At 71.9% G+C, this 55,265-nt stretch carries 55 protein-coding genes (2 of these 55 running past the window's edge); 31 read left to right on the top strand and 24 right to left on the bottom strand.

Annotated features, from left to right (window positions below; all coding sequences use genetic code 11):
- From KME79_RS12285 to KME79_RS12250, 8 genes are all read left to right on the top strand, one after another.
- On the top strand, positions 1-191 hold the 3' end of the coding sequence (locus KME79_RS12285) for a cytochrome ubiquinol oxidase subunit I (RefSeq protein WP_219544536.1). The gene continues 976 nt to the left of window position 1, outside the view; the window shows 191 of its 1,167 coding nt (coding positions 977-1,167); its start codon lies off the left edge, out of view; its stop codon occupies positions 189-191.
- A gap of 10 nt (positions 192-201) precedes the next feature.
- Positions 202-966: a cytochrome d ubiquinol oxidase subunit II gene (locus KME79_RS12280; protein WP_148032466.1), complete on the top strand. Its 765-nt coding sequence runs from the start codon at positions 202-204 to the stop codon at positions 964-966.
- Between the two features lie 7 nt (positions 967-973).
- A complete protein-coding gene (gene cydD, locus KME79_RS12275) occupies positions 974-2,722 on the top strand; it encodes a thiol reductant ABC exporter subunit CydD (RefSeq protein ID WP_219544535.1) in 1,749 nt (582 codons plus the stop codon).
- Positions 2,719-4,398, top strand: coding sequence for a thiol reductant ABC exporter subunit CydC (gene cydC / locus KME79_RS12270; RefSeq protein WP_246639713.1), 1,680 nt, complete (start codon positions 2,719-2,721; stop codon positions 4,396-4,398). Before cydD ends, cydC begins: the two co-directional genes overlap by 4 nt.
- An 86-nt stretch (positions 4,399-4,484) precedes the next feature.
- On the top strand, positions 4,485-5,108 hold the full coding sequence (locus KME79_RS12265; RefSeq protein WP_219544534.1) for a hypothetical protein: 624 nt from the start codon (positions 4,485-4,487) through the stop codon (positions 5,106-5,108).
- Entirely contained in the window at positions 5,105-5,428 is a 324-nt protein-coding gene (locus KME79_RS12260; RefSeq protein WP_148032469.1) for a winged helix-turn-helix domain-containing protein, read from the top strand. The genes KME79_RS12265 and KME79_RS12260 overlap by 4 nt, the downstream gene beginning before the upstream one ends.
- A complete protein-coding gene (locus tag KME79_RS12255) occupies positions 5,425-6,309 on the top strand; it encodes an ABC transporter ATP-binding protein (protein WP_219544533.1) in 885 nt (294 codons plus the stop codon). The genes KME79_RS12260 and KME79_RS12255 overlap by 4 nt, the downstream gene beginning before the upstream one ends.
- The gene (locus tag KME79_RS12250; RefSeq protein WP_219544532.1) at positions 6,302-7,042 is read left to right on the top strand and encodes an ABC transporter permease; all 741 of its coding nucleotides are present in this window, start codon (positions 6,302-6,304) and stop codon (positions 7,040-7,042) included. The genes KME79_RS12255 and KME79_RS12250 overlap by 8 nt, the downstream gene beginning before the upstream one ends.
- Positions 7,043-7,129: 87 nt before the next feature.
- Here the strand turns inward: KME79_RS12250 and KME79_RS12245 are convergent, their stop codons facing one another.
- The 8 genes from KME79_RS12245 to KME79_RS12210 all read right to left on the bottom strand — a co-directional run bounded on the left by KME79_RS12245 (position 7,130) and on the right by KME79_RS12210 (position 15,269).
- Positions 7,130-8,368, bottom strand: a complete 1,239-nt coding sequence (locus KME79_RS12245; RefSeq protein ID WP_219544531.1) for a S1C family serine protease — start codon at positions 8,366-8,368, stop codon at positions 7,130-7,132.
- Positions 8,369-8,509: 141 nt separating this feature from the next.
- Positions 8,510-10,036: an AMP-binding protein gene (locus tag KME79_RS12240; RefSeq protein ID WP_219544530.1), complete on the bottom strand. Its 1,527-nt coding sequence runs from the start codon at positions 10,034-10,036 to the stop codon at positions 8,510-8,512.
- A gap of 95 nt (positions 10,037-10,131) precedes the next feature.
- Positions 10,132-10,698, bottom strand: a complete 567-nt coding sequence (locus tag KME79_RS12235; RefSeq protein WP_219544529.1) for a hypothetical protein — start codon at positions 10,696-10,698, stop codon at positions 10,132-10,134.
- A gap of 93 nt (positions 10,699-10,791) precedes the next feature.
- Positions 10,792-11,604 carry a MetQ/NlpA family ABC transporter substrate-binding protein gene (locus tag KME79_RS12230; protein ID WP_219544528.1) on the bottom strand — a complete coding sequence of 271 codons (813 nt, stop codon included), beginning with the start codon at positions 11,602-11,604 and terminating at the stop codon, positions 10,792-10,794.
- 10 nt (positions 11,605-11,614) lie between these two features.
- Positions 11,615-12,271 (bottom strand): methionine ABC transporter permease, encoded by a 657-nt coding sequence (locus tag KME79_RS12225; RefSeq protein ID WP_219544527.1) that lies wholly within the window; start codon positions 12,269-12,271, stop codon positions 11,615-11,617.
- Positions 12,268-13,218, bottom strand: coding sequence for a methionine ABC transporter ATP-binding protein (locus KME79_RS12220; RefSeq protein WP_219544526.1), 951 nt, complete (start codon positions 13,216-13,218; stop codon positions 12,268-12,270). Before KME79_RS12220 ends, KME79_RS12225 begins: the two co-directional genes overlap by 4 nt.
- A gap of 291 nt (positions 13,219-13,509) precedes the next feature.
- Positions 13,510-14,655 (bottom strand): Fic family protein, encoded by a 1,146-nt coding sequence (locus tag KME79_RS12215; RefSeq protein WP_219544525.1) that lies wholly within the window; start codon positions 14,653-14,655, stop codon positions 13,510-13,512.
- A gap of 23 nt (positions 14,656-14,678) precedes the next feature.
- Positions 14,679-15,269, bottom strand: coding sequence for a TetR/AcrR family transcriptional regulator (locus tag KME79_RS12210; RefSeq protein ID WP_219544524.1), 591 nt, complete (start codon positions 15,267-15,269; stop codon positions 14,679-14,681).
- A gap of 77 nt (positions 15,270-15,346) precedes the next feature.
- On the opposite strand from KME79_RS12210, the gene KME79_RS12205 reads away from it, so the two are divergent.
- Positions 15,347-16,228 carry an alpha/beta hydrolase gene (locus KME79_RS12205; RefSeq protein WP_219544523.1) on the top strand — a complete coding sequence of 294 codons (882 nt, stop codon included), beginning with the start codon at positions 15,347-15,349 and terminating at the stop codon, positions 16,226-16,228.
- Positions 16,229-16,280: 52 nt separating this feature from the next.
- Here KME79_RS12205 and lon read toward each other — a convergent pair whose 3' ends face one another.
- Positions 16,281-18,641 carry an endopeptidase La gene (gene lon / locus KME79_RS12200; protein ID WP_219544522.1) on the bottom strand — a complete coding sequence of 787 codons (2,361 nt, stop codon included), beginning with the start codon at positions 18,639-18,641 and terminating at the stop codon, positions 16,281-16,283.
- Between the two features lie 174 nt (positions 18,642-18,815).
- Between lon and KME79_RS46905 the strand changes: the two genes are divergently transcribed.
- The 4 genes from KME79_RS46905 to KME79_RS12180 all read left to right on the top strand — a co-directional run bounded on the left by KME79_RS46905 (position 18,816) and on the right by KME79_RS12180 (position 23,049).
- Positions 18,816-20,066, top strand: coding sequence for a sensor histidine kinase (locus KME79_RS46905; RefSeq protein ID WP_148032482.1), 1,251 nt, complete (start codon positions 18,816-18,818; stop codon positions 20,064-20,066).
- A complete protein-coding gene (locus tag KME79_RS12190; RefSeq protein ID WP_148032483.1) occupies positions 20,063-20,719 on the top strand; it encodes a response regulator in 657 nt (218 codons plus the stop codon). The genes KME79_RS46905 and KME79_RS12190 overlap by 4 nt, the downstream gene beginning before the upstream one ends.
- A gap of 31 nt (positions 20,720-20,750) precedes the next feature.
- The gene (locus KME79_RS12185) at positions 20,751-22,109 is read left to right on the top strand and encodes a phenylacetate--CoA ligase family protein (RefSeq protein WP_219544521.1); all 1,359 of its coding nucleotides are present in this window, start codon (positions 20,751-20,753) and stop codon (positions 22,107-22,109) included.
- Positions 22,110-22,287: 178 nt separating this feature from the next.
- Positions 22,288-23,049, top strand: a complete 762-nt coding sequence (locus KME79_RS12180; RefSeq protein ID WP_219544520.1) for an alpha/beta hydrolase — start codon at positions 22,288-22,290, stop codon at positions 23,047-23,049.
- Positions 23,050-23,293: 244 nt separating this feature from the next.
- On the opposite strand, the gene KME79_RS12175 is transcribed toward KME79_RS12180, so the two are convergent.
- Together KME79_RS12175 and KME79_RS12170 are read right to left on the bottom strand one after the other, a co-directional pair.
- Entirely contained in the window at positions 23,294-23,683 is a 390-nt protein-coding gene (locus KME79_RS12175; RefSeq protein WP_246639712.1) for a DUF4180 domain-containing protein, read from the bottom strand.
- Between the two features lie 184 nt (positions 23,684-23,867).
- Complete coding sequence (locus tag KME79_RS12170) at positions 23,868-24,269, bottom strand: helix-turn-helix domain-containing protein (protein WP_246639711.1); 402 nt, start codon at positions 24,267-24,269, stop codon at positions 23,868-23,870.
- 218 nt (positions 24,270-24,487) lie between these two features.
- Here KME79_RS12170 and KME79_RS12165 point away from each other — a divergent pair, with 218 nt between their 5' ends.
- The gene (locus tag KME79_RS12165) at positions 24,488-25,885 is read left to right on the top strand and encodes an MFS transporter (protein ID WP_219544519.1); all 1,398 of its coding nucleotides are present in this window, start codon (positions 24,488-24,490) and stop codon (positions 25,883-25,885) included.
- Here KME79_RS12165 and KME79_RS12160 read toward each other — a convergent pair.
- Positions 25,867-27,096: a cytochrome P450 gene (locus tag KME79_RS12160; RefSeq protein WP_261808643.1), complete on the bottom strand. Its 1,230-nt coding sequence runs from the start codon at positions 27,094-27,096 to the stop codon at positions 25,867-25,869. The two genes, KME79_RS12165 and KME79_RS12160, sit on opposite strands and share 19 nt — an antisense overlap.
- Positions 27,097-27,163: 67 nt before the next feature.
- Here KME79_RS12160 and KME79_RS12155 point away from each other — a divergent pair, with 67 nt between their 5' ends.
- The gene (locus KME79_RS12155; protein ID WP_219544517.1) at positions 27,164-28,513 is read left to right on the top strand and encodes an FG-GAP-like repeat-containing protein; all 1,350 of its coding nucleotides are present in this window, start codon (positions 27,164-27,166) and stop codon (positions 28,511-28,513) included.
- 16 nt (positions 28,514-28,529) lie between these two features.
- On the opposite strand, the gene KME79_RS12150 is transcribed toward KME79_RS12155, so the two are convergent.
- From KME79_RS12150 to KME79_RS12140, 3 genes are all read right to left on the bottom strand, one after another.
- Positions 28,530-30,038: an alkaline phosphatase D family protein gene (locus KME79_RS12150; RefSeq protein WP_219544516.1), complete on the bottom strand. Its 1,509-nt coding sequence runs from the start codon at positions 30,036-30,038 to the stop codon at positions 28,530-28,532.
- 84 nt (positions 30,039-30,122) lie between these two features.
- A complete protein-coding gene (locus KME79_RS12145; RefSeq protein WP_219544515.1) occupies positions 30,123-30,701 on the bottom strand; it encodes an HAD family hydrolase in 579 nt (192 codons plus the stop codon).
- Positions 30,698-31,504 carry a hypothetical protein gene (locus tag KME79_RS12140; protein WP_219544514.1) on the bottom strand — a complete coding sequence of 269 codons (807 nt, stop codon included), beginning with the start codon at positions 31,502-31,504 and terminating at the stop codon, positions 30,698-30,700. Before KME79_RS12140 ends, KME79_RS12145 begins: the two co-directional genes overlap by 4 nt.
- Positions 31,505-31,672: 168 nt before the next feature.
- On the opposite strand from KME79_RS12140, the gene arfB reads away from it, so the two are divergent.
- Positions 31,673-32,080, top strand: a complete 408-nt coding sequence (gene arfB / locus KME79_RS12135; RefSeq protein ID WP_148032495.1) for an alternative ribosome rescue aminoacyl-tRNA hydrolase ArfB — start codon at positions 31,673-31,675, stop codon at positions 32,078-32,080.
- On the opposite strand, the gene KME79_RS12130 is transcribed toward arfB, so the two are convergent.
- The 3 genes from KME79_RS12130 to KME79_RS12120 form a co-directional block, all read right to left on the bottom strand.
- The gene (locus KME79_RS12130; RefSeq protein WP_219544513.1) at positions 32,081-32,614 is read right to left on the bottom strand and encodes an NADPH-dependent FMN reductase; all 534 of its coding nucleotides are present in this window, start codon (positions 32,612-32,614) and stop codon (positions 32,081-32,083) included.
- Between the two features lie 83 nt (positions 32,615-32,697).
- On the bottom strand, positions 32,698-34,677 hold the full coding sequence (locus KME79_RS12125; protein ID WP_219544512.1) for an ABC1 kinase family protein: 1,980 nt from the start codon (positions 34,675-34,677) through the stop codon (positions 32,698-32,700).
- Positions 34,678-34,701: 24 nt separating this feature from the next.
- Positions 34,702-35,625 carry an acyl-ACP desaturase gene (locus KME79_RS12120; RefSeq protein ID WP_219544511.1) on the bottom strand — a complete coding sequence of 308 codons (924 nt, stop codon included), beginning with the start codon at positions 35,623-35,625 and terminating at the stop codon, positions 34,702-34,704.
- A gap of 81 nt (positions 35,626-35,706) precedes the next feature.
- Here KME79_RS12120 and KME79_RS12115 point away from each other — a divergent pair, with 81 nt between their 5' ends.
- Complete coding sequence (locus KME79_RS12115; protein ID WP_219544510.1) at positions 35,707-36,207, top strand: NUDIX domain-containing protein; 501 nt, start codon at positions 35,707-35,709, stop codon at positions 36,205-36,207.
- Here the strand turns inward: KME79_RS12115 and KME79_RS12110 are convergent.
- Together KME79_RS12110 and KME79_RS12105 are read right to left on the bottom strand one after the other, a co-directional pair.
- Positions 36,170-36,814, bottom strand: a complete 645-nt coding sequence (locus tag KME79_RS12110; RefSeq protein ID WP_219544509.1) for a hypothetical protein — start codon at positions 36,812-36,814, stop codon at positions 36,170-36,172. The genes KME79_RS12115 and KME79_RS12110 overlap by 38 nt on opposite strands.
- A 5-nt stretch (positions 36,815-36,819) precedes the next feature.
- Complete coding sequence (locus KME79_RS12105) at positions 36,820-37,575, bottom strand: HAD-IIA family hydrolase (protein WP_219544626.1); 756 nt, start codon at positions 37,573-37,575, stop codon at positions 36,820-36,822.
- Positions 37,576-37,675: 100 nt separating this feature from the next.
- On the opposite strand from KME79_RS12105, the gene KME79_RS12100 reads away from it, so the two are divergent.
- The 8 genes from KME79_RS12100 (at position 37,676) to KME79_RS12065 (ending at position 46,650) form a co-directional block, all read left to right on the top strand.
- Entirely contained in the window at positions 37,676-38,887 is a 1,212-nt protein-coding gene (locus tag KME79_RS12100; protein ID WP_148032501.1) for a M20 metallopeptidase family protein, read from the top strand.
- On the top strand, positions 38,868-39,845 hold the full coding sequence (locus KME79_RS12095) for a zinc-dependent alcohol dehydrogenase family protein (RefSeq protein ID WP_219544508.1): 978 nt from the start codon (positions 38,868-38,870) through the stop codon (positions 39,843-39,845). The genes KME79_RS12100 and KME79_RS12095 overlap by 20 nt, the downstream gene beginning before the upstream one ends.
- Positions 39,846-40,008: 163 nt before the next feature.
- Entirely contained in the window at positions 40,009-41,832 is a 1,824-nt protein-coding gene (locus KME79_RS12090; protein ID WP_219544507.1) for an ABC transporter substrate-binding protein, read from the top strand.
- Positions 41,833-41,834: 2 nt separating this feature from the next.
- Positions 41,835-42,845: an ABC transporter permease gene (locus KME79_RS12085; RefSeq protein WP_148032504.1), complete on the top strand. Its 1,011-nt coding sequence runs from the start codon at positions 41,835-41,837 to the stop codon at positions 42,843-42,845.
- A complete protein-coding gene (locus tag KME79_RS12080) occupies positions 42,842-43,744 on the top strand; it encodes an ABC transporter permease (RefSeq protein ID WP_261808644.1) in 903 nt (300 codons plus the stop codon). The genes KME79_RS12085 and KME79_RS12080 overlap by 4 nt, the downstream gene beginning before the upstream one ends.
- A 2-nt stretch (positions 43,745-43,746) precedes the next feature.
- Positions 43,747-44,733: an ABC transporter ATP-binding protein gene (locus KME79_RS12075; protein ID WP_261808645.1), complete on the top strand. Its 987-nt coding sequence runs from the start codon at positions 43,747-43,749 to the stop codon at positions 44,731-44,733.
- Positions 44,730-45,740 (top strand): ABC transporter ATP-binding protein, encoded by a 1,011-nt coding sequence (locus KME79_RS12070; protein WP_219544506.1) that lies wholly within the window; start codon positions 44,730-44,732, stop codon positions 45,738-45,740. The genes KME79_RS12075 and KME79_RS12070 overlap by 4 nt, the downstream gene beginning before the upstream one ends.
- A 1-nt stretch (position 45,741) precedes the next feature.
- Positions 45,742-46,650 (top strand): GNAT family N-acetyltransferase, encoded by a 909-nt coding sequence (locus KME79_RS12065; protein ID WP_308248882.1) that lies wholly within the window; start codon positions 45,742-45,744, stop codon positions 46,648-46,650.
- 2 nt (positions 46,651-46,652) lie between these two features.
- Here the strand turns inward: KME79_RS12065 and KME79_RS12060 are convergent, their stop codons facing one another.
- Positions 46,653-47,765 carry an exo-beta-N-acetylmuramidase NamZ family protein gene (locus KME79_RS12060; RefSeq protein ID WP_219544505.1) on the bottom strand — a complete coding sequence of 371 codons (1,113 nt, stop codon included), beginning with the start codon at positions 47,763-47,765 and terminating at the stop codon, positions 46,653-46,655.
- Between the two features lie 57 nt (positions 47,766-47,822).
- Here KME79_RS12060 and murQ point away from each other — a divergent pair, with 57 nt between their 5' ends.
- Together murQ and KME79_RS12050 are read left to right on the top strand one after the other, a co-directional pair.
- Positions 47,823-48,722, top strand: a complete 900-nt coding sequence (gene murQ, locus KME79_RS12055; protein ID WP_219544504.1) for an N-acetylmuramic acid 6-phosphate etherase — start codon at positions 47,823-47,825, stop codon at positions 48,720-48,722.
- A gap of 63 nt (positions 48,723-48,785) precedes the next feature.
- Positions 48,786-49,970 (top strand): serine hydrolase domain-containing protein, encoded by a 1,185-nt coding sequence (locus tag KME79_RS12050; RefSeq protein WP_219544503.1) that lies wholly within the window; start codon positions 48,786-48,788, stop codon positions 49,968-49,970.
- Between the two features lie 488 nt (positions 49,971-50,458).
- Here the strand turns inward: KME79_RS12050 and KME79_RS12045 are convergent, their stop codons facing one another.
- Positions 50,459-51,352 (bottom strand): TIGR03619 family F420-dependent LLM class oxidoreductase, encoded by an 894-nt coding sequence (locus tag KME79_RS12045; protein ID WP_219544502.1) that lies wholly within the window; start codon positions 51,350-51,352, stop codon positions 50,459-50,461.
- Between the two features lie 17 nt (positions 51,353-51,369).
- Between KME79_RS12045 and KME79_RS12040 the strand changes: the two genes are divergently transcribed.
- Both KME79_RS12040 and KME79_RS12035 read left to right on the top strand, forming a co-directional pair.
- Positions 51,370-52,221 carry a phosphotransferase family protein gene (locus KME79_RS12040; protein ID WP_148032514.1) on the top strand — a complete coding sequence of 284 codons (852 nt, stop codon included), beginning with the start codon at positions 51,370-51,372 and terminating at the stop codon, positions 52,219-52,221.
- A gap of 56 nt (positions 52,222-52,277) precedes the next feature.
- Complete coding sequence (locus tag KME79_RS12035) at positions 52,278-52,541, top strand: TFIIB-type zinc ribbon-containing protein (protein ID WP_148032515.1); 264 nt, start codon at positions 52,278-52,280, stop codon at positions 52,539-52,541.
- Between the two features lie 45 nt (positions 52,542-52,586).
- Here KME79_RS12035 and KME79_RS12030 read toward each other — a convergent pair whose 3' ends face one another.
- Positions 52,587-53,564 carry a hypothetical protein gene (locus tag KME79_RS12030; RefSeq protein ID WP_219544501.1) on the bottom strand — a complete coding sequence of 326 codons (978 nt, stop codon included), beginning with the start codon at positions 53,562-53,564 and terminating at the stop codon, positions 52,587-52,589.
- A gap of 38 nt (positions 53,565-53,602) precedes the next feature.
- Positions 53,603-54,133: a CGNR zinc finger domain-containing protein gene (locus tag KME79_RS12025; protein WP_219544500.1), complete on the bottom strand. Its 531-nt coding sequence runs from the start codon at positions 54,131-54,133 to the stop codon at positions 53,603-53,605.
- Between the two features lie 25 nt (positions 54,134-54,158).
- Here KME79_RS12025 and KME79_RS12020 point away from each other — a divergent pair, with 25 nt between their 5' ends.
- Together KME79_RS12020 and KME79_RS12015 are read left to right on the top strand one after the other, a co-directional pair.
- A complete protein-coding gene (locus KME79_RS12020; RefSeq protein WP_148032518.1) occupies positions 54,159-54,347 on the top strand; it encodes a hypothetical protein in 189 nt (62 codons plus the stop codon).
- Positions 54,348-54,380: 33 nt separating this feature from the next.
- On the top strand, positions 54,381-55,265 hold the beginning of the coding sequence (locus KME79_RS12015; protein WP_148032519.1) for an AMP-dependent synthetase/ligase. It continues 888 nt past the right edge of the window; only the first 885 of its 1,773 coding nucleotides appear in the window; its start codon is at positions 54,381-54,383; the stop codon falls past the right edge of the window.

Raw genomic sequence — 55,265 nt, 5'->3', positions numbered from 1 at the left:
TGGCCGACGCCATGACGCCGGGGCTCACGACCGGCATGGTCACCGCCTCGCTCACCGGGTTCGTGGCGGTGCTGGGGTTGCTGGCCGTCGTCGACTACGTGCTCATCGCCCGGGTGGTCAGGCGCGGACCGCGCGACCTCACCCTCGGCGCCACCGCCACCGAACAGCGCTCGCCCGCGCTGAGCCACTAGGAGTGCCCCGATGGAGCTGATCTGGTTCGCCGTCTTCGCCCTGCTGCTGGCCGGCTACTTCGCGCTGGAGGGCTTCGACCTCGGGGTCGGGCTGCTGCTGCCGGTCCTCGGCAGGAACCGCGACGACCGGGACCGCATGGTCGCCGCGATCGGGCCGTACGTGCTCGCGAACGAGGTGTGGCTGGTCGCCGTCGCCGGGACGCTGTTCGGCGTCTACCCGCTGCTGGAGGGCGAGCTGCTGCCCGCGATCTACCCGCTGGTGGTGGCCATGCTGCTGGCGTGGATCGTGCGGGACGCCGGGCTGTGGTTCCGGCGCAGGATCGGCGGCGCCCGGTGGCGGGCGTTCTGGGACCTGATGATCGTGCTGGGCTCGCTCTGGCTGTCGTTCGGCTGGGGGCTGGTGATCTACGCGGCGGCCACCGGGTTCGACGGGCCGCTCATGCACCCGCTGGGGCTGCTGCTCGGCGCTGCGGTGACCCTGCTGTTCGCCTGGCACGGCCGCGTGTTCCTGGGCTGGCGGCTGCCCGGGTTCGCCGGACCGGCGCGTACCGGCCGGGCCCTGCTGGCGTCGGGGGCGCTGGCCGCGACGCCGGCGCTCGCCCTGCTCGGCGGGGGGATGTCCTACATGCTGGAGCACAGCGCGCCGGCGGCCACGCTGAATGTGCTCAGTCTCATGGTCCTGCCGTTCGCACCCATCATGGTGGGCGCGCAAGTATGGATATGGCGCACTTTCCGTCCCGGCAAGGGCGCCGACCTGAACCCATCCTTCTTCTGAGGCGCCCGTGCACAAGGATCTACTCCGCCTGATCCGGGGAGAGCAGCCGGTCCTGCGTCATCTGGCCGTCACGTTCGCGGCCGCGATGGCGGCCGGGCTGCTCGTCCTCGTGCAGGCGGAGCTGCTGGCCGGGGTGCTGTCCGGCAGGTTCACCGCGGTCGCGCTGGCGGCCGTGGCCGGCGTGGTGGCGCTGCGGGCGCTGCTGGCCTGGACGCAGGGCGTCTTCGCCGGGCGCACCGCCACCGGCGTCAAGTCGGCGCTGCGGCACCGCCTGCTGGCCAGGTTCCGCGAGCTCGGCCCCGTCCGGCTGGCCGGTCACCGCTCCGGGGAGCTGGTCACGCTCACCGGGCGCGGCCTGGACGGGCTGGACGACTACCTGACCGGCTACCTGCCGTCGATCGCGGTGGCCGCGGTGGTGCCGCTGGCGGTGCTGGTCCGGTTGTTCGCCGCCGACCTGGCCAGCGCGGTCATCGTGCTGGTCACGCTGCCGCTGATCCCGATCTTCGGGGCGCTGGTGGGCATGACCACCAAGGCCGTCACCGAGCGGCAGTACCGGGCGCTGACCCGGCTCGGCGGCCACTTCCTGGACGTGGTGCGCGGCCTGCCCACGCTGCGCGCCTTCGGCCGGGCCCGCTACCAGGCGACGGTGATCCGGGAGGTGGCCGGCGCGCACCGCTCGGCCACCATGCGCACGCTCCGGGTCGCCTTCCTGTCGTCGCTGGTGCTGGAGCTGTGCGCGTCGCTGTCGCTGGCGCTGGTGGCGGTGCCGATCGGGCTGCGGCTGCTCGGCGGCACGCTGGACCTGTCCACGGCGCTGCTGGTGCTGCTGCTGGCGCCGGAGGCCTATCTGCCGCTGCGCGCGATGGGCACGCGCTTCCACGCCTCGATGGAGGGGGTGGCCGCCGCCGACGCCGCCTTCTCCGTCCTGGACCGCTCGGACGACCCCGCCGCGCCGGCCCCGGGACGTGCCGCGGCCGTGTCCGGGCGGCCTCGGATCGAGCTGGAGAACGTCACCGTGCGCTATCCCGGCCGTGCCGACCCGGCGCTGGACGGTGTCACGCTCACCATCGAGCCCGGTGAGCGGGTGGCGCTGGTGGGTGAGAGCGGCAGCGGCAAGAGCACGCTGCTCAACCTGCTGCTCGGCTTCGTGCCGCCGTCGGAGGGCCGGGTGCTGGTTGACGGGGCCGACCTGCGGACGCTGGACCTGGAGACGTGGCGGGCCCGGCTGGCGTTCGTGCCGCAGCGCGCGCACCTGTTCACCACCTCGGTGGCGGACAACATCCGGCTCGGCGCGCCCGCCGCCTCCATGGACGAGGTGCGGCGGGCCGCCCGCGCCGCCTACGCCGACGAGTTCGTCGGGGAGCTGCCCGACGGCTACGAGACCCGGGTCGGCGAGCGGGGCGCCAACCTGTCGGCCGGCCAGCGCCAGCGCATCGCCCTGGCCCGCGCCTTCTGCCGCCCGTCGACCTCGGTCCTGCTGCTGGACGAGCCGACGGCCCGGCTGGACGGCCGCAGCGAGGCCGCCGTGGTGGCGGCGACCGCCGAGCTGAGCAAGGACCGCACCGCCGTCATCGTGGCCCACCGCCCGGCCATGATCGAGCTGGCCGACCGGGTCATCCGCGTCCACGAGGGCCGCGTCGTCGCGGACACCACCCGCGCGGAACCCGCCCTCGCTCCCCCGGGTCCCGGCGCGGCCTCGCCTCAGCAGGAGAATGCCGGCGACGAGATTCCGACGAGCGGGCGGGTGGAACGATGAAGGGGCAGATGCGGGCGCGGCTGGTGTACGCGGTGCTGGCCGGGGCCGCGGCCGATCTCGCGGGCCTCGGGCTGATCGCCGCGGCCGCCTGGCTGATCACGCGGGCGGCGGAGCAGCCGCCGCTGGCCGCGCTCAGCGTGGCGATCGTGGCCACCCGGGCGTTCGCCACCGGGCGCGGCGTGTTCCGCTACGCCGAGCGGCTGACCGGCCACGACGTGGCGCTGCGGGCGCAGGCCGGCACGCGGGAGCGGCTGTACGAGTCGCTGATCCCGCCGCAGCGGCCCAGGGTGGGCGGCGCCGACCTGCTCAGCCGCATGGTCGACGACACCGACGCGGTGCAGGACCTGCTCGTGCGCTGCCTGCTGCCCGCCGCGGCGGCCGCCATCGCGGGCCTCACCGCGGTGGTGATCGGCCTGACGATCCTGCCCGTCACGGCGCTCGTCCTGCTGGCCGGGCTGCTGCTGGCCGGGGCGCTGCTGCCGGCGGCCACCGCCGCCGCGGCGCGCCGCTGGTCGGCGCGGATGGCGCCGGCGCGGGCCGAGCTGGCCGGCCGGGTCGCCGACCTGGTGCACGGCGCGGCCGACCTGTCCGCGTACGGGGCCGGTGACCGGGCGTTGCGGGACGCCGGGGAGGCGGGCGACGCGCTGGGCCGGCTGGAGCGCCGCCAGGCCCGGGTGCACGCCACCGCCCTGGCCGGCGGCACGCTGGTGCAGGTGCTGACCGTGGTGGCGATCGTGCTTTTCGCGCAGGCGGGCGGCGTGGGGACGGTCGGCACGGCCGTGCTCGCGCTGACGGCGCTGGTGGCGTTCGAGCCGGTGCTGCCGCTGGCCGCCGCCGGCGAGCGGTACGCGGGCATCGCGGCGGCGCTGCGCCGCCTGCGCGAGGTCCGCTCCGCCTCCCCGGCCGTCACGGAGCCGGCCACGCCCGCCGCTCCCCCGTCGCCGCCGCTGACGGTCGAGGTCGAGGATCTCGTGGTACGGCACGCGCCCGGCGGCAGGCCGGCCGTGGACGGGGTGTCGCTCACGCTGGCCCCGGGCAGGCGGGTGGCGCTGGTGGGGCCGAGCGGCGCGGGGAAGAGCACGATCCTGGCGGCGCTCATGCGGCTCGTCGAGCCCGAGTCCGGAAATATCAGGATCAACGGTGTGGACATCGCCGACCTGGACTCCGACGACGTGCGGGCCATGATGACCGGCCTCACGCAGGACCCGTACCTCTTCCGTACCTCGCTCCGCGACAACCTGCGCCTGGCGGGCCCGGAGGCCGACGACGAGCGGCTCGCGCGGGCCGTGCGGGACGCGCGGCTGGAGCACTGGGTGGAGCGCACCGGCTGGGACGCCGAGCTGGGCGAGGACGGCAGCACCGTGTCCGGCGGCCAGCTCCAGCGGCTGGCGCTGGCCAGGGCGCTGCTGTACGACCCGCCGGTGCTGCTGCTGGACGAGCCGGCCGAGGCGCTGGACGAGGAGACGGCCGACGAGCTGATGGCCGACCTGCTCGACGTCACGCACGACCGGACCACGCTGCTCGTCACCCACCGCCTCAAGGGCCTGGAGCGGGTGGACGAGATCGTGGTGCTGGAGGACGGCCGCGTGATCCAGCGCGGCGCCCACGACGACCTGGTCTCCCGCCCCGGCTACTACCGGGATCTGTGGGAGTCGGAGGTGCTCACCCGGCGTTAGGGAACTCCGCGGGCCCGCCGCTCGTTGTACGGGCATGGCAAGCTGGTTTACAGTACAAACCAGTTTGGTGTTCCGAGGAGTTTGCGATGACAGACGACGGCGAGCGGGCCTCCTCCCCCGAGGAGACGCTCCGGCTGATCGAGCGGCAGCGCGCCGCCACGGTGAAGGCGCTGAACGGCGACCCGCTGCTGCTCTACACGCCGTGGGGCGTCGCCTGGCTGCTCGGTTTCGGAGCGTTCTTCCTGCACTACGGGCTGCACGGCGTGCCCTACGCGCCCATCACCTGGCAGCTCGCGCTGGGCATCCTGCTCGCCGCGCAGCTGGTGGCGGGCGCGTTCATGGCGACCGGGCTCGTCAGGTTGAGCTCCGCCATCCGCGGTGAGAGCTCGGCCAAGGGCATGATGTATGGCTACGCCTGGTTCGTCGGCATGGTGCTGATGACCGTGATCAACATCCGGTTCAGCTCCATGCTGCCCCCTGAGGAGAGGGGCCTGATGTGGTCGGGCGTGTCGCTGCTCGTGGTGGCCGTGCTCTACATGGCCTGCGGCGCTCTCTACACGCAGTGGCCGATGTTCTTCATGGGGGTGTGGGTCGCCGCCGTCAACGGCCTGGGCGTCATCCTGGGGCCGGGCTGGCACGCGCTGCTCACCGCGGTCCTCCTCGGCGGCGGCCAGATCGTCACCGGGATCCTGCTGCGGCGGCGCGCATGACCTCCGGCGACGCCGCGCCCGAGCTCGACCCGGTCATCCACGCCCAGGCCAGGCTGCGCGTGATGGTCACGCTCAGCGCCCTCGGCGAGGGCGACGAGATCGCCTTCCCCTCACTCAAGGACCTGCTCGGCATGACCGCGGGCAACCTGTCCGTCCATCTGACCAAGCTCGAAGAAGCGGGCTACGTGCGCATCACCAAGACCCACAGGGGCCGCACCCCCGTCACCTACGTCTCGATGACCACGCGGGGGCGGCTCGCGCTCGAGGACTACACCAAGGCCATCCGTTCCCTACTGGACTCCGCAGGAGGAAATCCATGACAGTCCTCGCCAGAACGGTCGAGGCCACCCGGCGCTACGGCGACGTGGTCGCGCTCGACCGGGTCTCCGTCGAGATCCGGGCCGGCGAGCTGGTGGGCCTGCTGGGCCCCAACGGCGCGGGCAAGTCCACGCTGATGAACCTGTTCGTGGGGCTGCGCCGGCCCAGTTCCGGCACGGTCGAGCTGCTCGGCGGCTCGCCGTCCGACCCGGCTGTGCGGCGCGGCATCGGCGTCACCCCGCAGGAGACCGGGCTGCCCGAGGTGCTGCGGGTGGGCGAGGTCGTGGACTTCGTCTCCTCCCACTTCCCGAAGCCGGTGGGCAAGGCCGAGCTGCTGGACAGGTTCGGCCTGGGCGAGCTGGTCAAGCGGCAGATCGGCGGCCTGTCCGGCGGCCAGAAGCGGCGGCTGGCCGTGGCGCTGGCGTTCGCCGGCGACCCGAGACTGGTGTTCCTGGACGAGCCGACCACCGGGCTGGACGTCGAGGCCAGGCGTACGCTCTGGGACGGCATCAGGGCCTTCCACGAGGGCGGCGGCACCATCCTGCTGACCAGCCACTACCTGGAGGAGATCGAGGCGCTGGCGGAGCGGGTGGTGGTCGTCGGCCACGGCCGCGTGCTCGCCGACGACACCGTGGCGGCCGTGCGTGACGTGGTCGGCGCGCGGCGGGTCTCGTTCGACGCGGGCGAGCTGCCGGAGTTGCCCGGCGTGGCCGGCGTCCAGCGCGAGGGCGGCCGGGTCCACCTGGTGACCTCCGACCCCGACCGGCTCGTGGTCGAGCTGGTGCGCAGCGGCACGCCGTTCTCGGGCCTGGAGATCAGGCCCACCTCCCTGGAGGAGGCCTTCCTGACCATCACCGCCGCGAAGGAGCACGCCCATGCCTAGCCTCGTCCTGGCCCACACCCGCTATCAGGTCATCGAGCAGATCCGGGTGCCGATCGGCCTGCTGGCCAGCGGGCTGTTCCCGGCCATCGCGATGCTGGCGTTCGCGGTGCCGTTCGTCGGCGACGACCCGGTGGCCTCGACCCTGTCGATGGGCTCGATGATGCTGGTGGGCGCCATGTCGGCGGCGCTGATGGGGCTGTCGATCTCGGTGGCGATGGACCGCGAGCAGCCGTTCAACCCCTACCTGCGCACGCTCCCCGCGGGGCCGTTCCCGCACTTCGCCGGGCGGATCCTCACCACGACGGCGCTCATGGTGGTCTCGACGCTCCCCGTCATCCTGGTGGCGGGGCTGTTCACCGAGGCCGACCTCGCCCCGGCGCGGCTGGCCGCGATCGTGGGCGCGGCGCTGGCCGGGTCGCTGCCGTTCATGCTCATCGGGCTGTTCCTCGGGCTGGTGCTGCCGTCGAAGGCGGCGATCGCGGTGTCGCAGATCCTGTTCTTCCCGTTCGCGATCATGGGCGGGCTGATGTTGCCGCCGCAGGTCATGCCCGCGTTCCTGAACGCGATCTCCCCGTACGTGCCGAGCCGGGGCGGCGGCGAGCTGGTCTGGTGGGCCGGCACCGGAGCCGCCCCGGACACTCTCGCGCTGGTGGTGCTGGCCGGGTGGACCGTGGTGGCCGGGGCCGCCGCCGCGTGGGCCTACCGGCGTGACGAGGGCCGCCGGTTCACCTGATCGGCCGGGATTTCCGGTGAACGGAAGGGGGTGTGCCGCCGAGTCCGCAGCGATCTCGACGGCACACCCGTCCGTGTGGGGGTCCTGTTATTGCATTTCAGCGAGGGTGGCGGTGACGGTCTTCTCCGCGCCGTCCCTCATATATGTGATCTGAACCTGTTGGCCCGGTTTGAAACCTCTGATCTGCCCGACGACGTCATCTCCGCCGTCGACGGCCTTGCCGTCGATCTTGGTGATGAGGTCGGCCGACTGCAGTCCGGCCTTCTCCGCGGGGCTTCCCGCGGTGATCTGCCGGACCAGCGCGCCGGGCACGTCGCCGGTGGCGTCGGTGACGCTCACGCCCAGGAACGCGTGGGTCACCTTGCCGGTGCTGATCAGCTGGTCGGACACGTGCTTGGCGGTGTTGATCGGGATCGCGAAGCCGAGGCCGATGCTGCCGTTGCTGCCCGCGGTGGCGATCGCCGTGTTGATGCCCACGACCTCCCCCGCGGCGTTGACCAGCGCGCCGCCCGAGTTGCCCGGGTTGATCGCGGCGTCGGTCTGGATGGCGCCGCCGATCGTGGAGACCGCGCCGCCGCCTCCGCGCTGCTGTTGCGGCCAGCCGGGCGGGGCCTGCTCCTGCTCGCCGCCGACGGTGAGCGTGCGGTCGAGCGCGCTGACGATGCCGAGGGTGACCGACCCGTCGAGGCCGAGCGGGCTGCCGAGGGCGAGCACGGAGTCGCCCACCTTGAGCTTGCCGCTGTCGCCGAGGGTGGCCGGGGACAGCCCCGACACGTCCTCGGCCCTGATCACGGCCAGGTCGGTGGCCGGGTCGGTGCCGACGACGGTGGCGGCGGCGGTCCTGCCGTCGCTGAACTTCACGCTCATCCGGCCGCCGCCCTGGCCGGCGCCCTCCACCACGTGGTTGTTGGTGAGGATCAGCCCGTCGGCGGTGAGGACCACTCCGGAGCCCTCGCCCGTCGAGCCCTGGATCATCACGACCGAGGGCTGCACCTTCTCCGCGACCTGCGCCACGCTGAGCGAGTTGGACGTCTGGCTGAACGTGGGGCTCGGGGCGCTGACGGTCGTCACGACGGGATCCTGGAACGCGGTGGCGACGGTGGCGCCCACTATGCCGCCGCCGACGGCCACGGCCGCCAGGGCCAGCCCGGCGATCGCCTTCCGCCCGGCCGTGAAGCCGGGCTTCTTCGGCGGAGGCGGAGGCGGTGGCACCGGCTGACCCATGATCATGGTGTCCCGCCGGGGGAAGCCCCCGGCGGAGGGCGGCGTGTCGCCGAACTGGCTCCAGCCGCCGGCGCCCTGCTCGCGAGGCTCGTTCGCGTTCATCGTCATCTCCCTCGAGTTCCTCTTACCCAAGGGTGCCGCAGCAGGCGTAAGTCCTGGTTAAGCCGATGATCGACGGCGGCTGAACTCGTAAACGACGACTTTATCCTCCCTGCTCGAAGCCCGTTGCCCGGCGCGGAAAAATCACTTCCAGTACTCGTCCTTGAGCAGCCGCTTGTAGAGCTTGCCCGTGGGATGCCGGGGCAGCTCCGCCCTGAAGTCGACCGACTTGGGACACTTGTAGTGAGCCAGCTGCGAACGGCAGTACTCGATCAGCTCCTTCTCCAGCTCCGGCCCCGCCTCGTCCATCGACACCGGCTGCACCACGGCCTTGACCTGCTCGCCCATCTCCTCGTCCGGCACGCCCAGCACGGCCACGTCGGCGACCTTGGGGTGCACGCACAGGACGTTCTCGGCCTCCTGCGGGTAGATGTTCACCCCGCCGGAGATGATCATGTACGAGCGGCGGTCGGTGAGATAGAGGAAGCCCTCCTCGTCCAGGTAGCCGATGTCGCCGAGGGTGGTCCAGCCGCGGCCCCGGGGATCCTGCACCGAGCGGGTCTTGTCCGGGTCGCCGTGGTACTCGAAGGCGGCGGCGCTCTCGAAGTAGATCGTGCCGTGCTCGCCCGGCGGCAGCTCCTCGCCCTCCTCGTCGCAGATGTGCACCGGGCCCAGCAGGGAACGGCCGACCGTGCCCTTGTGCTCCAGCCAGTCCTTCGATCCGACGTACAGGAAGCCGTTGCCCTCGGTGCCCGCGTAGTACTCGTGGATGATCGGGCCCCACCACTCGATCATCTTCTCCTTGACCGGGATCGGGCAGGGCGCGGCCGCGTGGATGGCGGCCTCCAGCGACGACAGGTCGTATCTCGCCCGGGTCTCCTCCGGCAGCTTGAGCATCTTGATGAACATGGTCGGCACCAGCTGCGAGTGCGTCACCCGGTACTTCTCGACCAGCCGCAGGTACTCCTCGGGGTCGAAGCGCTCCATGACCACGAGGGTGGCGCCGATGCGCTGGAACGTCATGCAGTAACGCAGCGGGGCCGCGTGGTAGAGCGGGGCGGGCGACAGGTAGACGCTGTCGGCCGACGGCGCGAACAGGAACTGGATGAGGCCGAACAGGGCGCCCGGCTCGGTCAGCGGCTCCAGCGCCAGGGCGGGCTTGACGCCCTTGGGCCTGCCGGTGGTGCCGGAGGAGTAGAGCATGTCGGTGCCCTGCACCTCGTCGTCGATCGGGGTGACCGGATGGGCCGCGACGGCTTCCTCGTACGACTGGAAGCCCTCGGCGGTGCCGTCGAGCATCAGCCGCAGCTCCACGCCCGGCGTGTCGGCGGTGATGGAGGTGGCGACCTCGGCGAGGGCGGCGCTGGAGACGAACACCCGGGCGCCGCAGTTGTCGACGATGTAGGCCAGCTCGTCGCGTTGCAGCCGCGAGCTGATCGCCGTGTAGTAGAGGCCGGACCGGTGCGCGGCCCAGGCGATGGCCAGGAAGAGCGGATGGTTGGGCAACATGAAGGCGATGTGGTCGCCCGGCCGCAGGCCCGCGGCGCGGAACAGGTGGGCCAGCCGGTTCGACTCCTCGTCGAGCTGGCGATAGGTGACGACCTGACCGGAGCCCGCCATGATCACAGCGGGCTTGTCGGGGGTGACGGCTGCGATGGCTCCCGGGTACATGACCGAACAGTATTCTGTTCTCGCCGGGAAAAGCCAGCCTCCGCACAGGGCGAAGCCGCGACCTCGCCTTCGAGGCCGCGGCTCGCTGTCATGGATCAGACGGCGTGGTAGACGTCCTGCCAGCCGGAGTGCCAGCCCTTCGGGCCCCAGTGGTCGCCGCGGCTCACGTTCACGTAGATGTGAGCGACGTCCTTACCGGAGAACGAGAAGTGCTTCGGGTGCTTGTGGCAGTTCTTGAACCGCTCGAAGGAGGTGTCGCCGTCGTTGGTGACGACCTTGAAGGTCTCCCACGCGCACTTGTTCTTGCCCCACCACTTGTCGTTGTGGAGCTTGCTGTGGACGTCGAAGGTGTCGACGTGCTTCCACACCCACACGCGCTTCTTGTCCTTCTTCTTCACCCACCAGCACTTCTTTTCCCCGTTGTGCCACTTGCAGACCTTCTTGGGGGTCCAGACGGTCTTCCAGTACCAGTGCTTGTAGGTCTTCTTCTCCACCTTCACATGACCCGCGGCCTTGGCGTTGTGGTCACTGGAGTGGTACGGGCCCCAGCTGTCGTAGGAGGCGGAGGCACTGGTCGTCGTCGCGCTCGCCGCGGCGGGGGCGGCGACGGCCACCATGGAGGCGGCCGCGACGCCGATCAGGATTCGAGTTGCGAATCGCACTTGAGGGCTCCTCGGGAAGAGGTCGGTTCTGCTGTCGGGTCATTGATAAGCGGAACCGATTGCCCCCGGCTTGCAAGCCGCTTTAACGTCGCCTTATCCGGCGGCGGTCACCGAACCCGCGTACTTCTGCGCGATGAAGTCCTTCACCTTCTGGTCCTGGAGCAGTTTGCCCAGCGTGACGATGTCCGGGTCCTGCTCCTGCCCGGCGGCGACGACCAGGCCGTTCACGTACGGGTTGTCCTCGCCCTTCTCCAGGGTCAGGGCGTCGGACGCGGGCTTGAGTCCGGCCTCCATGGCGTAGTTGCCGTTGATCACGGCCGCGTCCACGTCGTCCAGGGAGCGCGGCAGCTGCGCGGCCTCCAGCGGCTCGAACTTCAGGTTCTTCGGGTTGCCGGTGACGTCGCGCTCGGTGGCGGCGGTGCCCGCGCCCTCCTTGAGCGTCACCACGCCGTTGCCGGCGAGCAGCTTGAGCGCGCGGCCCAGGTTGGTGGCGTCGTTCGGCACGGCCACGGTGGCGCCGTCGGCCAGGCCGCCGAGCTCGGTCACCTTCTTGGAGTACAGGCCGAGCGGCTCCAGGTGGACCGGCGTGACGAAGGCCAGGTCGGTGCCCTGGGAGGCGTTGAAGTCGTCCAGGTACGGCTTGTGCTGGAAGAAGTTGGCGTCCAGCTTGCCCTCGCTGAGCTGGACGTTCGGCTGCACGTAGTCGGTGAACTCGACGATCTCCAGGTCCAGGCCGGCGGCCTCGGCGAGGTTCTCGTCGATGTAGGCGAGGATCTCGCCGTGCGGCACCGGGCTGGCGCCGATCTTGAGCGCGCCGTCCGGCTCGCTGGTCGCGGACTGCGACGCACCGCATGCGGTGAGCGACAGAGCCAGCGCAGCAGCACCCACTATTCGACCAAATTTCATGATCTTTCCTTTACTTGTGCGATAGACGCCGGGCGGCGTAGTCGCCCAGGCTCTGCATGAGTTGCACGATCACGACCAGCAGCACGACGGTCGCCACCATCACGCCGGTCTCGAACCGCTGGTAGCCGTACCGGATGGCCAGGTCGCCCAGCCCGCCTCCACCGATGGTCCCGGCCATGGCCGTGTAGCCGATGAGCGCGACCACCGTCACCGTGATCCCGGCGACGATCCCGGGCAGCGCCTCGGGCAGCAGCACCTTGGCCACGACGGTGGCGCGGCCCGCCCCCATCGCCTGCGCGGCCTGGATCACGTCCCGGTCCACCTCGCGCAGGGAGGTCTCCACCAGCCGGGCGAAGAACGGCACGGCGCCGACGGTGAGCGGCACCACCACGGCGGCGGTCCCGATGGTGGTGCCGACGACCAGCCGGGTGAACGGGATGATGGCGATCATCAGCACGATGAACGGCAGCGACCGGCCCACGTTCACGACCATCCCGAGCACGGACTTAAGAGCGGGCAGCGGCCGCAGCCCGCCGCGGTCGAACACCACCAGCGCCACGCCCAGCGGCAGCCCGAGCAGCACGGTCAGCAGCGCCGACCAGCCGACCATGATCGCGGTCTCGACCGTGGCCTCCACCAGCAGGGGCGCCATCTCTTCCCAGGTCATGACACCTCCACCAGCAGCCCGCTCTCGCGGAGATAGTCGAGCGCGGCCGGAGCCTCGTCACCGATGAGCGCGACCCGCAGCCGGCCGGCCGAGCCGCCGGCGATCTCCTCGATCGCGCCGCCCAGGATGCTCACGTCCACGTCGAACTTGCGCACCACCTCCGACACCAGCGGCCGCTGCGGGTCGCCGGTGAAGGTGAGCGTCACCGAGCCCGCGGGCGCGGGACCGGGCAGCGGGAAGATCTCCCGGGTGAGGCGCGAGCCGGGGGTCCTGATGAGGTCGGCGACGGCGCCCGACTCCTCGACGCGCCCGCCGGACATGATGGCGGCCGAGTCGCAGACGCTCTTGATGACGTCCATCTCGTGCGTGATGAGCAGGATCGTCAGGCCCAGCTCGGTGTTGAGCCGCTTCAGCAGGTCCAGGATCGACTGGGTGGTGGCGGGGTCGAGCGCGGAGGTGGCCTCGTCCGACAGCAGCACGGCCGGCTTGCCGGCGAGCGCCCTGGCGATGCCGACGCGCTGCTTCTGCCCGCCGGAGAGCTGGTGCGGGTGGTCGCGCTCGCGCCCGTTCAGCCCCACCAGCTCCAGCAGCTCGGCGACGCGGCGGCGGCGCTCCGCCCTGGGCACGCCCATGACCTCCAGCGGGAAGGCCACGTTGCCCGCCACGGTCCGCGAGGAGAGCAGCGCGAAATGCTGGTGGATCATGCCGATGCGGCGGCGGGCGCGGTTGAGGTCACGGCCGCCGAGCCCGGTGAGCTCCTGGCCGGCCACCCTGACCGTGCCGGAGTCGGGCCGTTCCAGCAGGTTGACGCAGCGCAGCAGCGTGCTCTTGCCGGCGCCGCTGCGCCCCACCACGCCGTAGACCTCGCCTTCGCGCACGCTCAGGTCCACGCCGTCCAGCGCGACGGTGCGGCCGTACGCCTTGCGCAGGCCGGAAACCTCGATCACGACACTTCCCCATGGCTGAAAGGCGGCCCATGGCCGCGGAGCTGGAAACGATCCCGTACGAGAGCCGGTCGCTCTATCGCGAACCCGGATGGAACGGCAGATGGCTCAGCCGGCGCAGCACGTAAGAGGGCATGATCACGGGAAGACCTTCGAGGGCGGGCGGGCGGTTATCGGGCCTGGCGGGCGGGCATCCGCCCCATGCGCAGGCGACAACACCGGCCGGATCGGCGATGCGCGAGTCCCTCGGTCATGCTCATGCCAACGACGCCCCGCGGCGCGGCTATTCCTGACTCAGGGGGTGACGTCGCTCACTCGGTAGGGGTCGCGGAGCGGCTCGGCCCGCCGGGCGAAGTCGGCCTTGATCGCGCGCATGCGCGGGCCCGGCTCGTAGAAGCGTCCCTTGGTCTCCCCGTACGGCTGGAGCCAGCCCTTCGCGGCCAGCTCCCGCAGGTCGCGGGCGGCCTGCCCCTGGCTGAGCCCTTCGTCGGCCTGGTAGCGGCTCCGGCGCAGCCTGCGGTTGACGAACACCTCGTAGAGCGCGGACACCGAGCGGGTGTTGAGCCCGTCGGCGTCGACCCGCTCTTCGAGCAGCATCCAGATCTCCCCGGCCTGGGTGAGCCGCTGACGGACGCGCTGGGCCTGCATGTGGTGGGCACGCAGGCAGAACCGCACCCAGGAGTGGGTGTCGCCGTGCGGCCCCCACGCCCCGTGCTGCACGTCCCGGAGCGCGCGGTAGTAGTCGGTCGTGTTCTCGCCCGTGCCGAGCCATTCCTCGATCGAGGAGAATTCGGGCGTGAGGGTCTGGTCGCGCCCCAGCACCAGGGTTTGCAGGGCCCGTGACATCCTGCCGTTCCCGTCACGCCAGGGGTGGATCGCCACCAGGTTGAAGTGCGACATGGCAGCCCGGACATAGCTCGGCGCGTCGAGATCTCCGGAATTGAGCCAGGCGACGAGCTCGTCGAGCAGGCCGGGCACCTCCTCGACGTCCGGCCCTTCGTACACCACCTCGCCCGTCGCGGCACTGCGGACGTAGATGCCACCCGGGCGCACCACCCCCGGGGTCTTGTCACGGTGATGGCCGATCATCATGAAATTGAGCGCGTTGAGCAGGCCGATGTCGTAGCGGAACACCGGGGCCCTCGACAGGAGCTGGATATAGGTGAGCGCCTGCTGATAACCCGCGATCTCGCGCGCCACCTGACCTGACGTCTCCAGCGGGTCTTCACCGGACATGATCGACTCGATGTCCTCGACGCTGGCGTGGTAGCCCTCGATCGAGTTGGAGCCCTGGATCGCCCTCGCCCGCAACTGGCGGCGCAACTGGCCGTCCCAGCGGTGGGTCTCGGCCAGCCGGTACTTGAGATCGCGGCGCATCTCCTCGATCTCCACCAGCACGGCCTTGTCGGCCGGCTCCAGCTCGGGCGTCCCGTACAGCATGAACTCATGGAAGCATGAGCGAATCATTCGGTCAAACGAACGGATGATTCGGTCATTTGGTAGATCTGCCGATCGAGGATGCTTATCGCGCGATCCGCCGTGAGGTGTCCGAGCAACAGGTCGGAGGCCAGCCCGTCGGTCAGCGCCAGGAGGGCGTCCGCGGCCGTCGCGGGATCGGCGGTGAGCCCTTCCAGGCGCTCGGCCACCGCCGCGGACAGCAGGGCGCGGCCCTCCCGGTAGCGGGCGGCCATGGTCTCGTCGTTGAGCGCGCGGAAGAAGACCGCCACGCCGACCAGCGTCGCCGTCCGGGCCTCGGCGTCCAGCGGCAGCATCGCCAGGAGCAGGGCGCGCACCAGGTCGCGGGGCCTGGCGGACCCCATCCCCGCCAGGCTGCGCCCGAGGCGTTCCCTCAGCTGATCACGCAGGCGGGCGGTCGCGTACAGGAGCATCTCGTCCTTGCTCGCGAAGTAGTGCTGGACCAGCCCGATGGACATGCCCGCCGCCGCCGCCACCTCGCGCATGCTGACCGCCTCCAGGCCGCGCGAGGCGGCGATGCCCCACAGCGCCTCGGTGATCTGCTCGCGCCGCTGTTCGTGGTCGACCTTCTTCGGCATCCGCCCGCCTTCCCGATTTTCGCCATATGATCGTACGACAAAGGACGCAATATGATCGTATGGCAAAGGAGGGTGAGATGCCGAAGATCGGCCGCTTCGCCACGCCCGCCGCGCGGGCGGCGTACGAGAAGGTCTATGACGAGACGCTGGCCGCGCTGCCGTCCCCGGCCGGGACGCATGACGTGGCGACGCCGTTCGGGCGGGTGCGCGCGTACCGGTTCGGCGAGGGCGGCGGCACGCCGCTGGTGCTGCTGCACGGCAAGTCGGCGACCGGCGTCATGTGGCTGCCGAACCTCCCCGGACTGGCCGCGGCCCGCCCCGTGTACGTGCTCGACCTGCTCGGCGAGGGCGGCCGCAGCGAGCAGACCGCGCCGATCAAGGACGCCGGCGACCAGGCCGCCTGGCTGTCGGCCGCGCTCGACGGGCTCGGGATCGGCGCCGCCCACCTGGTCGGCATGTCGATCGGCGGCTGGCTGGCGTGCAACCAGGCCGTGCGGGATCCGCGCCGCGTGGCCTCGATCAGCCTGATCGACCCGGCCGGCACGCTGGCCCCGATACCGGCCGGGCTGATCCTGCGGACGATCCCGGTCATGCTGCCGTTCGTCTCGCGCTGGGCGCGGCCGCGCTTTCTCAGGTGGATCGACGGCACCGGCGGCGAGATCGCGCCGGACGACCCCGTGGCCCGGCTCATCTCCGCGACGATGGCGCACTACCGGCCCGCGCTCCCGCCTCCCGTGCGCTTCACCGACGAGCAGCTGCGCTCGATCACGGTGCCCGCGCTGGTGCTGGTGGCCGGGCGCAGCGTCATCCACGACCCGGCCCTGGCGATCCGGCGGGCGCGCGACCTCATCCCCGGCGTGCGCGCCGAGCTGTGGCCGGAGGCGACGCACTCGATCTCCGGCCACTTCGCGTCCGAGGTGAACGAGAGCGTGCTGGAGTTCACCGCCTCCCTCCCTTGAGACCTCCCCGTACGGAAGACGCCCCGCCGGAGCGGGGCGTCCTCGTACGGGATCAGGCGGCGACGCTGCCGGCCACCTGAGCCGGGACGAGCGCGATGTCCAGGACCTCGCGCACGTCGCTGACCGCGTGGATGGTCAGCTCGTCGCGGACCTCCTGGGGCACGTCGTCCAGGTCCGGCTCGTTGCGCGCCGGGATGAGCACCGTGGAGATGCCCGCCCGGTGCGCCGCCAGCAGCTTCTGCTTGACGCCGCCGATCGGCAGCACCCGGCCGGTGAGCGAGATCTCGCCGGTCATCGCCACGTCCCCGCGGACCTGCCGGCCCGACAGCAGCGAGGCCAGCGCGGTCGTCAGCGTCACGCCCGCCGACGGGCCGTCCTTGGGCACGGCGCCCGCCGGGAAGTGGACGTGCACCGAGCGGTCCTTCAGCGCGGTTACGGGCAGCTCCAGCTCCGCGCCGTGGGAGCGCAGGTAGGACATCGCGATCCTGGCCGACTCCTTCATCACGTCGCCGAGCTGGCCGGTCAGGGTCAGGCCGGTCTCGCCGGTCTCCGGGTCGGCCAGCGACGCCTCCACGTAGAGCACGTCGCCGCCCGCGCCGGTGACCGCCAGGCCGGTGGCCACGCCCGGCACCGAGGTCCGCTGGGCGTTCTCCGGCAGCGACGACTCCGGCACGAACCTGGGCCTGCCCAGATAGGCGGTCAGGCCGTCGGCGCCGACCGTGACCGGGAGCTCGTCTCCGGCCGCGACCTTGCGCAGGATGCGGGCGACCGACCGCTCCAGGGAGCGGACGCCGGCCTCACGGGTGTACTCGGTGGCCAGCCTGCGCAGCGCCTCGTCCTCGACGGTGACCTCCTCGGCCGTCAGGCCGGCCAGCCCGAGCTGGCGGGGCACCAGGTGGTCGCGGGCGATGGCGACCTTCTCGTCCTCGGTGTAGCCGTCGAGCGTGACGACCTCCATCCGGTCGAGCAGCGGGCCGGGGATCGCCTCCAGGACGTTGGCCGTGGCCAGGAAGAGCACGTCGCTCAGGTCGAGCTCGACCTCCAGGTAGTGGTCGCGGAACGTGTGGTTCTGCGCCGGGTCGAGCACCTCCAGCAGCGCGGCCGTCGGGTCACCGCGGTAGTCGGCGCCGACCTTGTCGACCTCGTCGAGCAGCACGACCGGGTTCATCGAGCCGGCCTCGCGGACGGCGCGGACGATGCGGCCGGGCAGCGCGCCCACGTAGGTGCGCCGGTGGCCGCGGATCTCCGCCTCGTCGCGGACGCCGCCGAGCGCGACGCGGACGAACTTGCGGCCCATGGCGCGGGCGACCGACTCGCCGAGCGAGGTCTTGCCGACGCCGGGAGGGCCGGCCAGGGCGAGCACGGCGCCGCTGCGCCGGCCGCCCACCACGCCGAGCCCCTTCTCCTGGCGGCGCTTGCGCACGGCCAGGTGCTCGATGATGCGGTCCTTCACGTCGGACAGGCCCGTGTGGTCGGCGTCCAGCACCTCGCGGGCGCCGACGATGTCGTAGTTGTCCTCGGTACGCACGTTCCACGGCAGGTCGAGGACCGTGTCGAGCCAGGTGCGGATCCAGCCGGTCTCCGGGGACTGGTCGGAGGTCCGCTCCAGCTTGTCGACCTCCTTGAGTGCGGCCTCGCGCACCTTCCCGGGCAGGTCGGCCGCCTCGACGCGGGCGCGGTAGTCCTCCTCCTCGGTCTCGGCCGAGTCGCCGTTGAGCTCCTTCAGCTCCTTGCGGATGGCGGCGAGCTGCTGGCGCAGCAGGAACTCGCGCTGCTGCTTCTCCATGCCCTCCTGGACGTCCTTGCGGATCGTCTCGGCCACGTCCAGCTCGGCCAGGTGCTCGCGGGACCATTCGACCAGCTTGGCCAGCCGGTCGGCGGGGTCGCCGGCCTCCAGCAGCTCCACCTTCTGGGCGGTGGACAGCCACGGGGTGTAGCCGGAGCTGTCGGCCAGCACCGAGGGGTCGTCGATCTGGTTGACCTGGTCGACCACCTGCCAGGCGCCGCGCTTCTGCAGGATGGTGGTGGCCAGGGCCTTGTACTCCTTGGCCAGCTCGGTGGCGCGCTCACCGGCGGGGACCGCGTCCACGGTCACGGCCTCCACCCACAGCGCCGCGCCGGGGCCGGTCGTGCCGGCGCCCATGCGCACCCGGTCGACGCCGCGGACCACGGCGGCGGGCTCGCCGCCGGGCAGCCGCCCGACCTGCTCGACGACGGCGCGCACGCCGACGGCGCCGTAGCGGCCGTCGATGCGGGGAACGAGGAGCACCTGGGGCTTGTTGCCACCAGATGCCTGGGCCGCGTCGATCGCGGCGCGCACCTCGGAGTCGGACAGGTCCAGGGGAACCACCATGCCCGGCAGCACGACGGCGTCGTCCAGCGGCAGAACCGGCAGGATCAAGCTCTCACTCATGCGAACTCCAAAGGATTGAGTTATACCGACTCAATTCATCGGAGCCTCGTAATGTTCCCTTGCTTGCCGATGTTCGCTCAGAGCGAGCGTAATCATGTAAGCGATACCTAAGGGTGAGAGCGGATCAGACCTGGGTGCGACGCGCGGCGCGCACCCGGCTCGTAGTCTTCAACCGTGTTCTCGGCCGTGCTGCGCCCCATCCCTCTCGTGCTCTACAAGGGCGAGGCCGACCCGCCCACGCCCCGGTCCCGCCGGCTGGCCATGCCGGTGCCGCGCTGGCTCGGGCTGCTGCCGTTCCGCACGCTCGACCTGGTGCGGACGGCCGACGCACTGCTGGCCCTCGTCCTGTTCCTGACCACCTACGACCGGGTCCTCCAGCACGACGGACGCCTGGCCGTCGCCTATCTGGCCGCGCTGGGGGTCGCGGTACCGCTCGTGCTGCGCGACCGGAGGCCGCTGGCGGCCTGGCGCGCCTCGCTGGCCCTGCTGCCCGCCGGGCTCTGGGTCTCCTTCGAGCTGGGCATCGACTACGAGGACAACCCCTACACCCCGGAGATGGTGCTCTCCTACCTGCTCGTGGCCTACTCGGTGGCGGTGCGCTGCGATCGGCGGATCACCGGCGCCGCCTGGGTGATCAGCGTGCTGGTGATGTGGATCGCCTTCCCCAACGGCATGCCGCTCGGGTCGGTCATCGTGGGCGCCGTCATGCTCCTCGGCTACAACGTCCGGGTGCGGCGCAGCGCCACCGAGCGGCTCGCCCTGGAGGAGCGGCGCAGCCAGGAGGCCATGGGCGCGCAGGCCGTGCTGGAGGAGCGCGCCCGCATCGCCCGCGAGCTGCACGACGTGGTGGCCCACCACATGTCGGTGATCGCGATCCAGGCCGAGGCGGTGCCGCTCAAGGCGGCGGGCGACCCGGCCCAGCTGGAGGCGGGGCTGGCCGGCATCCGCGCGCTGTCGCTGGAGGCGATCGCCCAGCTCCGGCAGGTGCTCGGCGTGCTGCGCGACGAGGAGGGCCGCACCGACACCGCCCCGCAGCCCGGCCTGGAGCAGGTGGACGACCTGGTGGCCAACGCGCGGGCGGCCGGGCTGTCCGTGCTGGTCAGGCGGCCCGAGTCGCTGGAGGGGGTGCCCCAGGCGGTGGGCATGTCCGCCTACCGGATCGTGCAGGAGTCGCTGAGCAACGCGATGCGCCACGCCCCCGGCGCGACCGTCGTGCTCGACATCGGCCGCGACGACCACGGCGTGCGCCTGCACATCACCAACGGCCCCGGCTCCTCCCCCGCCCACTCGCCGGGCGCCGGTCACGGGCTCGTCGGCATGCGTGAGCGGGCGGCGCTGCTCGGCGGCACACTGGAGGCGGGGCCGGTCCCGGTGGGAGGCTTCCAGGTGACCGCGGTGCTGCCGACCGGACGGGGTTCAGGGTGATACGGGTTCTGATCGCCGACGACCAGGGCATGGTGCGCACGGGCTTCACCGTGTTCCTGAGCTCCCAGCCCGACATCGTGGTCGTGGGCGAGGCGGCCGACGGGCGGGAGGCGATCGAGCGGGCCGCCGAGCTGGCGCCCGACGTGGTGCTGATGGACGTGCGGATGCCGGTGATGGACGGGCTGGAGGCCACCCGGCGGCTGTGCTCGCCCGGCTCGCGGTCCAAGGTGCTCATCCTGACCACGTTCGACCTCGACGACTACGTCTACGAGGCTTTGCGGGCCGGCGCCAGCGGGTTCCTGCTGAAGGACGCCTCGGCCGCCCAGCTCGCCGAGGCCGTCCGGGTGGTGGCGGCCGGCGACGCGCTCATCTCACCGGGTGTGACCAGGCGGCTCATCCACGAGTTCGCCCGGCTGGGGCCGCGGCCCGCGCCCTCGGCCGTCCGGCTGAGCCTGCTGACCGAGCGCGAGAGCGAGGTGCTCACGCTGGTCGCCCAGGCGCTGTCCAACCAGGAGATCGCGCGGAAGCTGGTGCTGGCCGAGCAGACGGTCAAGACGCACGTCGGGCGGGTGCTGATGAAGCTGGGGCTGCGCGACCGGGCCCAGGCGATCGTGTACGCCTACGAGACCGGGCTGGTGCGGCCGGGCGAGTGACGGGCCGGGGTTCCGGTCGTACAGTCGGCTGGTGGACCTGGTCAAGCTGTTCCATGACGTGGTGGAGACGGTGCCCGCGTACCGGGCGTTCCTGGCGGAGCACGACATCGACCCCGCCCAGATCCGGACATTTCAGGATTTTGTGGGCTTGCCGATGACGAGCAAGGACACGTACACGCGGCGCCACCCGCTCCCTGACCTGTGCCGTCATGGGGTGATCGGTGACATCGTCGCGGTGTCGTCCGGGTCGACGGGTGAGCCCGCGTTCTGGCCGCGCACCGCCGCCGACGAGCACGCCGTCGCGGCCCGCTTCGAGGAGGTGTTCCGCGACTCCTTCGCCGCCCATGAGCGGCGCACGCTGGCGGTGGTCTGCTTCGCGCTCGGCACCTGGGTGGGCGGGCTGTTCACGCTCGCCTGCTGCCGCCGGCTGGCCGAGCTCGGCTACCCGGTGACGGTGGTGGCGCCGGGCGGCGACAAGCGGGAGATCCTGCGGGTGGTGCCCGAGCTGGCGCCGCACTTCGACCAGGTGGTGCTGCTCGGCTACCCGCCTTTCCTCAAGGACGTGATCGACGCCGGGCTTCCCTGGTCGCGCTGGCAGGTCAAGCTGGTCACCGCCGGCGAGGTCTTCAGCGAGGAGTGGCTCACGCTGGTGGCCTCCCGCGCCGGCATCGCCGATCCGGTGCGCGGGATCGCCTCCCTGTACGGGACGGCCGACGCGGGCGTGCTCGGCAACGAGACCCCGCTGTCGGTGGAGATCCGCCGCTTCCTGGCGGAGCGGCCGACGGTCGCGCGTGAGCTGTTCGGCGAGTCGCGGCTGCCCACGCTGGTCCAGTACGACCCGGGGGCGCGCTTCTTCGAGGAGCACGAGGGGACCCTGCTGTTCTCCGGCGACAACGGCATCCCGCTGATCCGCTACCACATCGCCGACGACGGCGGCCTGATCCCGTACGAGCGGATGCTGGCCTTCGCCCGCGACCACGGGCTGGAGCCGTCGGCGCCCGGCCCCGAACGGCCCTTCGCGTACGTCTTCGGACGCAGCCGCTTCACCGTGTCGTACTACGGGGCGAACGTGTACCCCGAGAACATCTCCGTGGGGCTGGAGCAGCCGGAGGTGGCCGGGCTGGTGACGGGCAAGTTCGTGATGGAGGTGGCGGAGGACGAGCGGCGCGACCGGCACCTGACGGTGACGGTGGAGCTGGCCCCCGGCGAGAAGCCGTCGGACGGCACGGCCGAGGCCGTGGGCGCGTCGATCCTGTCCCAGCTGCGGCGGCTCAACAGCGAGTTCGCCCACTACGTGCCGGAGGCGCGCCAGACGCCGGTGATCCGGCTGCGGGAGACCGGCGACCCTGACTACTTCCCCCCGGGGGCCAAGCACCGCTACACCCGCTGACTCCCCCGGAGGCCAAGCACCGCCACACCCGCTGGCGTCCCGAAGGTGGCGGGCCCCACCCCTGACGCGGGGGCCGGCCGGTCATCCTTCCGGCGTCGTGATCCGACTCCGGTACTACCCGCAAGATCAGCCCGTGCGGTGACGCGGAATCCGGGTCCGGATCCGTACCTTCGACGCCATGCGATTCAGGCACGGGATCCTCGGCATGCTGGCGCTCGGCGCGCTGCTGGCCCCACCCGCCCAGACCAGCGGACGGCTGGTCCGGGTCTACGGCGATGTGGCCACGGCCGACCGGGTGGCGGTCATCGTGCCGGGCGCCGACATCACGGCGGAGACCTTCGACACCGGCAGCCACCGGCCGGGCGGCTCGGCCCGCGCCCTCCTGGCCGAGGCGGCCGACCAGTCGCCGGGCACGCGCCTGGCGGTCGTCGCCTGGCTGGGATACGACTCCCCACCGACCTGGAGCCTGAAGGTCATGACCGACTCATCGGCCGGTGAAGGCGCGCAGGCGCTCCGTGGCATGGTCACCGACCTCCGCCGCCGGACCGCGGCCCCGATCGCGCTCCTGTGCCACAGCTACGGCTCGGTGGTCTGCGCCGAAGCCGCCGCCTCCGGCCTCCCGATCGCGGATCTGGCCCTCGTCGCCAGCCCCGGCGTGGAGTCCCCCGCCGCCACGTTCAGCCCCGCGCGGGTCTGGGCCGGCCTGGGCTCGGACGACTGGATGAGGTTCGTCCCGAAGACCAAGCTGGGCCCCCTGGGCTTCGGCCAGGACCCGACGGACCCCGCCTACGGCGCCCGGCTGTTCGACGCGGGCGAGGCCGGCCACAGCGACTACTTCCGCCCCGGCTCCACGTCCCTCCGCAACCTCACCCGGATAGCTCTCGGCCACACCGAAGAGGTCGGCCGTCCCCCGCCCGGGAAGACGACCACTGGGCCATGACCGTGCGATCGCCGCCTCTCCGGGCGCATGCGGCACCGTCCCCCGGACGGCCATCGCTTGCATGCGGCGCTGTTCCGGCAGGCCACCGCTTGCCTCCGGCACACGCGGCACCGTTCCCGGCAGGCCACCACTGGAGGGTGCAGTCCTTACTCCGACCGGCCATGCTTGCCGAACGGCTGACCGGCGTCACCTATGCCCTGTCCGCCGCCACAGCGACACGCCTGCCGTAGCGTTCAACGCCCTCCTAGAGGTCCGTGGCCGCGGGCTCGTCGGGAAAGCGTGCGCGGAGGGCTTCCAGGTCGGGGAGGAACCAGAGCTCGTCGCCTCGGTTGGCTTCGCGTACCCAGTCCCTGAGGGCGCCGCTGGAGGCCACCTGGCCGGAGATATCGCCGATGACGGCGACCTTGATGCGGTAGTTGGCGAACTTCTGGATGATCTCGCCGGCGACGCGGGTGCTGAGGCGCCAGAAGTCCTCGTGCAGCCTGCCGGCGGGGATGGCCACGAGGTGAGCGCGGTGATACCACGCGTCCCCGATCAGATCGAGGGCGTCGCGCTCCGTCCGCACCGGCGGGCCGTCCGCCTCGCACAGCAGGACACCGGGCATCGGGGTGGCGGGGGCGGGATGGTCAGGCATGCGGGATCTCCAGGAATAGGTCACGGCCGGTCACGGGCCGGGTAGGTCATGCGCCCAACGGGCGGGGCGGTGATGCGGCTAACGGACGGGGCTGTAATGCGACTAACGGACGGGCGGTGGCCTGGCGGGCGGGTCGGTAGTGCGTCTGGTGGGCTGGGCCGGTCGTGACGCCGGTCGGTCGGATCTACTGCTTGACCAGGGCGTCGATCAGCCGGATGACCTGGGCGGTCGCCTCTAGCTCGCCCAGCACGACGACCTTCAGGCGGCCGCGTTCCTCGTCGTACACGCATTCGGCGTGGACGCCGGTGGGCCGGCCGCCGAGCGAGGCCAGGAGCATGGTGCTGACCCGGTCCATCTCGGCACGGTCGATGCCGTCGATGTTGACGATGGCCGACGCCTCGGCGTGCCGACTGGCAGGGGGTGGGGCGATCGGCAGGCCGGTGAACGCCTCAAGGTCTTCGCGGGCGATCCGATACTGCTTGCCGATCTTGACGGCCTTCAACCGGCCGTCGCGGACGTACGCGCGGACGGTCTTGACGTGCAGGCCGAGCAGGTTCGCCACCTGATCGACGGTATATCGTTCCATATATATCCTCAACCTACCCTATCGAAGGGAGCGATAGGGAATGGATCTGGCACGACGGCGACCCGGTTTCCGGCGACGCCTCCGCGCGCCTGCGGGAGGTGGCGGCCCAGCTCTGAGCCGCCTGCGGGAGGGGCGCCGCCCGTGATCCTGGTGCCCGGGGTTGAGCTGCGGGGAATGCCTGAGGCCGCCGGCTGTGCTGCTGCCTGGGGAGGTTCGCAATGGACGACGGGCACATCGAGCTCCGATCGGCGCGTGGCCGGTGGGTGCTGGCGGCGACCGTGCTGGGGTCGGGGCTGGCGATGCTCGACAGCACGGTGGTCAACGTGGCGCTGCCCTTCCTCGGCGCCGAGCTGGGGGCCGGCATGGCGGGCCTGCAGTGGACGGTGAACGCCTACACGCTCACGCTCGCCGGTCTGATCCTGCTGGGCGGCTCGCTGGGCGACCGGTTCGGCAGGCGCCGGGTGTTCCTGATCGGGATGGTCTGGTTCGCGCTGGCGTCGGCGCTGTGCGCGGCGGCGCCGACGATCGAGTTCCTCATCGCGGCCCGCGCCCTGCAGGGGGTGGGCGGGGCGCTGCTCACGCCGGGCTCGCTGGCGATCATCCAGGCGTCGTTCTCCAAGGCGGACCGGCCGCGGGCGATCGGCGTCTGGTCGGGGCTGGGCGGGGTGGCGAGCGCGGTGGGGCCGCTGCTGGGCGGGGCGATGGTGCAGACGGCCGGCTGGCGGTGGGCGTTCCTGATCAACCTGCCGCTGGCGGCGCCGGCGCTGCTGGTGGCGGCCCGGCACGTGCCGGAGAGCAGGGACGAGCGGGCGGCGGGCCGTTTCGACGTGCTGGGGTCGGTGCTGGCCGCGCTGTCGCTGGCCGGGATCACGTACGGGCTGATCGAGCTGGACGCGCCGGTGCCGCTGGTCGCGGGCGTGCTGCTGGGAGCGGCGTTCGTGGTGCTGGAGTGGCGCCGGTCGCCGGACGCGCTGGTGCCGGTCGGCCTGTTCGCCGGCCGGGTGTTCTCGGCGGTGAACGCGGTCACGCTCGTCATGTACGGGGCGATGGGCGTGGTGTTCTTCCTGCTGGCCGTGCAGTTGCAGGTGGTGTCGGGGTTCTCGCCGCTGGCGGCGGCGTCGGCGCTGCTGCCGGTCACCGTGCTGATGCTGCTGCTGTCGCCGCGCGCCGGCGAGCTGGCCAAGCGGCACGGGCCGCGCTGGCCGATGACGGGCGGGATCCTGCTGGCTGGCGTGGGGTTCGTGCTCATGAGCACGATCGGCGCCGGCGTGTCGTACGCGCTGGTCGTGCTTCCGGCGGTCACCGTGTTCGGGCTGGGGCTGTCGGCGGCGGTGGCGCCGCTGACCGCGACCGTGCTGGCCACCGCCGACGACCGTCACGCGGGCACGGCGAGCGGGATCAACAACGCGGTGGCGCGCACCGGCGGGCTGCTCGCGGTGGCCGCGGTGCCGCCCCTGGTGGGGCTGGTCGGGGACGCCTTCAGGAACCCGGCGGTGTTCGACGCGGGGTTCCGCCGGGCGATGCTGGTCAGCGCGGTGATGATGGGCGTGGCGGCGCTGGTGACGGCCGTCGCCGTCAGGGAGAACGTGCTCGACCCTCAGAAGGTGAAGGCCTGACTGCGGACGCTGTTGTCGAAGTTGGACTCCAGCAGCTCCGGCTCGCCGACGGTGCGGATGCCGGGCAGCCTCGTCAGCAGCGTCCTGAACATGGTGCGCAGCTCCTGCCTGGCCAGGTTGGCGCCGAGGCAGAAGTGGGGGCCGGGGCCGCCGAAGCCGACGTGCGGCTTGGTGTCGCGGGTGATGTCGAACCGGTCCGGGTCGGGGAAGACGGACTCGTCGCGGTTGGCCGAGCCGTAGAAGAGCACGACCTTGTCGCCCTTCTTCAGCTCCAGCCCGCGCAGCGAGTAGTCCTGCGTGAGCGTGCGCCGGAACTGCATGATCGGCGAGACGTGGCGGACCATCTCCTCGATGGTGTTGCCGATGTGCGCGTCGAAGTCGCTCATGAGCAGCTCGCGCTGCGCCGGGTTGTCGGTGAGCAGCTTGATGCCGTGGGCCATGGTGTTGCGCGCGGTCTCGTTGCCGGCGACCAGCAGCAGCGCGAAGAACGAGCCGAGCTCGCGGTAGGTGAGCTTCTCGCCGTCGGGGTTGGCGGTGACCAGGAGGGAGACCAGGTCGCCCTTGGGGTCGGCGGCGCGTTCGTGGCCCAGCTTGATCACCATGCGCTGGAGGGCGAGCAGGGCCAGCATGTTCTGCCCGGCCATCTGGACGGTGCGGGCCAGGCTGGGCCGGATGCCGGTGTAGGCGGTGGAGATGTCGACGTGCTTGTGGACCCGTTCGCGCCACTCCTGCGGGATGTCGAGCATGTCGCAGATGACGTGGATGGGCAGCCGGGCGGCGACCTGCTGGACGAAGTCGCGCGGCCCCTGCGCGACGGCGTCGTCGACGATGCGCCCGCAGGCCGACTCGATGTCGGACTGCAGCCCCGCGAGCATCTTGGGGCTGAACGAGCGGGTCACGATGCGGCGCAGCCGGGCGTGTCGCGGGTCATCCATGTTGACCATCGACTCGCCGAACACCTGCTTGACCCAGCCGGGCGGCTCGGGGTTGGTGACGGCCGGCTCGCTGGAGAAGACCTTGGCGTTGCGGCTGGCCTCGACCACGTCGGCGTGGCGCACCAGGGCGTAGAAGCCGGCGCCGGAGCGCAGGAACGGCACCTTCTTCTCCGGGAAGAACACCGGATGGTCCAGCTGCCGGAGCCGGGCGAACGCCTCGTGCCGCTCCTTGAGCGGCCTGCGCCAGAAGTCAAGATCAGCGAGGTCGATGTCCACGTGCCTATCCTGGCACGTTCCCGGGGCGTTCAATCCGGGTTCGGCTGGGCGCGGCATGACTTGAGGTGTGAATGTTCTGCTCTCCGCGTGCCTGATTCTTCCCCTCGTCACCGGTACGGGCGCGGCGCTCCCGGCGTGTTCCGGCGCCCCCTCCGACTTCGACGGCGACGGCCGTCCGGACCTGGCCGTGGCCGCCCCGTACGACGACCGGCGGGCCGGTTCCGTGACCATCCTGTACGGGTCGGGACGCGAACAGCGGCTGGCCCAGGACGAGCCCGAGCCGGGTGACGCGTTCGGCGCGTCGCTGGCCGTGGGCCACTTCGACGGCGACCGGTGCGCCGACCTGGCGGTGGGGGTGCCGGACGAGTTCCTCGGCGACCGGGTGCCCGGCGCGGACGGGAACGGGGTGGTGCAGCTCTACCACGGCTCCCCCGGCGGGCTGCGGCCCGGTGAGGAGCTGTCGCTGGACGAACCGTCGAGCGACCGGTTCGGGGCGTCGCTGGCCGCCGGCGACTTCGACGGCGACGGCCGGGACGAGCTGGCCGTGGGCGCTCCCGGGCGCGGCCGAGGCGGCGGGGTGACGGTGTTCTGGATGAAGGGGCGCGAACCGTACCCGATCACCCAGCGCACCGGCTGGGTGCGGCAGGCGGCGCGGGCCACCGACGGGTGGGGCGAGACGCTCGCCGCGGGCGACTTCGACGGTGACGGGCGCGACGAGCTGGTGGTGGGCGCGCCCGCCGACACGGTCACGAAGGACGGCCAGGGCTCGGTCACCGTGCTGGACCCGCGCCGGCGGCGGGCGCTGCGGCTGACCCAGAGCTCGCCGGGGGTCGCGGGCTCGGCGGAGAAGTGGGACGCGTTCGGCGCGGCGCTGGCGACCGGCGACTTCGACGGCGACGGGCGCGACGACCTGGCCATCGGCGTCCCCGGCGAGGGGCTCACCGCCGGGCAGCGGGCGATGGACTACGGCGACGGCGCCCTGCACGTGGTGTACGGGACCCGGAACGGGCTGCGCGGCGCCCGGTCGGAGATGTGGACGCAGCGGCTCCTGAAGGGCGAGCCGCGCTACTACGACCGGTTCGGCGCGTCGCTGGCGGCGGGCGACCTCGACGGCGACGGGGACGACGAGCTGGCGGTGGGGGTGCCCGGCGAGGACTCGGTGCAGGTGATGCCGGGCTCGCCGCGGGGCGGCCTGTCCCGGTACGGGGACGTACGGATCAAGGAGAAGGGCAGCACGGTGTCGGTGCTGCCCGCGCCGGGCGAGGGGCCCGCCACGCTGGTGGTGGCCGCGCCGGGCAGGGGCGTCGTGACGTCCCTGCCGGGGAGGCGCGGCGAGGGGGCGGCGCCGCGGTTCGGCAGGGCGCGCGAGATGGGCTCCGGCGAGGGGTTGTACGGATACGCGCTGGGCGCCCGGTGACCGGCGGCCCCGGCGTTCAGGCCGCCTCGGCCGGGATGGTGGTGCGGTGGGACGTGCGGGCGGGGGCGCCGCGGCGGGAGACGTAGTCGAGGGTGCGGAAGTCGACCGACAGCTCGTCGCCCGTCAGCCGGGCCATGAGGTACCCGCGCCGCTGGTCCATGTACGAGATGTGCGGGTTCTCCGCGAGGGACTCGGCGATCCAGGTGCGGTCGCGGTAGCCGTCGCCGTCGCTGGCGATCGAGGTGGCGATCAGTTCGCGGGCCACCACGGGCGCGTCCGGGTCGTCGAAGTCGGTCTTGAGGTCGGCCAGGTGGTGCATGTGGGCGTCGCCGGTGAGGACGACGGGGTTGGCGGTGGCTGACAGGGCGTTCAGCACGCGGGTGCGCTCGGGGGCGTAACCGTCCCAGGAGTCGAGGTTGACGTCCCGTCCCGGGCCGGCGCGGAAGTCGCGGTGGGTCATCATGATCTGCTGGCCGAGCAGGTTCCAGCGGGTGTCGGAGCCCTGGAGGCCGTCCTCCAGCCAGCGCCACTGGCCGTCGCCGAGCAGGGTGCGCCCGGTGGACAGGCGCTCGTCGCAGCCGGAGCGCACGCCGTCGCCGCAGGCCTGGTCGTCGCGGAACTGCCGGGTGTCGAGCAGGTGGAAGCGTGCGAGCGAGCCCCAGGAGACGCGCCGGTTCACCTGGATGGCGGCGCCGCGCAGGCTGCCGCGGCGCAGCGGCATGTTCTCGTAGTAGGCGCGGAAGGCGGCGGCCCTGCGCCGGTCGAAGGCGGGGGCGCCGGTGCTGGAGACGGGGCCGGCCCAGTTGTTCTCCACCTCGTGGTCGTCGAACGCCACGAGCCAGGGCGCGGCGGCGTGCGCGGCCTGGAGGTCGTGGTCGCTCTTGTACTGGGCGTGCCGCAGCCGGTAGTCGGCCAGGGTGGCGCACTTGCCGGGGGTGTGGGTGCGGACCCGCTTCCCGGACAGCGCGGTGTAGCCGCTCGGCGCGTACTCGTACAGGTAGTCGCCGAGGAACACCACCAGGTCGGGTTCCTGCTCGGCCAGGCGCCGGTAGGCGGTGTAGAAGCCGTGCTCGAAATGGGCGCAGGCGGCGACGGCGAAGGCCAGCGGCGTCTCCACGCCGGCGGCGGGCGTGGTCCTGGTGCGGCCCTCGGGTGAGAGCCGGCCTTCGGCGCGGAAGCGGTAGAAGTACTCCCTGCCCGGGTCCAGGCCCTCGACCTCGACGTGCACGCTGTGGGCGTCGCGGGCGCGGGCGGTGACCGTACCGGAGGTGACGATCTCGGAGAAGCGCTCGTCGGCGGCGAGCTGCCAGCTGACGTCGACGTCGCGGGAGGGCATGCCGCCGAGGCCGGCGCCGCCGAGCGGGTCGGTGGCCAGGCGGGTCCAGAGCACGACCCCGCCGGGGGACGGGTCGCCGGAGGCGACGCCGAGGGTGAACGGGTCGGCTCTGAGCGTTCTGGGCGACGTGCCGGCCCGCGGGGCGAGGAGGCCCGCGGCAGCCGCGGTGAGGAAGGATCTGCGGTCCACGCTCCAGGTATGTCCGCACCCGCTGACCAGGCCGTGAAAGCGGCGTCAAAGGGGGATGAACAACACCCGTCGCCCTCCTCCGGCTCACTCCAGGTGGGCGCGGAGGGCCGGGGCGCCGGTGTAGCGGACCGCCCGCATGCCGGCCGCGCGGGCGCCCTCGACGTTGTCCTCGCGGTCGTCGACGAAGAGCACGTCGGCGGGGTCGGCCGCGAGCTCGGCGGCGACGTGCTGGTAGATCCGCCGGTCGGGTTTGACCAGGCCGAGCCGGGCGCTGTAAAAGCGGTGCGGGATGGCGGCGATCCAGGGCAGCTCGTCCAGGGCGTCGGCGACGCAGGCGGGCGCGTTCGACAGCAGGGCGACGTCGCGGCCCCGCTCCAGCAGCTCGCGCAGGATCGCCAGGGAGCCCTCGTCGGGGTGCGACCAGCTGGCCGCGTCCATGGCGATCAGCCGGTCGAGCTCGGCCGCGGACAGGGGCCGGCCCGCGGCCTTCGCCCAGTACTCGGCCGGGCCGAGGGCGCCCCGGTCGAACTCCAGCCGGTGGGCCCAGTATTCACGCAGGAACTCGGCGGGGTCGGCGCCGGCGGCACGGGCCATGGCCTCCGCCTCGGCGACCGGCTGGGCGAGGGACAGGACGTTGCCGTAGTCGAAGAGGATCCATCTCATCCGAGGAATGGTCGCAGATGCGGCCCGAGCGCCGGGCAGCCGAGGTACTTCTCGGCGGTGTGGAAGTCGATCCAGTCGAGGTTGACCAGCTCCTCGGCGTCGACGCCGGTGAAGCAGCCGGCCAGCGCGGGCGGGATGGCCGCGATGTCGTCCTTGTCGGCGATGTTCACCCAGCGCCGCACGCCCTTGGGCCGCTCGCCGCGGCCGTTGACCGGGGCGGGCAGCAGCCGCTCGAAGATCACCTCACGCATGCCGAGCGGGCTGCCCAGCGTGATGAGCAGGTCCGTCTCCAGGTCGGGATACGCCCAGAAGGTCTCGTACGTGACGACGCTGCCGAGAGAGTGGGCGATGACCACCCTGGGCCGGTTACGGCGGATGGTGTCGGCGACCGCCCCCCGGACCCGTTCGCGCCTGCCCTGGTCGGTGAGGTACGCGGCGACCTCGGGGGCGAACAGCTCGGCGAACGCGGCCGAACGGCCCTCCAGCCGGGACAGCACCCAGGCGGTGAACGACCTCAGGGTGCCGGTGACGTACTCGCCGAAGCCGAGGTTCGCGGCCCAGCCCGCCGCGTCGCCGCGGGCGGCCCGCAGCGGGGCCGGGCGCGTTGCGGCGGGGTCGCGGAGCAGGTGGGAGAAGTACGCGACCTCGCTGAAGTACGTCCTGGCCGGGCCGCCGAGCGAGGCGTGCAGGTAGCGGTCCCACTTCTCCCGCATGGCCGTGGCCGCCCCGGCGGCGGACCCGCCCGCCCTGAGGTAGTAGTCGTACTTGCCGATGCCGTGCACGCCGACGATGCCTGCCGTCATGACTCCCCCAGGTGATGGATGCGCGATAGTGGCATACGCCGCTTGCGGGGCGCCGTCAACCCCGCGGAATCACGCACATACCGGGGATGTTGGAGGTATGACAGGAAATGTCGTTGCCCGGCACACTCGCCCGTCTATACGTTGACCGTGCACAGAGGAAGGATCGTCATGCCCGCCACGCTGGTCGTCAACGACTCGGTCGTCATCCCCGACGCCGAGCTCGTCTGGCGTTTCTCCCGGTCCTCGGGCCCGGGCGGGCAGGGGGTCAACACCACCGACAGCCGGGTGGAGCTGACCTTCGACGTGGCGTCCAGCACGGCGCTGCCGCCCGCGCTGAAGGCCCGCGCCCTGGAGCGGCTCGGCTCGCCGACGATCACGATCGCCGCCTCCGAACACCGTTCCCAGCTCCGCAACAGGGAGGCCGCGCAGCAGCGGCTGGCCCAGCGGATCCGTGAGGCCATCGCGCCGCCGCCCAAGCGCAGGCGCCCCACCAAGCCGACCCGCGGCTCGGTCGAGCGCCGCCTGGCGGGCAAGAAGCAGCGCTCCGAGGTGAAGCGGCTGCGCCGCGACCTCTGATCAGACCGACAGCACCGGTTCGCGCAGGTGCGCCTGGCACAGCTGCCCGACCGTCTCGCACACCTGGGCGCGCAGGTCGCGGGCCCACAGCCGGCCGTCGTCGTCGAAGTGCGGGCACACGGGCGAGATCACCAGCTCGGACCCGACGGCCACCGCCCCCGCGCCCATCAGCTCCTTGTACAGCTCGGCCTGCGCCCACATGGCGCCGCACGCGCGGGCGCTGGCGCACATGACGGCCACGTGCTTGCCGTCCAGCACGCCGGCCCGCGCCATCCAGTCGAGGGCGTACTCCAGCTCCACCGGCAGCAGGCTGTGCTCGGGCGCGGTGAGCACCAGCGCGTCCGACCCCGCCACCAGCGCGAGCAGCTCGCGGACCACCGAGGGGGCCGGTCCCGGCTCGTGCGGGGGCACCTCGTGCAGGCGGGTCCACGCCTCGAGATCGGCGCCCGGCGGCAGTTCGGCCCGGATGGCGTCGAGGAGCCGGTTGACGTACGAACCCGCGTGGAGGCTGGCGGCGATCCCGATGATTTTCACCCACTGCTCCCCAAGGGGTCTTGTGTACGGCTGATGGGTCAGAAACCTGCCCGATGCCGTGGTTGTCCAAGACCATCCCTAAGTCAAGAGGATGTGCGTTTCGCCGGAGTGTCCCGGGGGCGGCGGAAGATCAGAATCAGCACGCGCAGGACGAGCACGGCGCTGATCACCAGCAGGTTGTAGCCGATGAGCTGGAACAACGTCATGCCCAGTTCCTCGCTGGCCACCGGCCCGCCGTCGACGCCGAGCAGGATGACGGCCATCAGCCCGGCGGTCGCGCCGAGCACGGTGAGCAGCACCTGGTGCAGCAGCCCGGTCAGGAAGCCGCGGTCGCGCTCGTCGGCCAGCAGCCGGACGTTGAGGCCGAGCCTGCCGTGCTCGGCGGCGCTGGCGATGCGCTCCACGCGCCGCGGCAGGCGGCGCAGCATCGGCAGCAGGGCGGCCAGCTCCTGCGCGGCCGCCTCCTTGAGGTTGCCGCCGTCGAACTGCTCGGACAGGTAGCGGCCGGCGAAGGCGCGGGCCTCGCTCATCAGGTCGAATCCGGGTGAGAGCCGCACCAGCGTGCCCTCCAGCGTCGCCAGCGCCCTGAAGACGGCGGCCACCTCGGGCGGGATCGAGAGCCCGTACGAAGAGACGATCTTGAACAGGTCGGTGAACATCCGCACGCTGTCGAGGCCCGGCCCCAGGTGCTTGGCCATGAACTGGCCGAGCGCCCGCTCCAGCGCCGGCTCGTCGATGTCCTCCGGCCTGGGCACCACCTCCAGCAGGGCGTCGGTCACCGCGAGCGGGTCCTGCCGGTTCATGGCGAGCAGGAAGCGCTGCAGCGCGGCGCGGGCGGAGGCGTCGAGGCGGCCGACGGAGCCGAAGTCGAGCAGGCCCAGCGTGCCGTCGTCGAGCAGCATGAGGTTGCCCGGATGCGGATCGGCGTGGAAGACGCCCTCGACGAGGATCTGCCGCAGCAGGCAGTCGAGCAGGTCGCGGGCCAGGCGGGGGCCCTGCTCGGGGGTGGCGGCGGTGACGGGCTTGCCGACCAGGCGCTGCATGACCAGGACCCGCTCGGTGCAGAGCGCGCCGACCGGCGTGGGATAGGTGATGCCGCCGCCGTCCGAGGCGGCGACGGCGGCCATGTTGGCGGCCTCGACGCGGAAGTCCAGCTCTTCCCTGATCGCCACCGCGAACCCCTCGGCCAGGTCGCGCACGCCGAGCCCGCGGCCCCACCGGGTGCGTGACTCCAGGGTGACGGCCAGGCGGCGGACGATGTCGAGATCCCTGGCCACGGTGCGGCCGATGCCCGGCCGCCGCACCTTGACCACGACGTCCTCGCCGGTGCGCAGCCGGGCGGTGTAGGCCTGCGCGATCGAGGCGGCGGCGAGCGGCGTGCGGTCGAAGGCGGCGAACACCTCCTCGACGGGCCCGCCCAGCTCGGCGCGGAGCACCGGCTCGACGAGCTCCCACGGCTCGGCCGCCACCTGGTCCTGCAGCCGGCCCAGCTCCTCGATGAACTCGGGCGGCAGCAGGTCGCGCCGGGTCGACAGCACCTGCCCCAGCTTGACGAAGGTGACGCCGCCGTCGTCGAGCGCGAGCCGCAGCGAGCGGGCCAGCCGCACGGCGCCGGTGTGGTCCTCCGGCCGGTCGCCGCGCCCGCGCAGGTACGGGCCGAGCCCGTGTCTGACGGCGATCCGGGTGATCTCGGAGTAGCGCCTGGCCCGCGACAACCGGCCGCGCAGCGACCTGACCAGCTCCAGCGGGCCGGGGATCGACCCCGTGGGCACCAGCGCCTCGGCGACGACCAGGATGACCATCGGGATGAGCACGATGCACATCACGACCAGGATCAGCACCCACAGCGGGCCGAGGCCCACGTCCCGCGTGCCGTCCATCTGCGGGAAGGGGCTCAGGATCGGCGTGGTCAGCGGCCCGGCCAGCGAGAACGCCAGGAGGGCCGCCAGGAAGGTGCGCACCGCGCCGAACCGGACGCCGAGCAGACGCTGGGCGGCCGCGGCCAGCGCGATCACCATGACGATCGTGACGACCGCGACGACGAGCGTGACGGGGAGATCCATGGGGACGAATCATCCCATGCTGGATCAGCCTCTGGCTCGGGCCCTGCGCTCCTCGCGGCGGGCGACGAACCGGGCGGCCGTCTCGTCGGTCCTCTGCAGGAACTCCGACAGCTCCTCGCGGGCCCGCTCGCCCTCGGGGCCGAGGCCGGTCTTGTCGAACACGGACCACTGCCGCAGCACCGGCATGAGCACGTCGTCGAGGTGGAGGCGCAGGTCGTAGATGCCCTCGTGGGCGATGGTCATCGCCATGCGGGTGAAGCCGGCGATGTTGGAGCCGGGCATCTGGAAGGTGGTCACCACGTCGGTGACGGCCCGCATGGTCTGGTCGGGGTCGAGCTCGAAGGCCGCCTTGAGCAGGTTGCGGTAGAAGAGCATGTGGAGGTTCTCGTCGGCGGCGATGCGGGCGAGCAGGCGCTCGCAGCCCTCGTCGCCGGAGGCCGTGCCGGTGTTGCGGTGCGCGATGCGGGTCGCCAGCTCCTGGAAGGAGACGTAGGCGAGCTGCTGCAGCATCGTGCCGTAGTCGGTCATGAAGCCGCTCTGCATGTGGGCCATGCGGGCGCGCTCCAGCTTGACCGGGTCGACGGCGCGGGTCACGGTCAGGTAGTCGCGGATCGCGGTGCCGTGGCGATCCTCCTCGGCCGTCCAGCGGTGCACCCACGTGCCCCAGGCGCCGTCGCGGCCGAAGGTGGTGGCGATCTCGTGGTGGTAGCTGGGCAGGTTGTCCTCGGTCAGGAGGTTGACGATGAGCGACACGCGGGCCGGCTCGGGCAGCTTGGAGTCGTCCTCCTGCCAGGCCTCACCACCGTAGGGGCCGTCGAAGTCGCGCCCCTCGCTCCACGGAACGTACTCGTGGGGGAACCACTCCTTGGCCATCTTCTCGTGGCGGTCGAGCTCACCTGCCACGATCGGCTCGAGCTCGTGGAGCAGTTGCGTCTGCGTCATCGGCATGAAGGGATCCTCTCCTCCTCAAGGTTACGGCACCGTAGGTTAGGGTACCCCAGCGACGCCCAGGTGAAATATGGTGTCCTCATGCGACCCAGCGTCCGGGGCCTGCTCCTCGACGACGACGAGCACCTGGTGATCTTCCGCCGCACGGTGCCGGGCCGCGCCGTCTACTGGTCGGTGCCCGGCGGTCACGTCGAGCCCGGCGACGCCACGCTCGAAGACACCCTCCGCCGCGAGCTGCTGGAGGAGCTGGGCGCGACCGTCTCGGCCGTGACACCGCTGACCACGGTCAGCTACCCATGGGAGGGCGGGGTGAAGACCCAGCACGTGTACGGGTGCCGCCTGGTGGCGATGGACCCCGCGCTGCGCCACGGGCCCGAGCTCGACGACCCGGGCCGGGGCGCCTACGAGGTGGAGCGGCTGCCGCTGGAGCGTAAGGAGATCACCTCGCGTCACGTGGTCCCCGAGGCGGTGGCCGACTATCTGTCCGGCCACATCGAGGCGCTGCCCCGGCTCATCGAGGATCGTCCCCCCGCCGGCGCGGCCGTCAGCGACGGTCCTCGATCTCCCACAGATGGTCGATGACGTGCCAGGCGAGGCGGCGCCGGGCGTAGGCGGGCGGCCAGGCGGTCTCCACCGGCGGCCGCCACGGGCGCGAGAGCACCTCGGCCAGCTCGGCGCGGAGCGCGTCCACGTCGGCGCGTGACCGGTAGGGCTTGTGCCGCACCCCGACCTGCCGGGCGTAGGCGCGCTCGGAGTCCTGCACGTGGTTCACCATCTTGGTCAGGTCGCGCCCGCCGCCGCGCGGCCCCTTGCGCAGCTCTTCCGGAGACTGCCCCGCGACCTCGTCGAAGAGCTCCCAGGCGGCCCGCAGCAGCGCCACCTCGCGCCGGGCGGTCTCCTCGCCGACCGGCTCCAGGTCCTGCTCAGGGACGGTCTCGGGAGCGCCGAAGTCGGTCGTCGTGCCGCCGCGCACCCGGGCGACGACCTCGGGCTCGCCGGGGTCGAAGGCCAGGCCGGCCCGCTCGGCGATCACGCGGTAGCGCGGGGCGTACTCCATCAGCCGGTCGATCGCGGCCTCCCCGCCCTTGGCCACCCGGCACCAGCCGGGCCAGGCGAACGAGCAGGCGAAGACCTTCTTCGGCCCTTCTTCCAGGTAGATCCGGGTCATGGCGGCAAGCCTGCCACCCATACCTGTCAGTCTCCGGCAGGTTCCACCAGATCGACGAGGTCGGCGACCGAATCGACGATGAGCGACGGGCGGAAGGGGAAGCGGTCGACCTCGTGACGCTGGGTGACGCCGGTCAGCACGAGGATGGTGAACAGCCCGGCCTCCATGCCGCACACGATGTCGGTGTCCATCCGGTCGCCGATCATCGCGGTGGTCTCGCTGTGGCCGCCGATCTCGTTGAGCGCGCTACGCATCATCCGCGGGTTGGGCTTGCCGACGAAGTACGGCTGGACCCCGGTGGCGCGGGTGATCATGGCCGCGACGGCGCCGCAGGCGGGCAGCGACCCCTCGGTGGACGGGCCGATCGGGTCCGGGTTGGTGGCGATGAACCGGGCGCCGCCCTCGATGAGCCTGATCGCGCGGGTGATCTGGGTGAAGCTGTAGGTACGGGTCTCGCCCAGCACGACGTAGTCGGGGTCGAGGTCGGTGAGCACGTAACCGGCTCCGTGCAGGGCGGTGGTCAGCCCGGCCTCGCCGATGACGTAGGCGGAGCCGCCGGGCCGCTGGTCGTCCAGGAACTGGGCGGTGGCCAGCGCGGAGGTGTAGATGGACTCGGCGGGCACGTCGAGTCCGGCCGCGGCCAGCCGCACCGACAGGTCGCGCCGGGTGTAGATGGAGTTGTTGGTCAGCACCCGGAACCGCTTGGAGGAGTCGCTGAGCCGCTTGATGAAGGTGTCGGCACCGGGCACCGGCCGCCCTTCGTGCACCAGGACCCCGTCCATGTCGGACAGCCAGAAGTCGATCCGCTTACGCTCGGTCACCGGATCATCCTAGCGAGTGCGGCATATCGACTTCTCAACCGGTGCATGAAGAATGTGACTCATGTCGTTCACCGAAGCCGCACAGGACATGCGGGACGAGCTCGTCCGGCTGCGCCACTCGCTGCATACCACGCCGGAGATCGGCCTGACGCTGCCCCGTACCCAGGAGAAGGTGCTGGCGGCCCTCGACGGGCTGCCTCTGGAGATCACCCTGGGCAAGGCGCTCAGCTCGGTGACCGCCGTCCTGCGGGGTGGCCGGCCGGGACCGGCCGTGCTGCTGCGCGGTGACATGGACGCGCTGCCCGTCGCCGAGCGCAACGACCTGCCGTACATCTCCCAGGTCGAGGGACGGATGCACGCGTGCGGGCACGACCTGCACACGACCATGCTGGCAGGCGCGGCGCACCTGCTGAGCGCGCGCCGCGAGGAGCTGGCCGGAGATGTGATCTTCATGTTCCAGCCGGGCGAGGAGGGGCAGCACGGCGCCAGGCACATGATCGAGGAGGGGGTGCTGGACGCCGCCGGTGACCGGCCGGTGGCCGCGTACGGGATGCATGTCGTCTCCTCGATCCTGCCGGCGGGCGTGTTCGCCTCGCGGCCGGGGCCGATCATGTCGGCGGCCGACGTGTTCGAGGCCACGGTGAAGGGGCGCGGCGGGCACGGTTCCACCCCGCACCTGGCGCGTGACCCGATCCAGGCCGGGTGCGAGATGGTGACGGCGATGCAGACCATGGTCACCCGGACGTTCGACGCGTTCGACCCGGTGGTGGTGACCGTCGGCAGCTTCCACGGCGGGTCGGCCGACAACGTCATCCCGGACGAGGCAAGATTCGAGGCGACGGTCCGGACGTTCAGCGCGGGCAACCGGGCCCTGGCCAAGCGGCGCCTGGTCGAGGTGGTGGAGTCCATCGCGGCGGCGCACGACCTGAAGGTGGAGGCGTCGATCCGCATGGGCTATCCGGTGACGGTCAACGACGCCGCCGAGGCGGCGTTCGCGGGCGCCGCGGTGGACGAGCTGTTCGGTCCCGGCCGCTACGTCGTCGCGCCGAATCCGGCCATGGGGTCGGAGGACTTCTCGTACGTGCTGCAGGAGGTGCCGGGGACGTTCGTGTTCCTGGGCGCCTGCCCGCCCGGCCGCGACCCGGCGACCGCGCCCTACAACCACTCCCCCGAGGCGCTGTTCGACGACTCCGTGCTGCCCGACGGGGCGGCCCTGTACGCCTCGCTGGCCCACAGGCGTTTGGCGGCGGCCGATGCGGGCCTGGGCGGTTGACCGGCCGGGGCCTATCGCGTCCCGGCCGCTGGTCATGGTGGAGCGCCCGGTGCCCGAGCCGGGCCCGGGCGAGGTGCTGGTGCGGGTGGAGGTGTGCGGCGCCTGCCGCACCGACCTCCACCTGGCCGAGGGCGACCTGCCGCCCCACCGGCCGCTGACCACGCCCGGCCACCAGGTGGTCGGGCGGGTGGTACGGCCCGACGGCGGCGACGGGGAGCGGGTCGGGGTGGCCTGGCTGCGCTCGACCTGCGGGAGGTGCCGCTACTGCCGGCGCGGCGTGGAGAACCTGTGCCCGGAGTCCACGTACACGGGCTGGGACGCCGACGGCGGCTTCGCCGACTACCTGACGGCGCCGCGCGACTACGTCTACCCGCTGCCTGACGACGTGCCGGCCGAGCGGCTGGCGCCGCTGCTGTGCGCGGGCATCATCGGCTACCGCGCGCTGCTCCGCAGCGACCTGCCCGAGGGCGGGCGGCTGGGCATCTACGGGTTCGGCGCGTCGGCCCATCTGACCGCGCAGGCGGCCATCGCCATGGGCGCGGTCGTGCACGTGGTCACCCGCGCCGCCCGTCACCGGGAGCTGGCGCTCGAACTGGGCGCGGCCTCTGCCGGGGACCGGCCGCCCGAGCCGCTCGACTCGGCCATCCTGTTCGCGCCGGTCGGCGACCTGGTGCCGCCCGCGCTGGAGGCGCTGGACCGGGGCGGCACGCTCGCCGTCGCCGGGATCCACCTGAGCGACATCCCGCCGCTTGACTACGACCGCCATCTCTTCCGGGAGCGGACGCTGCGCAGCGTCACGGCCAACACCCGGGCGGACGGGCGCGCGTACCTGGAGCTCGTGCGCGAGCACCCGCCGCAGGTCAGTAGCGTGGCATACACGTTCGAAGAGGCCGGCAGGGCGCTCTCGGACATCGCGCGCGACCGGGTCAAGGGCGCCGCCGTCATTCTCGTGGGCTGACGAGCCCGAGGCCTGTGGAGACAAACGCCGTCACGAGCACCCATGAAGGAAAGTTACATTAGCCTCACAACCACTGGAGATTATTGACGCACTCACCGCCTGACCGTAGGGTCCGGTCAATCCCACAGATCCTCATCAGGTCCGAACTTCCCCGGAGCGGTACATGAAGCGACTAGCAGCTGTAGTGGCGTTGCTGGGCCTTACCGCCGTCACAGCAGCGTGCAGTGGCAGCGGCACCCCCACCAATCAGTCCTCTTCGGGCGGCGGTGGCGGCGGGCTCTTCACCACGATCGACGTGAACAGGCCGGGCATCGACGCGAGCGGCCCCGCGAACCCGTACAACCCGAAGGGCAACTCCTTCCTCGGGTACAACGCGATGAAGCTCGCATGGGTCAAGAACCACCTGACCGACCCGAACCAGTTCTACCCGGGCATCGCCGAGAGCTGGGAGATCGCCCCGGACAACTCCGCGATCACCATCAAGCTGCAGCCGAACAACAAGTGGTCCGACGGCAAGCCGGTGACCGCCGAGGACGTCAGGCTGTCCATCGGCATCGCCTACACGCAGGGCAGCACCGCCTTCGCGATCACCCCCGGCGCGGCGGGCGCGGCGGCCGACGTCGAGGTCGTCGACGACAAGACGGTCAAGGTCACGCAGGACATGACCAACCCCAGCAGCAAGTTCGCCCGCGGCGTGCTCGACACCTTCGTGGCCCCCGCGCACATCTGGGGCAGCGTGCTGCCGGCCGACTTCTGGGACAAGCTCAAGGCCTCGCGCGGTGAGGGCGCGGACGCCGAGAAGGCCCGCGAGGAGATCACCGCCCTGGGCGAGAAGATCATCACCTTCGCCCCCGAGAAGGACGTCTCCGCCGGCCCCTTCATCCTGGAGCGGGTCAACCCCGGCGAGGCGCTGCTGGTGAAGAACAAGGAGTTCTACAACGCCGCCAACGTCGCCCCGGACCAGGTGAAGTTCCTCAACTACACCGGTAACGAGCAGATCTGGAACTACCTGATCTCCGGCAAGCTGGACCACGCGGGCTTCACCGCGGCCCCGGCCGACGTGATGAACCGGATCAAGCAGGCGCCCGGCACCAACATCATCAAGGGCTTCTCGCCGGTGGCCGTCGGCATGGCGTTCAACCAGACCAAGAAGCCGTACGACAACGTGCACGTGCGCCGCGGCCTGGCCTACCTGATCGACCGCGCCGAGGTCACCAAGGTCGCCTCGCCCGAGGGCGGCAACGCCGCGGTGACCACCTCCGGCATCCACCAGAAGCCCGCCCAGGAGTGGCTGGGCGCCGAGCTGAACAGCCTGGAGCCGTACAACCCCGACCCGGCCAAGGCCGAGGAGGAGTTCAAGCAGGCCGGGCTGCAGAAGAAGGACGGCAAGTGGGCGCTGGCCGACGGCAGCCCCTGGAAGGTCACCATGACCGCCCCGTCCGGCTTCTCCGACTGGATCTCCGCGCAGGAGAACATCAAGGGCCAGCTCGTCGAGGCGGGCGTGGACGCCGAGGTCGTCACCGTCGCCGACTACCCGCTGTACCTGGAGGAGATCGCGGCCGGCAAGTACGACGTCGGTTTCTGGCTGATCGCGCTCGGCCCCGCGCCGTACGACATCTACCAGCGTCTCTACGGCGCCTCCAACGGCTGGACCAACGTGGCAGGCAAGATCAAGCACGCCGAGCCGGGCAAGAGCGGCAACTGGATGGGCGGCGCGGAGAAGGTCGAGGTCGACGGCACCGAGATCAACCCGGGTGAGCTCACCGGCAAGCTGAACTCGGTCAGCGCCGAGGAGGCCAAGCCGATCATGCTCCAGCTGGCCAAGGCCGCCAACCAGGACCTGCCGGTCATCCAGCTGTGGGACTACGTGAACACCCAGTTCACCAACACGAGCCGGTTCACCGGCTTCCCCGAGCAGGAGAGCGACCTGCTCCGCCTGCCCGCCGGAGTCTGGATCCAGCTCGGCATGGTCAAGAAGACTCCGTAGGCATGACGGTCATCGCACGACGTCTCGCGGGCCACCTGGCCCGCGGGATCGTCATGATTCTCGTCGTCGCCACGATCAGCTTCTTCATCGTCCGCAACATCCCCGGCGACCCGGTTGCGGCGCGCTACCAGAAGCTGCTGGAGCAGGGCATGTCGCCGGAGGCGGCCGAGCGCGCCACGGCCGTGATGTACGGATTCCTGCCCGAGGGCACGCTGTGGCAGCAGTACACGGACTACATGGCGGGCCTGTTCAGGTTCGACCTCGGCGTGTCCGTCACCCACCCCGGCTCCCCCGTGACCTCGGTGCTCGGCGAGGCCGCCAAGTGGACCGTTCTACCGGTGCTGGCCGGCACGCTGCTGAGCTTCCTGGTGGGCGTGATCATGGGCGTGTACGCGGCCATCAAGCGCTCCGGCAAGCTCGGCGACTTCCTGGCCATCTCCGGCTCGCTGCTGCACGGTGTGCCGCAGTACGTGCTGGCGCTGCTGATGGGCGCCATCTTCACGACGCTGATCCCGATCCTGCCGCAGGGCGGCACCGCCGACATCCTGTTCGAGCCCGGGTTCAACGCCGGCTACATCGGCTCGCTGATCGAGCACGCCACGCTGCCTGTCGTGACGTACGCGCTGGCCAGCTACGGAGGCTGGATCCTGGCCATGAAGTCGAGCGTGGTCACCGTGCTGGGCGACGACTTCATCCTGGCGGCCGAGCTGCGCGGGATGCGGCGGTCGATCATCTTCAGGTACGTGGCGCGCAACGCGATCCTGCCGCTGTTCACGATCCTGGCGCTCTCGCTCGGCCTGCTGTTCGGTGGCGCGATCTTCATCGAGAAGATCTTCAACTACCCGGGGCTCGGGTTCCTGCTCATCGACAGCGTCGTCAACCGCGACTACGCGCTGATGGGCGGCGCGTTCCTGCTGATCACGGCGGCGATCATCGTGGCCAACATCCTGGCCGACCTGTTCTACACGGTCATCGACCCGCGGGTCCGCTCCGGTGAGGAGGCGTCGGCGTGAGCAGCGCGATCCTGGAGACCACCAGCACGGCGGCGACCATGCGCCGCAACTTCTGGCGCGGCGTCTGGCGGGTGATGAAGCGCAAGCCCAGCCGCCTGGTCGGCGCCGTCATCGTGCTCGGCTTCACGTTCATGGGCGTGTTCGGGCCGATGTTCTACCCCGAGGTGCTGCCGCGCGACACGAGTCAGCTGTACGCGCCGATGAGCGCCGAGCACTGGTTCGGCACCGACGGGCAGGGCCGCGACGTGCTCGCCCAGGTGATCACCGGTTCCCGGTACGTGCTGCTGAGCGCGCTGGTCACCGCGGTGATCACGGTCGTGCTCGGCACCGCGATCGGGCTGTTCTCCGGCTTCAAGCGGGGCCGCTGGGACACCGTGCTCATGCGGCTCACCGACATGAAGCTGACCATCCCCGGGCTGCCGCTGCTGCTCGTGCTCTCCACCGTGTGGTCGTTCGGCAGCGCGCTGGAGATGGGGCTGCTGCTGGGGCTGCTCGGCTGGGGCGGCGTGGCGCGGGCGGTGCGCTCGCAGACGCTGTCGCTGCGCGAGCGCGGCTTCATCGAGGCGGCGCGCGGGCTCGGCCTGTCCACCACCCACATCGTGGGCAAGGAGCTGCTGCCGAGCATGGCCCCGTACATCGCGATGAACATGCTCATCGCGGTCACCGGCGCCGTGTACGCGCAGGTGGGCCTGTTCTTCCTGGGCGTGCTCCCGTACGAGGCGGACAACTGGGGCGTCATGCTCAACCTGTCCGTGTTCGGCGGCGGGGCCCTGACCACGACCGCCGCGCTGCCGTACATGCTGGCGCCGCTGCTGGCGATCCTGCTGCTCACGCTCGGCATCGTGCTCGTGGTCGACGCCATGGACGAGATCTTCAACCCCCGGCTGCGTGAGGAGTAGGAGTGCCAGGACAAGCGCCGGGAGTGCGCATCGACGGCCTGACGGTCGTCTACAAGACACCCGCGGGCGAGCTGCCCGCCGTACGGGACGTGGCGCTGACGCTGGAGCCCGGTACGATCACCGGCATCGTCGGGGAGTCCGGCTCGGGCAAGTCGACGCTGGCGCTGTCGCTGCTGAACGCGGTGCAGCCGCCCGGCCGCATCGCGGCGGGCAGCGTGGACATCGACGGGCTCGGCGACGTGGTCGGGCTGCGCGGCGAGGAGCTGCGCAAGGCGCGCGGCAAGCACGTCGGGTACGTCTTCCAGGCCGCCCAGAACTCCCTCAACCCGCTCAAGACGGTCGGCAAGCAGGTGCTCGACCTGGGCCGCTCGCACGGCGTGGAGGACCTGCGCGGCCTGGTCCGCGACGCCAGGGAGCTGCTCGGCCGGATGGGCCTGGACGGGGCGCGGGTGCTCGACTCGCACCAGCACGAGCTGTCGGGCGGCATGCGCCAGCGCGTCGGCATCATGCTGGCGCTGGTGCTCAACGCCCACCTGGTGGTGCTGGACGAGCCGACCACCGCGCTCGACATGATCACCCAGGCGAACATCCTGAAGATCGTCCGTGAGGTGCACGCCGAACGCGGCCTCACCACGCTGGTGATCACCCACGACATCGGGGTGGTGGCCGAGGTCGCCGACCGGCTCGCGGTCATGTACGGCGGCAGGCTGGTCGAGCAGGGGCCGACCAGGCAGGTGCTCGGCGACCCCCGCCACCCCTACACCAAGGGCCTGATCAGGGCCATCCCCAGGCTGACCGGCGACATCGCCGAGGCGCGGGCGCTGCCCGGCCGGCCGCCGACGCTGACGACCGTGCCCGAGCGGGGCTGCGTGTTCAGGGACCGGTGCGAGCTGCGGATGGACGTCTGCGACACCGACGACCCGGCGGCCGTCGCGCACGGGGACCGGATCGTGGCCTGCCACGCGGTGAAGGTGAGGGAGCACGCGTGATCACCGGAGAAGGCATCGTCAAGACCTTCAAGCAGCGCGGCAACGTGCTCGGCGCACGCGAGGTGCGGGCGCTGCGCGGGGTGGACTTCGCCATCCCCAAGGGCGGCGCGGCCTCGTTCATCGGCGAGTCCGGGTGCGGCAAGACGACGCTGGGCCGGATCATCGCCGGCCTGGAGACCTACGACGAGGGCGAGCTTACGCTGGACGGCGTGCCCATGTCGTCGCTGAAGCCCAAGCAGCGCCAGCCGCACTTCCGCAAGATCCAGCTGATCCACCAGGACCCGTACTCGGCGCTGAACCCGACCCGCACCATCCACCAGACGCTGAACGCCCCGCTCACCCTGCGCGCCAAGCAGACCGGGCGGTCCAAGGCGTGGATCGAGGAGCGGGCCGCCGAGGTGCTGTCGATGGTCGGGCTGGACCCGGGCAGCGTGCTGGCCCGCTACCCGCACCAGCTCTCGGGCGGCATGCGGCAGCGCGTGGTCATCGCGCGGGCGCTGACCGTGGACCCGGAGATGCTGGTCGCCGACGAGGCCGTGTCGATGATCGACGTCTCGCTCCGGCTGGGCATCCTGGCGCTGCTGAAGGACCTGCGCGAGCGGCTCGGGGTGGCGGTGCTGTTCATCACCCACGACGTGGCCACCTCGCGCTACATCGGCGACGACGGCGAGCTGTACGTGATCTACCGGGGTCAGGTCGTGGAGCGGGGGCCGGTGGACACGGTGATCGCCGACCCGGTGCATCCGTACACGCAGTCGCTGCTGTCGGCGATCCCGGTGCTGCACGGCCTGGAGCGGCCGGGCGAGCAGCCGGTGACGCCGGTGGAGTCGATGGAGGCCGGGCAGGACGAGTCGGGCTGCCTGTTCGCGCCGCGCTGCCCGTTCCGCGGCGAGCGCTGCGCCGACGAGCGCCCCCTGCTGCAGGTGACGGAGGGCATCCCGCAGGAACACGCCTGCTTCTACCCGGAGCGGCGCAGCGTCGTGGCCCGCCCGATGAGCGAGGTGTGAGGTGACCTCCCACCCCACCGGCCCGGAGACAGGCGAGGTCCGGGTGCTGCGCAAGCTGCGCGGCGCCGATCTGGCGCGGGCCGCCGAGGTGGCGCGGGCGGCGCTCGTCCATGACGCGGAGGAGGCCGGGGCACTGGTGGAGAGGCTGGCCGCGCCGCCGGCCAACCGCCGCTGGGCCGCGCTGGTGACCGGCGGCGGCCTCGCCATGGCGTCGATGTCCACCGCCGACCCGGCTGTCGGCCACGTCGACCTCATCGCCGTACACCCCGATCACCAGGGGCTGGGCGGCGGCCGGGCGCTGCTGCGCGCGGCCGAGGAGTGGCTGCGCGGCCAGGGCGCCCGCCGGGTCCGCCTGGCCGGGAACCCGCCCTGCTACGCCTGGCCCGGCATCGACGTGCGCTACACGCCCGCCGCCTGCCTGGCCGAGAGCCTCGGCTACGAGCTCGACCGCACGGCCTGGAACATGACCGCGGGCCTGGACACCGGCCTGGACACCGGCCTGGACGTGCGGGCCGACGTGGAGCGCCTGGCCAAGATCGGCATCGAGGTCCGCGCGGCCGGCGGCGACCGGGGCCGGGTGGCGGAGTTCGCCCGCGAGCACTGGAACGACGCCTGGGCCTGGGAGGCCGTCAACGCCTCCGGCCTGCACTACGCCGAGCGCGACGGCCGCGTGCTGGCCTTCGCCGCCTGGGGCACCCGCCCGTCCTGGTTCGGGCCGATGGGCACCGCGCCCGAGGCCCGCGGCACCGGCCTGGGCCGGGTGCTGCTCCGGCTCTGCCTGGCCGACATGCGCGCGGCCGGGCAGCGGACCGCCCAGATCGGCTGGGTCGGCCCGCTGCGGTTCTACGCGCGCGCCGTCGGCGCCCGCGCCGAGCGCGTCTTCTGGCTGTACGGGCGCGAACTGGCGTGAAGTCAGCCGTAGAGGAGAGGTCCGTCAGGGGGAGCGGGCTCGGCGCACAGGCCGCGCGGATCCTCCCCGGCGTCCAGGCACCTGGTCAGGCTGCCGGACCCCCACAGGTGGTCCATGAACTGCTCCGGCCCCCGCCACTCCAGGTGCCCCGGGTAGAGCGTGCGCGCCACGTGCAGCATGCTCACCCCGGTCAGCACCGGCCGGAACGCCTCCGGGTCGTGCACGTGCAGCTGGACTCCCCGTACCGGCAGGCCGGCGTGCTTGTGGAAGGTGGGCGTGAACCACGTCTCCCTGAACCGCACGCCGGGCAGGCCGAGCGCGGCCAGCGCGGGGGCGAACCGCTCGTCGGCGTAGGGGGCGCCGACGAGCTCGAATGGCCGGGTGGTGCCGCGGCCCTCGGAGAAGTTCGTGCCCTCGAACAGCCCGGTCCCCGGGTAGACGAGCGCGGTGTCGGGGGTGGGCATGTTGACCGACGGCATCACCCAGGGCAGGCCGGTGGCGGCGAACGTCATGTCGCGCCGCCAGCCGTCCATGGTGACCACGCGCAGGTCGGCGTCGAAGCCGAACAGCGTGGCCAGCTCCCCCGCGGTCCTGCCGTGGCGCAGCGGCAGCGGGAAGCGGCCCACGAAGCTGGCGAACGCCGGGTCGAGCGGCGGGCCCTCGGTGACGGTCCCGCCGAGCGGGTTCGGCCGGTCCAGCACGACGAACCGCAGGCCCAGCCGGGCGGCCGAGGCGAGCAGGTCGTACATCGTCCAGACGTAGGTGTAGAAGCGGGCGCCCACGTCCGCGATGTCGAACACCAGCGTGTCCACGCCGGAGCGCTCCACCAGCTCGTCCAGCGCCTCGCCCTCAATCTTGTGCGTGTCGTATACCGGCAGCCCGGTCCTGGCGTCCACCGCGTCGCCCTCGCTGAAGCCGGCCTGCGCGGTGCCGCGGACGCCGTGCTCGGGGCCGAACAGCGCCGTCAGCGGCACTCCGGCCGCCAGCAGCGCGTCAGCGGTGGGGGTCAGATCGGGCAGGACCCCGGTGGGGTTGGTGATGAGGCCGAGGCGCGTCCCGCCGGCCAGCGACGGATCCGCGGCCAGCCGTTCGGCTCCGGTGCGTACGTATGACATGAACCCATTGTCTGAAAGATATTTACAAGAGAGAAGTAGAGGGTGGAAATTAGCGTCATGATTGATCCGCTACCAGAGCCGTCCACCGAGCAGAGCGATCCCCGTTACAGCCAGATCGACCGGCTGCCGACGCTGCAGATCGCCCGACTGATGAACGAGGCCGACGCCGCGGTGCCGGCGGCCGTGGCCCTCGCCATCCCGGCCATCTCCGACGCGATCGACGCGATCGCCGAGCGGATGGGCAAGGGCGGCAGGCTGCTGTACGTCGGCGCGGGCACGTCGGGCCGGCTGGCCGTGCTGGACGCGTCCGAGTGCCCGCCGACCTTCGGCACCGACCCGGAGCTGGTCCAGGGCGTCATCGCGGGCGGTCATGAAGCGCTCACCCGCTCGGTCGAGGGCGCCGAGGACGACGCGGACGCGGGCGCCGCCGCCCTGGCGGAGCTGGAAGTGGGCCCCCTCGACTCGGTGGTGGGCGTCTCGGCCAGCGGGCGCGCCCCTTTCGTGCTGGGGGCGCTGGCGGAGGCGGGCCGCCGGGAGGCGCTCACCGTCAGCCTGTCGTGCAACGAGGGCGCGCCGCTGTCGGCCGCCGCCGAGCACCCGATCGAGGTCGTGGTGGGCCCCGAGGTGGTGACGGGCTCCACCCGGCTCAAGGCGGGTACGGCCCAGAAGCTGGTGCTCAACATGATCTCGACGATCTCGATGGTCCGGCTCGGCCGCACGTACGGCAACCAGATGATCGAGATGTCGGCGATGAACAGCAAGCTGGCCTCGCGCGCGGTGCGCATGGTCAGCGACATCACCGGGGCGGGCCACGAGGCGGCCGGCCGGGCGCTGGCCGAGGCGGGCGGGCAGGCCAAGGTGGCGGTGCTGATGATCAGGCACAAGCTGGACGCGGAGGGCGCCCGCGCGCTGCTGCGTTCCCACGGGGAGCGGCTCAGCGACGCGCTGAGCGGCTGACGGGGATCTGTCGACTCGGGGGGTCCTGGGTTTGGGTTCATTCGACGTACGGGGGGCTAGAGGATGTCCGATCGGCTGGACGCGATCTTGGCGGAGGCCGTGCCGGGGGTGTGCCCGGCGGCTGTCGCGCTGATCGCCGTGGACGGCGCGGTCGTGGCGGCCTCGGCCGCCGGCGAGCTGGTGCGCTACCGGGACGCCGCGTTCACGCTCGCCGAGTACAGGCCGCCCGCGAGCCGCGAGGCCGTCTTCGACCTGGCCTCGATCAGCAAGCTGTTCACCACGGCCGCCGTCCTGTCGCTGGCCGAGGAGGGCGTGCTGGGCCTGGACGAGCCGGTGGCGGCCTGGCTGCCGGGCCGCGACCCGCGGATCACCCTGCGCCGCCTGCTGACGCACACGGCGGGTTTCCAGCCCACCCGCCGCATCGACCTGGAGCTCCCGGACGCCTCTCCGGCCGCGCGCATGGCGGCCATGGTCTCGACGCCGGTGACCTCTCCGGTGGGCGGGCCGTACCTGTACTCGGACGTGGGCCTGGTGATGGCGGGCCGGGTGGCGGAAGTCGCCTCCGGCACCCCCCTCGACCAGCTGGTCCGCGCCCGCGTGACCGGCCCCCTGAACCTGACGGCCACGGGTTACCGCCCGGTCTCCAGCCCTCCCGCCCAGCCCACGACCGACGGCGGGCCCCCGTACGAGATCGGCTCCCCCACTCACGGCGAGCCACCGTACGAGAAAGGCTCCCCCACCCCGCCTGCACCCGCGGGCGGGCTGTCTCAGGGGGCCGCTGACCTTTCACGGGTCGCCGCCACCGAGTGGAAGCCCGAGCGACCGGGGCCGGGCTGCGTGCGGGGTGAGGTGCACGACGAGACCGCGTACGCGCTCGGCGGGGTGGCGGGACACGCCGGCGTCTTCGGCACCGCGGACGACGTGCTGGCCCTCGGCGAGGCGCTCCGGCTGGGCGGCGGGGCGGCACTACGCCCGGACACCGTGGCCGAGATGCTGCGCGACCAGGGCGTGACCGGCGCGCCGTTCCGGCACGGGCTCGGCGTCCGCATCGGCGACCCGGGCATCGTCGGCCCGCTGGACGACGCGTTCGGCCACTCCGGCTTCACCGGCACCTCCCTGATCGTCTCCCCGTCCCACCGCCTGACGGCCGTCCTCCTGACGAACGCCGTACACCCGGTACGCGGCCTCCCAGGCATCCGCGACCTACGCACCGCGATCGCAACCGAAGCCCTGCGCCTGTCCTCCTAGTACTCCAGCCGTAGATCGTGATCTTGTTGCTGGAGTGCGGTGGAGAGGGGGCAGCGGTCAGTCGTCAACGAGATCGAGCTGGGCAGCACAGGCGTCCGCTACTCGAGTCCTTCGAGACGGCGGGCATCTTTGATCTCGCTGATCCTGGCAGTCGTCATCGGGGTCCACTCCCTCCTCTCTCCAGCGGCACGGACGGCTTCTCCAACCTCGCTGAGCTTCACGGAGGACAACACGCCCGCCCGCTCGATCGCTCATGTCGACGCCCGCTGGCGCGACGACCTGCATCGCCTGAAACCCGGATGACTCCTCGTCCGAGAGCAGCACGACCGGGCGTCGCTCATCGAAGTCGGCCCACCAGACTTCACCGCGTTGCATGTGTCCTCCTGGCACGAGACGGCGGGCGAACGCTGCGTGCCCCGTGCGGGACGCTGAACGCCCCAGGGAGCGCGGACGGACCGGTCCGCGCTCCCGGGCATGTTCCGGAACGGCTAGGCGGACGGGGCGAGGGCCTCCAGGAGGGTCTCGCCGTGGCGGAGTGCTTCGTCAGGGTCGGCGGTGACGACGTGCGGGTCGAAGTTGAGGTCGTGGAAGAGGTCGGTCACGCCCTGCTCCGCCAGCCAGGCGACATCGCCCCTGATCTCCTCCACGGTGCCCGTCAGCCGCCGCCGCTCCCCCGGCTCGGGCCGCACCCGGGTGACGCCCCGGCAGACGAACCGCAGCGACCCGGCGTCCCGCCCCGCCTCCGAGGCCGCCGCCTTCACCAGCGCGATGCGGCCGGCGATGCCCGACAGGTCCTCGCGGCTGGAGCTCACCCACCCGTCGGCCAGCCGCCCCGCCCTGCGCAGCGCCACCTCAGCCGTGCCGCCCAGCAGGATCGGCGGCGCCGGGGACGGCTTAGGGTCGGCGTACGACGGCGAGATCCGGTAGAACTCGCCCCGGTGCTCCACCACCTCGTCGCCCCACATCTTGCGCAGCACCTCGACGAACTCCTCGCCCCTGCGCCCGCGCCGCGCGAAGCCGACCCCGGCCGCCTCGAACTCCTCCTCCACCCACCCGAGCCCCAGCCCGGCCGTCAGCCTGCCGCCCGAGAGGGTCTGCAGGGTGGCGAGTTGCTTGGCCAGCGGCACCGGCTGCACGAACGCGTTCACCACCGCCACCCCGAGCCGGATCCGCTCTGTCACGCCGGCCAGGTAGGACAGTGTGATCAGCGGGTCGTGCACGCTGCGATAGGTGGGCCCCATCTCGTGCCCCACCGGGTAGAGCATCCGCTGGAAGGTCCACAGCTCGTGGTATCCGAGCCGCTCCGCCCGGGTGGCGATCGTGCGCATGGCCTGCGGCGTGGCCCACGCCCCTGACTGGGGCACGGCGAATCCGATTCTCATGCCCCTAGTCTGTACGAGTGGGTCTTGAGGGGGAGCTGGCCGGGGTCGCCGGCACGTACGGGGGCAGCGGCGATCCGGTGCGTCACCAGACGCGCTCGGACTCGGTGGTGGTGCGGCGCGGCGAGGTGGTGGTGAAGGCGCACGCCGTCCGCGAGGACGTGCCCGGCCTGCGCGCGCGATTACGCGCCTGCGCGTCCGCCGCGCTGGCCGGGGTGATGCTCGCGCCGCTGGTGCCCGACGTGCTCACGGTGTCGGGGCGAGCGGTGACGGTGTGGCCGGCGGGCCGCCCGATCAGGCGGGAGGAGGCGGATGACGCCCCCTGGGAGGAGGGCGCCAGGCTGCTGGCCCGGCTGCACGCGGTGCCTCTCACGCTGCTGCCGCGGCTGCCCGCGGCCGGCGGCCCGGGCAGGGCGGCCAGGGCGGTGCGGCGGATGGAGGGCGACGGGCCGGTGGAGCGGCTGATCCGGCGCGCGTTCGCGGAGCTGCCCGAGCCGGAGCCGGGGCCGGGGCTGCTCGCGCACGGCGACTGGCACCTGGGCCAGCTCGTGTTCCGCGACCGGTGGCTGCTGATCGACGCCGACGACCTCGGCGTGGGCGACCCGGCGTGGGACCTGGCCAGGCCGGCCGCGTGGTACGCGGCGGGCCTGCTGGAGCCGGAGGTCTGGGACCGCTTCCTGGGCGCCTACCTGGCGGCGGGCGGCCCGGCGCTGGGCGGCGACGACCCGTGGCGACGCCTCGACCTGCCCGCCAGGGCGGTGACGGCGCAACTCGCGGCCGTGGCCGTGTGCCATGCCCACCGGGAAGGCAGGGAACTGGACGAGGTCGAGCATTCGTTGGTCGAATCGTGCAGCAGAATCGTCAGAGCGTGACGGCGACGCGCGCGATAGGTTTCACCCAGGACATCGAGGCCAAGGAGTGCGTGTAGATGCAGTGCCCGAAGTGCCGCGGCAACATGCGGACGTATGAGCGCAACGGTATCCACATCGAGCAGTGCGACAACTGCCGTGGGATCTTCCTGGACTACGGCGAGCTCGAGACGCTGACGCAGATGGAGGCGGCCTACCACGCCGCTCCTCCGCCGCCCGCGCCGGGCGGCCCGGCCTGGGGCGCGCCCCGGCCCGGCGGCCACTACGGCCACAGCAAGCATCACCGCCAGCGCAGCTGGGTGGGCATGCTCTTCTCCAGCTGATCCGTCGAAACGGGGCCGCGCGACCGCGAGGCCCCGTTCGCGCGATCAGGCCGGGAAGTCGTCCGGGTCGACCTTCGCGGTGCGGGCGTTGCCGCCGGAGATCGCGTGCAGGGTGATCCGCCAGTCGTGCCAGCGGATCTGCGTGGCGGTGTAGGTGGTCTTGAACCGCACCGACTTCTGGAAGCGCTCGAAGCTGCACTCCCGGGTGAACGAACGGCTCTTGCCGTCCCAGTCGACGCCGTGGGTGAAGTAGATGCGGTAGTTGCCGTCACCCACGTTGTTGATCTTGAACTTGGCCTTCTTGCGCACGTACACGCTGTAGACCTTGGACTTGCCGCGCACCAGGCTGATCACCGCGTCGCGGGTGCCGCCGTTGTGGATCTGCAGTGAGCTGCGGCCGCCGGAGCCGCCCTTGCGCAGGAAGTGGCCGTTGCCGAGCCGCCTGTTCTTCTTGCCCGCGGCCTTCACCGACACGATGTCGGCCTCGTAGTCGCCGGCGTCCTCCAGCGCCTTGCCGGCCCGGCCGAGCGCGGTCAGCGGGTCGTCCAGGTCGGTGAAGACGGCGGACGGGGTGCACAGGTCCCTGCTGCCCACCTTGGTCGCCGACGTGCCGAGCTGGAGCGCGACCTCGCGCAGGCTCTCGACGTACGCCGTGTGCTGGGCCTGGACCTCGGGCGGCGGGCTGAGCCGGGCCAGTTCGTCGGCGGCGCTCTGGAGGGTCTCCTGGGCCTTGACGACGCGCTGGTCGAGCGACTTCAGCGAGCGGGCGCCGGCCAGGGACTTGATGGCCTTGCTCATGTCGTCGCGCCGGCCGTCGAGCTCGCCTTTGTAGGCGTCGGCGGTCAGCGCGGTGGGCACGGGGGTGGACGGGGTCGACGGGTCTCCCGCGACCGCCGCGCCGTCGCCGCCCGCCACGCCGCTCGCGCTGGTCTCGCCACCGGTGACGGTGGGCGCGGCGCTGCACGCTCCGATTGTGAGAGCCGCCAGGGCGAGCGTGCAGGTGAAGATCCGAGGGGCAGTCACCTGCCACACTATCGCCCGCTTCATCCCCCGACGTCAATTCACGTTCCCGTGAGTCCCTTCTGCCGGGTACGGTGCGCCGCCACGTTGACCCGGTTGGCGCAGGAGAGCGAGCAGAAGCGCCTGCGCCCGTTGCGCGAGGTGTCCACGTACACGGTGCGGCACCCCTCACGGTCGCAGCGGCCGAGCCTGCGCCCGTCGGAGAAGCAGATGGCCATCGCCAGGCCGCCGGCGGTGGTGTCCTTGGCCCTGGCCACGATGTCGCCTTCGGTCGAGGAGAAGTGCAGGTGGGGCGTCAGTCCGTCGTGGGTGCTCACGAACGGCCTGGCCGCGGTGATCTCCAGCAGCTCGTTGACCAGGGTGATCTGCTTGGCGACCTCGGGCTCGCCGAAGACCGGGTCGAGGCGGAGAGCCCAGGCCTCCATCTCCCCCGCCTGGGCGGGCGTCATCGCGGTGCGCAGCATCTCGTGCTCGGTCAGCAGCCCGGCGAGCGGCCCCGGGCGGAAGTCGGTGGCGTTGACCAGGGCCGCCGAGAGCGCGGCCCCATTGCCGCCGTAAGTGTTGAAATGCACAAGACCATTACATCACCTTGGGGGCATGGACTCCAGACACCTCCATGACCCGCTCGCCCTGACCCTCGTCTCCACCCACGCCACCTCCGACGGCGTGGTGTCGTATCTGCGGTGCGCCTGCGGCGCCTGGGAGGTACGCACGTCCTGCCTCGTGGGCAGGACCTCGGGGGGCCGGGGGCGCAGCCCGTCGACTGGAGGCGCGCACTCGTCCTAGAGTCTGCTGCAACACCCCCACAGGAGGTCAGGCATGTCCAGCATCCCCTCTCTTCTCCGCGACCGGATCGCGGCCACCCCCGAAGCCGAGGCGTACCGGACGCCGTCGGGCGACGGATGGACGTCGTTGTCCTGGCGCGCCACCGGGGAGCGGGTCCGGGAGCTGGCGCTCGGCCTGGCCGCCCTCGGCGCGGGCCCCGACCGCCGGGTCTCCATCCTGTGCTCCACCCGCCTGGAGTGGATCCTGTGCGACCTGGCGGTGCTGTCGACCGGCGCGGCGACGACCACGATCTACCCGTCCAACACCGCGGCCGAGTGCGCCTTCGTCGTCAACGACTCCGGCACCTCGATCGTCATCGCGGAGAACGACGACCAGGTGGCCAAGCTGCGCTCGGTGCAGAAGGAGCTGCCGGACGTCACGCAGGTGATCGTGATCGACGGCACCGCGAGCGACGACGGCTGGGTGATCAAGCTCGACGACGTGCCGGGCAAGGCCGCGGCCGAGGCCGACTACGACGCCATGGTCGACGCCATCGGCGAGGCCGACCTGGCCACGCTCATCTACACCTCCGGCACCACGGGCCGCCCCAAGGGCGTGGAGCTCACCCACGACAACTGGCTGTACGCCGCGAGCGCGGTCCGCGAGCTCAACCTGATCACCTCCGACGACCTCCACTTCCTGTGGCTGCCGCTGTCCCACTCGTTCGGCAAGCTGCTGGAGGTCGTGATGATCGACATCGGCACGCCGACCGCGATCGACGGGCGGCTCGACCGCATCGCCGACAACCTGGGCGCGCTGCAGCCGTCGTTCATGGCCGCCGCCCCGCGCATCTTCGAGAAGATCCACAACACCGTGGCGGCCACCCAGCAGCGCGAGGGCGGCGCCAAGCTGAAGATCTTCAACTGGGCGCGCAAGACC

It is taken from the genome of Nonomuraea harbinensis (assembly GCF_019396385.1).
GTDB lineage: Bacteria > Actinomycetota > Actinomycetes > Streptosporangiales > Streptosporangiaceae > Nonomuraea > Nonomuraea ferruginea.
The sequence above is the reverse complement of the archived record's forward strand: the minus strand, read 5'-3'. Positions and strand labels throughout refer to the sequence as shown.

Bases quoted from the DNA above. Each gene is read 5' to 3' on its own strand.
- KME79_RS12205 (WP_219544523.1), top strand. From the start codon at position 15,347: ATGCCGAAGATCGGCCGCTTCGCCACGCCCGCCGCGCGGGCGGCGTAC.
- KME79_RS12145 (WP_219544515.1), bottom strand. From the start codon at position 30,701: ATGAGATGGATCCTCTTCGACTACGGCAACGTCCTGTCCCTCGCCCAG.
- KME79_RS12085 (WP_148032504.1), top strand. From the start codon at position 41,835: ATGACGGTCATCGCACGACGTCTCGCGGGCCACCTGGCCCGCGGGATC.
- KME79_RS12110 (WP_219544509.1), bottom strand. From the start codon at position 36,814: ATGGGTGGCAGGCTTGCCGCCATGACCCGGATCTACCTGGAAGAAGGG.
- KME79_RS12230 (WP_219544528.1), bottom strand. From the start codon at position 11,604: ATGAAATTTGGTCGAATAGTGGGTGCTGCTGCGCTGGCTCTGTCGCTC.
- murQ (WP_219544504.1), top strand. From the start codon at position 47,823: ATGATTGATCCGCTACCAGAGCCGTCCACCGAGCAGAGCGATCCCCGT.
- KME79_RS12180 (WP_219544520.1), top strand. From the start codon at position 22,288: ATGCGATTCAGGCACGGGATCCTCGGCATGCTGGCGCTCGGCGCGCTG.
- KME79_RS12250 (WP_219544532.1), top strand. From the start codon at position 6,302: ATGCCTAGCCTCGTCCTGGCCCACACCCGCTATCAGGTCATCGAGCAG.
- KME79_RS12120 (WP_219544511.1), bottom strand. From the start codon at position 35,625: ATGCCGATGACGCAGACGCAACTGCTCCACGAGCTCGAGCCGATCGTG.
- KME79_RS12035 (WP_148032515.1), top strand. From the start codon at position 52,278: ATGCAGTGCCCGAAGTGCCGCGGCAACATGCGGACGTATGAGCGCAAC.
- KME79_RS12045 (WP_219544502.1), bottom strand. From the start codon at position 51,352: ATGAGAATCGGATTCGCCGTGCCCCAGTCAGGGGCGTGGGCCACGCCG.
- arfB (WP_148032495.1), top strand. From the start codon at position 31,673: ATGCCCGCCACGCTGGTCGTCAACGACTCGGTCGTCATCCCCGACGCC.
- KME79_RS12105 (WP_219544626.1), bottom strand. From the start codon at position 37,575: ATGGACGGGGTCCTGGTGCACGAAGGGCGGCCGGTGCCCGGTGCCGAC.
- KME79_RS12265 (WP_219544534.1), top strand. From the start codon at position 4,485: ATGACAGACGACGGCGAGCGGGCCTCCTCCCCCGAGGAGACGCTCCGG.
- KME79_RS12165 (WP_219544519.1), top strand. From the start codon at position 24,488: ATGGACGACGGGCACATCGAGCTCCGATCGGCGCGTGGCCGGTGGGTG.
- KME79_RS12170 (WP_246639711.1), bottom strand. From the start codon at position 24,269: ATGGAACGATATACCGTCGATCAGGTGGCGAACCTGCTCGGCCTGCAC.
- KME79_RS12260 (WP_148032469.1), top strand. From the start codon at position 5,105: ATGACCTCCGGCGACGCCGCGCCCGAGCTCGACCCGGTCATCCACGCC.
- KME79_RS12140 (WP_219544514.1), bottom strand. From the start codon at position 31,504: ATGACGGCAGGCATCGTCGGCGTGCACGGCATCGGCAAGTACGACTAC.
- KME79_RS12125 (WP_219544512.1), bottom strand. From the start codon at position 34,677: ATGGATCTCCCCGTCACGCTCGTCGTCGCGGTCGTCACGATCGTCATG.
- KME79_RS12115 (WP_219544510.1), top strand. From the start codon at position 35,707: ATGCGACCCAGCGTCCGGGGCCTGCTCCTCGACGACGACGAGCACCTG.
- lon (WP_219544522.1), bottom strand. From the start codon at position 18,641: ATGAGTGAGAGCTTGATCCTGCCGGTTCTGCCGCTGGACGACGCCGTC.
- KME79_RS12245 (WP_219544531.1), bottom strand. From the start codon at position 8,368: ATGAACGCGAACGAGCCTCGCGAGCAGGGCGCCGGCGGCTGGAGCCAG.
- KME79_RS12095 (WP_219544508.1), top strand. From the start codon at position 38,868: ATGCGGGCCTGGGCGGTTGACCGGCCGGGGCCTATCGCGTCCCGGCCG.
- KME79_RS12050 (WP_219544503.1), top strand. From the start codon at position 48,786: ATGTCCGATCGGCTGGACGCGATCTTGGCGGAGGCCGTGCCGGGGGTG.
- cydC (WP_246639713.1), top strand. From the start codon at position 2,719: ATGAAGGGGCAGATGCGGGCGCGGCTGGTGTACGCGGTGCTGGCCGGG.
- KME79_RS12215 (WP_219544525.1), bottom strand. From the start codon at position 14,655: ATGCTGTACGGGACGCCCGAGCTGGAGCCGGCCGACAAGGCCGTGCTG.
- KME79_RS12175 (WP_246639712.1), bottom strand. From the start codon at position 23,683: ATGCCTGACCATCCCGCCCCCGCCACCCCGATGCCCGGTGTCCTGCTG.
- KME79_RS12020 (WP_148032518.1), top strand. From the start codon at position 54,159: ATGGACTCCAGACACCTCCATGACCCGCTCGCCCTGACCCTCGTCTCC.
- KME79_RS12255 (WP_219544533.1), top strand. From the start codon at position 5,425: ATGACAGTCCTCGCCAGAACGGTCGAGGCCACCCGGCGCTACGGCGAC.
- KME79_RS12240 (WP_219544530.1), bottom strand. From the start codon at position 10,036: ATGTACCCGGGAGCCATCGCAGCCGTCACCCCCGACAAGCCCGCTGTG.
- KME79_RS12090 (WP_219544507.1), top strand. From the start codon at position 40,009: ATGAAGCGACTAGCAGCTGTAGTGGCGTTGCTGGGCCTTACCGCCGTC.
- KME79_RS12100 (WP_148032501.1), top strand. From the start codon at position 37,676: ATGTCGTTCACCGAAGCCGCACAGGACATGCGGGACGAGCTCGTCCGG.
- KME79_RS12060 (WP_219544505.1), bottom strand. From the start codon at position 47,765: ATGTCATACGTACGCACCGGAGCCGAACGGCTGGCCGCGGATCCGTCG.
- KME79_RS12210 (WP_219544524.1), bottom strand. From the start codon at position 15,269: ATGCCGAAGAAGGTCGACCACGAACAGCGGCGCGAGCAGATCACCGAG.
- KME79_RS12225 (WP_219544527.1), bottom strand. From the start codon at position 12,271: ATGACCTGGGAAGAGATGGCGCCCCTGCTGGTGGAGGCCACGGTCGAG.
- KME79_RS12280 (WP_148032466.1), top strand. From the start codon at position 202: ATGGAGCTGATCTGGTTCGCCGTCTTCGCCCTGCTGCTGGCCGGCTAC.